This window comes from Curtobacterium sp. MCLR17_059, assembly GCF_003234665.1.
Lineage (GTDB): Bacteria > Actinomycetota > Actinomycetes > Actinomycetales > Microbacteriaceae > Curtobacterium > Curtobacterium flaccumfaciens.
Genome location: NZ_QKSU01000006.1, coordinates 1 through 55,674 on the forward strand (window position 1 = coordinate 1; position 55,674 = coordinate 55,674).

Consider the following 55,674-nt stretch of genomic DNA (forward strand, 5'->3'; position numbering starts at 1 on the left):
CCGTCTCGCCGTAGGGCGGGGTGGGGGCGGGCTGGTCGGGGGCGCGGGCTGGGCTGGCTGCGCCGGGTCGTTCCGGGCGTCCCTGGTCGAATCGGGCGTACCTGGTCGTTCCGGGCGTACCTGGTCGAATCGGGCGTACATGGTCGGAAGTTCGCACCAGGTATGCCCGGATGCACCAGGCATCGCGGGCGTTCTGGGAAGGAACGGGCACGGGGTGCGCGGGCACGGGGTCGAGTCGGGCGTACCGGCTCGAGTCGGGCGTACCAGGTCGAATCGGGCGTACCTGGTCGATTCGGGCGTACCTGGTCGAATCGGGCGTACCTGGTCGAATCGGGCGTACCTGGTCGAATCGGGCGTACCTGGTCGAATCGGGCGTACCTGGTCGGAAGTTCGCACCAGGTATGCCCGGAAGCGCCAGGTATCGCGGGCGTTCTGGGAGGGAACGGGCGTACCGCTCAGCCGCCGAACTCAGCCGCCGAACTCAGCCGCCGAACTCAGCCCCCGGCGAAGGGCGGCATGACGTCGACGACCTCGACACCGTCGAGCGAGGTCGCCCGGTCGCGCGTGGTCACGCCGTCGACCAGGTACGAGCAGCGCTCCTGCAGCGCACTCCATCGCGCAGGGTCCACGACGTCGATCGCGCCGAGGGCGGCCTCGATGGTGGGGCCCGACGTGGTCAGCGAGTCGACGCCCACGGCAGCGCGGGCAGCGGCGAAGAACCGGATCGTGGTCATGCCTCAGCCGCCGATCGCGCTCATGCCGCGCGTCGGGTGCACGAGCTCGTCGCTGTCGTCACCGTGGTCGCGCGGCTTCGCCCACATCGCGAGCCGCCAGAGCTCGGCGACCTGGTCGTCGTCCGCCCCGGAGCGCATCGGCCCCAGCACGTCGGTCTCCTCGTCGGAGAAAAGGCAGCTGCGCACGTGCCCGTCGGCGGTCAGCCGCGTGCGGGTGCAGTCGGCGCAGAACGACTCGGTGATGCTCGCGATGATCCCGACGGTGCCGAGCGGCTGCCCGGTGACGGCGTCGTGCACGCGGTACCGCTCGGCCGGGGCGCCGTCGCGCGGGGCGTCGTCCGGCGTGAGCACGAACGACGTCGCCAGCAGCGCGCGGGTCTCGGCGGCGGTGATCATCTCGGTGCGGTCCCAGGCGTGGTCGGGGTCGAGGGGCATCTGCTCGATGAACCGCAGCTCGTAGCCACGCTCCAGGCACCAGCGGAGGAGTTCCGGGGCGGCCTCGTCGTTGATGCCGCGCAGCAGCACCGCGTTCACCTTGATGTCGAGTCCGGCGTCGTGCGCGGCCGACAGCCCGGCGATCACCTTGTCGAGGAACGGTCGGCGGGTCACGGTGGTGAAGACGTCGGGGTCGACGGTGTCGAGCGACACGTTCACGCGCCGCAGCCCGGCGTCGTACAGGCCCTGGGCGCGGTGCGCGAGGCCGATCGCGTTCGTGGTGAGCGACAGCTCCGGGGCGTCGGGCAGCGCGGCGCACCGGGCGATCACGTCGACCAGGTCGTGCCGGAGCATCGGCTCCCCGCCGGTGAACCGGACCTTGCGGACGCCGAACCGCGACGAGCCGATCCGGACCAGCCGCTCGATCTCGGTCGCCGTCATCAGGGCCTCGTCGGGGGCGAACGGCAGCCCGGCCGCGGGCATGCAGTACGTGCAGCGGAGGTTGCAGCGCTCGGTCAGCGACACCCGCAGGTCGACGGCGCGACGCCCGAAGCGGTCGACGAGCCCGGCGGGAGCCGGGTCCACGGAGCCGGTCGTGCCGAGCAGGATCGCGGGTGCCATGGTCGTCAGCGTACGTGTTCCACGCGCCGGAACGTCAGCCGCTCCCACCACCGTCGCCACTGCGACCGCTCCGTGCGCAGCAGCGTGACGACCACGATGACCGCCACGGCCGCGAGCAACCACCACCGGTAGGCGTCCGCCGACGGCCACACCCCGCGCAGGGCGATGGCGAGTCCGATCGACAACCACTCCCACCGCCCGGACAGCACCACGAACGGGATGAGCAGCAGCGCGTACCAGGGGTAGCGCGGTGTCACGGCGAGGAACGTCACGCCGATCATCAGGACCTCGCCGGACCACGGCCGCGCCGGGTCGGACAACCGCCACGCCACGAACGCCGCCAGCAGCACCAGGAGCCCCACCACCAGGGTCGCCGCGTCGCCCTTGACCACGAGCGACACCAGCGCGAAGCGGGAGCCGTCCTCGTAGCCCTCCTCGCTCAGGTAGCCGGGCAGGTACCCGAGCACGTCGAGCCCGGTCGTCAGCACGTAGGGCACGTAGAGCAGCCCGAACACGGCGATGCCGATCGGGATCGCCCACCATGCCCGCCCGCGGCCGAGCAACGGTGGGTACACGATCGCCGGGATGAGCTTCGTCGCGGTCGCGGCCCCGAGCGCGATCCCGCCCCAGATCGGCCGGCCGAACGCGACGAGCACGACCCCGGCCGTGGCGAGGGCGGCGCCGACGACGTCGACGTGCGAGTTGGTGACCGCCTCGGACGCGACGAGCGGCGACCAGGCCCAGAGCGCCGCCCACCAGGTCGGACGGCCGATGCGGCGGAGCACCAGGACGAGCCCGACGGTCACACCCAGCGACACGAGCAGCCCGGCGACCTGGAACGGCAGGTACTGCGCGGTCGCCGGCACGAAGAACCGCACCGCGGCGAACCACAGCTGCGCCATCGGCGGGTAGATCGTCGTGACGTCCGGCCGGTTGATCGCGGTGCAGTGCCCGTCCGCGCCGTCGCCGAGCCCGCGGAACCGGGGCTTCAGCGGATCGCACGTGCCGTCGACCTTGTCGGGGAACAACCAGTCGGGTCGGAGACCGGACAGTGCCGCGGACTGGGGGGTGTGCGCGTACGGTGAGACACCGGCATGCTGGACGATGCCGTCCCACGCGTACCGAGCGGAGTCGGTGCTCGTGTTGGGCGGGCCGACCAGCGCGGCGATGCCGATCACCACCGCTCCGCCGATGACCATGGTGGTCATCCACCGGACGGGCACGAAACGCACCGCGAGCACGGCGATCACGAAGACGGTCCAAGCGATCAGCGTCCACGCAACGAATGCAGAACGATGGCCCGATCGGAGGAACCCCAGATGCGTGACGCCGACGGCGATGACGCCCGACAGGGCGAGTACTCCCACGACGGCCAGCACCGTGCCGATCCGGGCGGCGGTGCCGTCGGCCAGGGACGGTCGGAAGGCACGCAGTCGGTCGCTCATGGTCCGTCGAGGCTATCCGGCCTCCAGCGCCTGCTGCACGACGGACGAGCAGCTCTGGCGTCCCCCAACCGCAACGCCCGCTCGGCCGTGGTGCTCGGGCGCCTGCTCGGCATCGCGTTCCTGATCTGCTTCGGTACCGGGATCTACAGCCACCTGCTGCAGGAACCGCTCGGCTGGATGCGGTTCCCGACCCGTCCGACACAGCTGTACCAGTTCACGCAGGGCCTGCACATCACGACCGGCATCGCGATCATCCCGCTGCTGCTCGCGAAGCTCAACACCGTCATGCCCGCCCTGGTGCAGGTGCCGCCGGTGCGCGGCGTGCTGCACCTGCTCGAGCGGCTGTCGATCGCGGTGCTCGTGTCCGCGTCGATCATCCAGGTCGTCACCGGCCTGCTCAACACGTACCAGTGGTACCCGTGGCCGTTCCCGTTCCGCCAGGTGCACAACGCGATGGCCTACGTGATCATCGGGTCGCTGGCCATCCACATCGCCGCCAAGCTGCCGGTCATCGCCCGCTACTGGCGGAAGCGCGACTCCTACGACGCGCACGGCCGGTTCATCGCGGACCCCGCGTCCGGCAGTGAGCTGCTTCCTCCTGGCCTGGAGGCCCGTGGTGCGTCCGCCCCGCACGCTGCGGTCGCCGAGACCGCCGGGTCCACCGCCCCCGGCCTGCTGGGCCGCGTGTTCCGCTGGATCGACGGCGTCGACGCCGCCCCCGGCGGCGCCGAGCCCCGTCCCACCGGACCCGACACGGCCCCGGAGGCCCGCGCGGTGTCCGAGGAGCCGAGTCCCGCCCAGCCGACGGCCGACGTGCCGGAGGCGAGCCGGGCCTCCAGGCCGACGCCGGAAGCAGCCACCGGACGACGCCAGCGCATCGCCCGACGCGGGTTCTTCGCCGGCGTGACGGCGGCGACCGTCGGTGTCGTCGCGCTCACGGCGGGGCAGTCCTCGAAGCTCGCGGAACCGTTCAACGTGTTCGGCACCCGCGGTCGCGGCATCGGCGCGAACGGGCTGCCGGTCAACCGGACCGCGCGGGCGGCCGGCGTCCTCGCGACCGCGACCGCCGCCGACTGGACGCTCACCGTCGTCGGCCACGACGTGAGCCGGACGTTCGTCCGGGCGGAACTCGTCGCGCTCGGCACCGCGCAGGTCGACCTGCCGATCTCGTGCGTCGAGGGGTGGAGTCAGATGGCGACCTGGAAGGGCGTGCGGATGCGCGACCTGCTCGACGCCGTGCAGGCGCCGCAGGGGTCGCACGTGCGCGTGACGAGCCTGGAGCGGCACGGCGGCTACCGGATCATGGACATGGGACCGGAGTACGCCGAGGACCCGACGACCCTCGTCGCCCTCGAGCTGAACGGTGCGACGCTCGACCTGGACCACGGGTTTCCGGCGCGGATCATCGCTCCCGGGCGGCCCGGTGTGCTGCAGACCAAGTGGATCGAGAAGATCGAGGTGCTCCGGTGAAGGCCGCGCGGATCGTGCTCGTGGTGATCGGTGTGCTGGTCATCGCGTTCGGGGCGTACGTGCTCGTGACGTCCGTCAAGCCGAACCGCATCGGCGGGCTCGGGGTCTGGCTGCTCGCGGCGGTGGTGCTGCACGACGCGGTCCTGTCCCCGTTCGTGGTCGGTGCCGGGCTGCTGCTGCGTCGGGCCGGACGCTCGCTGCGGGCCTGGGTGCTCGTCGTCGTGCAGGCGGCGATCGTGCTCGGCAGCGTGCTCGCCCTGGTGGTGCTGCCGGAGATCGCTGCCAAGGACCACGGGCAGAAGAACCCCACCGTGCTGCCGTTCGACTACGGCACGCGGCTGCTGCTCGTCGAGGGGGCGCTGCTCGTCGTCGTGGTGGTCGTGCTCGTCATCGGGGTGGTGCGGTCGCGTCGGACTGGCGGTTCGTCGGGTTCGGCGGGCTCGTCCGGTTCGTCCGGTTCGTCCGCGGTGCGCACCACTGGTTAAAGAGACAACCTTTCGGTATGATCAGGTCATGACCGACGAGACCCCGTGGCTCACCCGCGAGCAGCTGCGCGCGTGGATGAAGCTCGTCGCGGTCATGGAACTCCTGCCGGCGGCGCTCGACCAGCAGCTGCAGCGCGACGCCGACCTGACGCACTTCGACTACATGGTCATCGCGATGCTCTCCGAGACCGACACCCGGACCCTGCGGATGTCGGCGCTCGCCTCGGCCACGAACGCCTCGTTGCCGCGGCTGTCGCACGTGGTGTCCCGCCTCGAGAAGCGCGGGCTCGTGACGCGGTGCCCGTCGACCTCCGACCGCCGTGCCACCGACGTCCGCCTGACCGACACCGGCTACGCAGCCATCGTCGACGCTGCCCCGGACCACGTCCGCACCGCCCGCCGGGTGGTCATCGACGCGCTCTCCGACGAGCAGGTCGCGCAGCTCGACGGCATCGCGGCATCGCTCCTGACACGGCTGGACCCCGAGGGGCGGTTCGCGGCGCTGACCTACCCGCGCGAGGACGACGACACCGCGATCTGCGAGCAGCGGCTGACGGGTGCGGCGACGGACTGAGGCCGCCTGGCCTCCGCGTCCCTGCAATAGGCTCGCCGCATGACCGACCCCGCCGCGCCGTCCGACACGTACTCCTACCTCGGACCCGCCGGCACCTTCACCGAGGCGGCCCTCAAGCTCGTCGAGGCCGCCGCCGGCAAGCCCTGGCGGAGCGTCAACAACGTCGGTGAGGCCCTGGACGACGTCATGTCCGGTCGGTCGATCGGGGCCGTCATCGCGATCGAGAACAGCGTCGACGGCGGGGTCAGCGCCACGCAGGACGCCCTGGCCCGGATCCCCGGCGTGCGGATCGTGGGGGAGTACCTGGTCCCCGTCGACTTCGTGCTCGTCGCCCGGCCCGGCACGACGCTGGACGACGTCCGCACCGTGAACGCACACCCCGTCGCCTACGCGCAGACCCACAACTGGCTCGAGGCGAACCTGCCCGGCCACGGCCACATCCCGGCGTCGTCGAACGTCGCTGCGGCCCTCGCCCTGCTCGAGGCGAACCCCACCGCCGACGCTGCCGTCGCGCCGCCCGGCATCACCGACCACCACGACGTCGTCGTGCTCGCGTCGTCCATCGGGGACAACGCCTCGGCGGTCACCCGGTTCGTACTCGTGTCGAAGACCCTCGCGCTGCCCGAGCCGACCGGTGCCGACAAGACCAGCGTCATCGTCGAGCTGCCCGCCGACCACCCGGGCGCCCTGGTCGACATGCTCGAGCAGTTCGCGACGCGGGGCATCAACATGGGGCTGCTGTCGTCACGCCCGATCGGTGACGAGCTCGGCCGCTACCGGTTCGTCATCGACCTCGACGGGCACGTGCGCGACGAGCGGGTCGCGGACGCGCTGCTCGGCCTGCGCCGGTTCAGCCCGCGCGTGACGTTCCTCGGGTCGTACCCGCGTGCCGACGGCGCCCGCCCCGAGGTGCCCGCGCGCTACTCGGACGCCGCATTCGTCGAGGCGCGGGACTGGTTGCGCGCGATCGTGTCGGGCGAGCCCGGGGCGCGGTAGCGGCGCACCGCGGCCCGAGCGACAGCGTCAGGCTCAGGGCACCTGGCGCGAGCCGTGGCGGTCGTCCGCCGGGTCGGGCACGCGCACCGAGAGCCCCATCGGGTCGATGCGCGAACGGAAGGCGATGACCTCGCCCACCGGGTCGCCGTCGATCTCGAACTCGTCGGGCCGCTCGAGCCGCGCCGTGAACTCCTGCCCGCGCAGGTAGCGCAGGGGTCGTTCCTCGCGCGACTTCGAGACGATCTTCTTGCCGACCGCGGTCTTGCCCAGGTTCGACCGGCGGAACGCCCGCAGGATCCCGTTCTCCCAGAACACCCGGGCACCGATCCGCACCCAGCCGAAGAACCCGCGGGGGCGCATCACGGCGATGTCGAACACGCCGTCGTCGATCTCGGCGTCGGGCAGCAGGATCGCGCCGGCCTGCAGCATGCCGCAGTTGCCGACGATGAGCGAGTGTGCCCGGAGCGAGTGGTTGCCGTCGTCGTCGAGTTGGTAGCGGAACTCGAACGCGTTGGCGTCGCGCACCGAGCGGAACAGCGAGTCGACGTAGGCGAGCCAGCCGACCTTCTTCTTCAGCTCGGGGCGGGTGTTCACGAGCATCCGGGCGTCGAGCCCGAGGCCCGCCATCACCAGGAAGCCGAAGCGTTCGCGCTCGCCGCCGGGGCGCTCGACCTTGAGCATGCCGAAGTCGATCTTGCGGTCGTCGCCGTGGAAGATCGTCCGGACGCTCGCGGCGAGGTCGTCGAGGGGGAGCTTCATGTTGCGCGCGAGCAGGTTGCCGGTGCCGCTCGGCAGCAGCGCCAGGGTCGAACCGGCCTCGTGCACGACCTCGGCGACCGCACGGACCGTGCCGTCACCACCGGCCGCCGCGACGACGTCGGCACCGGCCTCGATCGCTTCGCGGGCCATGCCGCCGCCCGGGTCTTCTTCCGAGGTCTCGAACCACAGGGTCTCGGCCCAGCCCGCCTGCTGCTGGTGTTCCTGCACCGTGCGCTTGAGGGTCGGCAGGTGGACCTTGACCGGGTTGTAGACCACCGCGGCCGTCCGCTGCTCGGTGGGGAGGGCGTCCTGGTCCGCGGGCGCGGTCTCCGAAGGGCTCGACATACGTCCACGCTACCGATCGAGGCTGCGTGCGGTTGCCCCCGTCTAGGATGGGGCGGTGATCGATCCACAGCTGCTTCGCGACAACCCGGACGTCATCAAGGCTTCACAGCAGGCGCGTGGTGCCTCCGTGGCCGTCGTCGACGAAGCCGTCGCCGCCGATTCTGCCCGCCGCAGTGCGATCACCTCGTTCGAGTCGCTCCGCGCCGAGCAGAACGCCTTCGGCAAGACCGTCGCCAAGGCCCCGAAGGACGAGAAGGCCGCGCTCGTGCAGCAGGCCCAGGCCCTCGCCGCCAAGGTGAAGGAGGCGCAGGCCACCGTCACCGCGGCCGAGGACACCTTCAACACCGTCGTCCGCGGCATCCCGAACGTCGTGCTCCCCGGTGTGCCCGAGGGCGGCGAGGACGACTTCGTCACGCTCCGCACCGTCGGCACCAAGCCCGAGTTCGACTTCGAGCCGAAGGACCACGCCGACCTCGGCGAGCACCTCGGCATCATCGACATCCCCCGCGGCGTGAAGGTCTCCGGCTCGCGCTTCTACTTCCTGCGCGGCATGGGCGCCCGGCTCGAGATCGCGCTGATGTCGCTCGGCCTCGACCGTGCGATCGCCGCCGGCTTCGAGCCGCTCATCACCCCGACGCTCGTCCGCCCCGAGACGATGGCCGGCACCGGGTTCCTCGGCGAGCACGCGGCCGAGGTCTACCGGCTCGAAGCCGACGACCTGTACCTGACCGGCACGAGCGAGGTCGCCCTCGCCGGGTTCCACGCCGACGAGATCCTGCCGCTCGAGGAAGGACAGGCACACCGCTACGCCGGCTGGTCGACCTGCTACCGCCGCGAGGCCGGTTCGGCGGGCAAGGACAACCGCGGCATCCTCCGCGTGCACCAGTTCAACAAGCTCGAGATGTTCGCCTACGTCCACCCGGACCAGGCCGAGGCCGAGCACGAGCGCCTCGTCGCCCACCAGGAGCAGATGCTCCAGGACCTCGGGCTCCACTACCGCGTGATCGACGTCGCCGCAGGCGACCTCGGCACGAGCGCGGCGAAGAAGTACGACATCGAGGCGTGGGTCCCGACGCAGGGCACGTTCCGCGAGCTCACCTCGACGTCGAACTGCACGACGTTCCAGGCCCGCCGTCTCGACATCCGGTACCGCACCGAGAGCGGCAAGACCGCCCCGGTCGCCACCCTGAACGGCACCCTCGCCACCACCCGCTGGATCGTCGCGATCCTCGAGACGCACCAGCAGGCCGACGGTTCCGTCGTCGTGCCGGAGGTCCTGCGCCCCTACCTCGGTGGCGTCGAGGTGATCGAGCCCCGATGAGCACCCAGGGACGGTTCGTGGACGGCACCGAGCAGGGCGCGGGTACCGACGCGCCCGCCCGCACCAAGCGCTGGCTGGTCGCGCTCGACATCGACGGCACCACCATGCGTGAGGACGGTGTCATCACGCAGGCGGTGGTCGCCGCCGTGCGCGACGCCGAGGCCGCCGGGCACGAGGTCATGCTCTCGACCGGCCGCAGCGAGGGCATGACCGTGCCCCTGCTCGAGACCCTCGGCATCCGGCCGAAGTACCTGGTGTGCGCGAACGGTGCGCTCATCCTGGCCCGCCGCGCGGACGGCTCCTACGTGCGCGAACACGTCGAGCGGTTCGACCCGTCCGAGGTGCTGCAGACCATCCACGGAGCGCTCGAGAACGCGGCGTTCGGCGTCGAGGACGAGACCGGTCACTTCCTGCTGTCCGGCAACTTCCCCGACGACACGATGACCGTCGAGGGCGAGCACGTGCCGTTCGAGCAGCTGCTCGGCGTCGAGGCCACCCGCGTCGTCGTCATCTCGCCCGGCCACGACACCGAGGACTTCCTGCAGATCGTCGAGCAGATGGGCCTGCACAAGGTCTCGTACTCCGTCGGCTGGACATCGTGGCTCGACATCGCTCCCGAGGGCGTGACGAAGGCCACCGCGATGGAGCGCGTCCGCGAGTGGCTCGACATCCCGCGTTCCCGGGTCTTCGCCGCGGGCGACGGCCGCAACGACATCGACATGCTCCGCTGGGCCTCGACCTCCGGTCGCGGCGTCGTCATGGGCCAGGCCCCCGACGACGTCGTCGACGCCGGCAACGAGCTCACCGGCGGCATCACCGACGACGGCCTGGCAGCGGCGCTCGACTCCCTGCCCCGTTAGTCCGCGCTCGCGCGCACCCCTGCCTGGAGGCCCGGGTAGACTTCCCGGGACGCGATCACGTCTCGCCACGTGGTCGCGTCACTGGAGGGTTGTCCGAGCGGCCGATGGAGCCTGTCTTGAAAACAGGTGGGCAGAGATGTCTCGTGGGTTCGAATCCCACACCCTCCGCAACTACCGAGGTCCGTTGATCCGCAGCAGCAAGCGGATCTAGCGGGCCTCGTCTTCGTTCCGGGCAACCTCTGCCCACATTCTGCCCACAACCGTCTGCGCGAGCCCGTCATCGAGGCGGCCTGCAACGATGTCCAGGTCGTCTTCGAACAGGTCGGCGTACACGTCGAGTGTCATCGCTGCGGAAGCGTGGCCGAGCATCCGCTGCACGGCCTTCACGTTCGCGCCGGCGCTGACGGCGAGGCTCGCGGCTGTGTGCCGGAGGCCATGCGGCGTCGTCGAGGGGATGCCCGCCTTCCGCACCGCCGCCGGGAACCACCCGTGGTCGTTGTGCCATCGACGCTCGTGCGTGCCGTTCTTCGTCGCGAACACGAGCTCGTCGTCGCTCTTCCCGGCGCAGCGCTCTCGGAGCGCCGCAGCCAGCAGGGCAGGGAAGGGCACGGAGCGCCGCTTGTGCGTCTTCGGCGTCCCGACCGTGATGACGTTCGCGATCTCGACCGCGTTCACCGTCACGTTGAGCCGCCGGCGCGCGAAGTCGACGTCCTTCACCCGGAGCCCGACTGCCTCTCCCCAGCGCAGGCCGGTGTACGCGAGCACCAGGACGAGCGTCGCCCGGTCACCTGCAGCGAGCGCGAGGTCAGACACCTGCTCATGCGTCAGGTAGACGTGCTCCTTGCGCTTCTTCCTCGGCAGGTTCACGTCGCGCGCTGGGTTGCTCAGGATCCGCCGATCCTTCACCGCGGTGTCCAGGATGCTCGCGAGCACCCCGTAGTTGCGGATCACCGTCGTCGCGCTCGCCGAGTTCATCGACGTCACCCACGTCTGCACCGCGCTGTGCTTCACCTCGGACACCTTCTTCCCGCCCCACACCGGCTCGACGTGGAGTCGCCAGGCGATCTCGAGTGGACGAAACGACGACGGCTTGAGGTGTGTCTGGTTCGCCAGCCAGACCGGGCCGAGCGCGCCGATCGTCTCCCGGGCATCCTCCGGGCGTACGAACTCGCCTCGAGCCTTCGACACCTCGACCGAAGCGAGGAACAGCTCGGCGTCGCGCTTGGTGGTGAACCCGCGCTTGTCAGTCTGCGTTCGGTCGGGAGTGCGGTAGCGGACCCGGTACCGCCGTCCGGCCTTCGTCGTGTACGCCTCAACGGACCCCATCAGCTCAGCAGCCCCTCCTCGCGGGCCCGAGCGGCCAGACGAGTCGCTGTGCTCTGAGAGACACCAAGCGTCTCCGCGACGGCCTTCAACGGGCGCTCGCCGAAGGCGCGAGCCAGGGCATAGACCTCTGCTGCGATGCGGAGCCGTTCTGCCTCGCTCTTGTGCCGTCGCTTCGCCGGGTCCGACGGCAGGATCCGCACCGGGACAGGAGAGCCATCCGAGTAGCGGACGTCGCGCATGACGACCGCTTGGAAGACTTCCTGCAGGCGCACTCGCCGCAGCCCGAGCGCGGTGATCGGCTCGTTCGAGTAGTTGCGCCGCACCTCGAGCTTGTCGATCTCGTACGCCAGTCGTTCCTCGCTCCAGGTCGCAGTGACGGCGATGTCGTAGGGCGACGGCTCGGTGCCCGAGAGGCCGGCGCGCGCGATGTCGAGGACCTCCACCCCTTCGCTGAACCCCGAGATGGTCCGGGGGAAGAGCAGTCCTGGCTTGACTGCGGCGAAGTCTTCGTGAGCGGGTGTTGACATGACTGCATCATAGTCATACCTTGTAGCTAAGCCAGTGGCGACATGACTGGCTCAACCGCGAACCAAGGAGGCCTTGTGGAAGTACTGCTTACCCCGAAGGCGGTCAGTGAGATCGCTGGCGTCAGTGTGGCCGCGCTGGCGCAGATGCGGTACCGGGGCACCGGACCCGTCTATCGCGCACTGACCGCCCGCACGATCCGCTATCGCGAAGCCGACGTGCAGGCCTGGATCGAAGCGTCAGCACGGAAGCAGACAGGCGTGCTGCAGGAGGCCGTCTAGATGCAGCTGACAACGAGAAAGGCCCCCGATGCCGGCCAGGGCATCGAGGGCAACGACCAGAACACCGACAAGGGAGACCCGATCGCCATGAAGACTAACGCTCCGAGACTCGCACACACCCCCGACAACCTCGAGCTCGCCACGTCGAGAGACAGTGTCCTCGCCAAGTGCGACGACGAGTCGTGCGCCTACTTCCGCCAGGGCCACTACGCGGACGCCTCGGAACCCCTGTTCGTCCACCGCTTCGTCTCCGTCTGTGAGGAGGGGTTCCGCGTCTCGATCGAGCGCTTCTCCACGGACGACAACTGGGACCTCTCGATCAACGTCCTGGACGAGGACCTGACCCCAGTGCGCGCACGGCTGCTTGCTCGGGCGCTCGTCCGGTGCTCCGACATCACCGAGTCGCTCAACGCCGAGCGCCACCACAGCGCCAAGGTCGCCTGCTAGTGGACACGTCCACCTATGAGCGGTGCCGGCAGCGTGGATGCATTCGCTTCGGTCTCTGGCACGACGCTACCGAGGAAGCCCATCGCGCCAAGACGCTGCACACGGCGCTCGCCGCGGTGTCCATCGAGAAGCCCACGGAGGACGGTCCCTGGACTGTCTGGCTGACCCCGCACGGGGAGGCGAAGGTCGGACCGCTTCTGGCTCCTCCCGAACCGGCCCAGGGCACGCCTCACTCGGAGTACATGGAGCTCCGGAGCGCCGCCCTGTACGCCCTGCGCACAGCGGAGAGGTTCAACGGGTAGCCGGGTGAGCTTCAACGCGATCAGGTGGGCAGTCGCACAGGAGACGTCTCCCACGCAGAAGTCGGTGCTCATGATCATCGCGTTCCACTTCAACGACTCCGAGCACTGCGCGTGGCCGTCGCACAACCTCATGGCTGCCGAAACCAATCTCGGGCGCTCGACGGTCATCCGGACCGTCGCAGCCCTTCAAGACGAGCTCGGCTTGGTCGAGATCGAACCGCGCGAGGACACCAGCGGTCGGAAGACCAGCAACAGGTACTACCTCCCCGACTACGACTCGGCGTCCTGTGCCCCGACCTCAGCAGCGAATGCCGCCTGATGGTCCCGCTCCGAGACCTACCTAGTCCCGCTCTGGGACCATCCCGTCCCGCTCCGGCACCTTCGTGGTCCCGCTCCGAGACCTACGTCCGTCCCGGAGCGGGACCCGAATGGAAAGAAGAACCACAAGAGAACCGCAACACCAATGGCAAGTGAAGGCGAGGCGGTCCGGACGAGCAGGTCGGCAACGGCCCGATCTCGTCCTTGGATGCCCAACCCCTGCCAGTGAAGGAGACACCGCGATGCAGAAGAACGGACACGACGTCACCCCGTACGACGTGCGCCTGCAGCGCTACCGCCGGCACGCACGCCGGTGGGAGCAGCGAGCCAAGGCGAAGGAACGCAAGCTCGCCGACGCCCGCCGCACCATCAGCTCGCTCGTCGACCAGCTCGACGCGATCGCTGACCAGCTCGACCACCTCACCATCCGCCTCAACCGACAGGAACCGTGATGCCCCAGCCCGCAGACGACGAGCAGATCCAGCAGTGGCTGGACGACGCCGGCGACAACCCCGACGAGTACACCCCCGACCAGATCGCGAACCTCGCCCGAGGCCGCGACAAGAACGCGAAGTAAGGACACCGCATGGACACCCGCAACCGCCCCACCGACGAGTGGGAACAGCAGGCCGCCCTACAGGAGTGGCTCACCTGGCTCGACGCCGTCGGCATCAACACGGCCAAGGTCTTCGCCGCCGAGCACGAACTGATCCGCAAGAGCCTGCAGATCAACGCGAACTGGGACCGCTACAAGGCCGAGAAGCCCGACAGCCTCAACGACGCAGCCCGTAAGGCAGTCACAGACCCAGACGACTACACCTCGTTCGTCGACATCATCGTGGCCGGCGCGCTCGCCGCGGACCCCGCCGTGCACGATCGCATGCGGACCGTCGTCGCTCGCGCTGCAGCCATCGCAGCCGGGAACTCCTACCGGGCGTTCCGACAGCGGGGAGAGGGCCTCTACAAGATCATCGCCCCCCTGGTCCAGAAGACCGCCCGGGGCATCAGCGAGGTGGGAGTCACCCTGCCCGCTGGGGTGCTGGACCTCGACGTCGCTGCCCGCGTCGGAGTCGAGCAGGACTGGCTCAAGCTCGAGCGCCTCGTCGCCGACTGGGACGTCATCGTCAAGCTGCTCGACGCCTGGTACAGCGCCGGTGTGTTCGACGTCCACGGTCGTGAGATCGACAGGTACACGGCCACGATGTTCCTGTTCGAGGACTACGAGCAGTCGATCGCAACGTACGGCGTCGAGCCGCTGCGCACCATGCGACAGATCATGACGTGCGAACCAACGCTGCTCACGCTCGACCAGGTCGACGAGCTCGGATCGAACAACGTCACGCGGGACGCGTTCAACCGCAACCACTCGAGCGAACAGCTCGACGACGACAGGACCGCGCGCAAGGCCCTCATCGACAGTCACTGACCGCCATGACGGCCTCGTGGGGTGGGCACGAGACGCCCACCCCACGAGAGCACAGCCCACCGCGCCGCCAGGGGTACGCACGAGACGCGTACCCCGTCGCCGGGCAGGGCCACCACCCCCTCCCCCGGGTACGTCCTGGTCGTAGAGGTGCTGTGGCTCTGGCTGGCTGCATTGCACATCATCCGAATTCCGGGACGCCGAGGAGGCGCACATGGCCCGCAAGAAGGCCCAGGAGTTGGCCGGCGACGAGCTGCGCCAGAAGTACGACGCTGCTCTCGGCGACGACACCGAGTGGGACGAGAAGGACCTGGTCATCCTCGAGCTCGCGCAACGGCAGGCGAACGACATCCAGGCGCTCGAGGAAGTCCTCGCCGCCGACGGGATGACCGTCCGCGGATCGGCCGGCCAGGTCCGTCTACACCCAGCGGTCGCCGAGCTGCGTCTGCAGCGGCTGACCCTCACCCGGATGCTCGCCCAGATCCCACTGCCCGACGAATTCGGGCAGCCGAAGAAGAACCCCGTCAAGCAGCGCGCGTCTCGACGTCGCTGGGACCGCGTGCAAGCGCGGAGAGAGGGCAACTGATGCCCAGGAAGAAGAACACCGTCGACACGACCCGCGTCGGCGTCCGCGAAGCGCTGCGAACCAAGTGGCAGCACCGTGCCGACCGCTGGGGTCTCATGCCCGGCTGCCCGTACCCGAGGCTCCTCGCCAAGCTCGACGCCGGCGAAACCGTCCTCGTCACCTACGTCGACCTGCTCGGCACCGGAGCGACCGCTACCCGCGGCGTTCGCTACCTGCTGCATGCCGACGGCACCCTCACGGAAGACCACTACATCGACCAGCCGGCAGCGCCGGCCCACCACTGAAAGGCCAACCTCATGGGCACGAACCTCCTCCCGTCCGTCGACTCAGACACCCTGCAGCTGCCGGACATCATCCGAGAGCGCATCGCGGCGAACCTCGCTGACCCGGAGTCACCTGAAGGTGCTGCAGTCGCGGCAGCCTTCGACGGTGGCAACGCCCCGCGCACGAACGTGAGCGGGAACGCCTTCCTCGCAGCAGCCGTCGCGCTCGTGGAGGGCAACCAGTCCTTCGCCATCCAGGCGACCGGTGACAGCACCACCGTGCCGGATACCGCGTGGTTCCGGCTGCTCGCCAACTCCGTCGCGGCGCGCTTCCCGGCGCTCGTGCACCAGTACCGGAAGTGGAACGAGTCCACCCTGGACTTCGACCAGCCGGTCGTACTGAACGCCCCCGCCGACGCCACCCGGCGCGCGCTCGTCATGGCCGCGGGAACGTCGTCGCAGCGGTCGGGCCCTCAGTCACCTGGGCCGAACGTGACCGGCGACCTGGACGCACGCGTCAACCTCCGCATGCCGAGCTACGTCCCGGGTGAGACGCAGGCCATCATCGGGAAGTGGACCAACGACGCATCCCGGTCCTGGCTGCTCCTGATTACCTCCACCGGCACGCTCCGCTACAGCGCCTACAACGCCGACGGCAGCACGCTGGTCGACAAGATCTCCAGCGCACCCGTCGCCCTCGCGGACAACTCCGACGCGTGGATCCGCGTCGTGCACGACGTCGACAACGGCGCGAGCGGCAACGACGTGAAGTTCTACACCTCCACCGACGGCACGACCTGGACCCAGGTCGGGACGACGCAGACCGCAACGGGCGTCGTCGCCCTGAACCCGTCGACCTCGCGCTACATCGTCGGACACCGTGGCAGCAACTCACTCACGGCAGGCACCAAGATCTACGCCATCCAGGTCCGCGACGGCAACAACGGCCCGAACATCGTGCCGATCATGCCCGAGCACTGGGCACGCTCGATCGGCCAGTACGAACCGATTCTCGAGGGCACCCCGGTCGTGACCTGGCTCATGGCGGGACGCTCCGGCGGTGGCCTCGGCTACGACTACCAAACCCCGTTCGACACCCCTGCTGGCACCACGGCGAGCTACCTGACGCAGTACATGCGGCACATGTCACCGAACTACGGGCAGCTCGTCACGTTCTTCAGCAGCAGCCACAACGACTACCAGGCGCGGAACGCGCTCTGGGCGGCTCGCCTATCCACGTGGGTCGCAGGGGTGACCGCGGACAAGCCGACGAGCGCCCGCATCCTCCTCACTCAGAACCCCCGCACAGTCGCCGACGCCGGCACCGATGGGCATCGGGCGCGCCGAGCTCTGACGCTCGCCTGGGCTGACCAGTCCGCCGGCGTCGACGTCATCGACACCTACCAGGCATTCCTCAACGACGGACGGGCGCTCAGCACACTCGTCAACCCCGCCGACGGGGTGCACCCGACGGGTGCTGGCTACCAGGTTTGGGCTACCGCGGTTCAGTCCGAACTGAACGCCGCGCTCGCTCGCGTCACCCCGACGGCATAGAGACGAAGGCGCGGTCCCCTTGAACTCCTCCTGCCGGAGCTCAAGGGGACCACTCGATAACGACGCTGAACGCGCCCTCATGGTGAAGTAGTCTCGCCATCATGGGGATGACCTCGATGATTGTCGACTACCGGCGTGTGCCCGTGCTCGGCAGCCTGCTCCGCAAGATCGGCTACGCGATGGGCTTCGACTGCCCTGCTTCGATCGAAGTGGGGAAGCGTCTGACCATCGAGCACCGCGGTGTCGGCACGGTCCTGCACCCCCGAGTGAAGATCGGTGACGACGTGCGGATCTACCACCACGTCACGATCGGCCGAGCGCGACTCGACGGCTCGTACCCGGGCGACACCTACATCGGAGACGGAGCGATCCTCTGCACCGGTGCGGTGATCCTCACGGGAACCAGCGATCGACACATCGGCGCTGGGGCGGTGATCGGAGCGAACTCCGTCGTCACCAAGGACGTTCCCGCCGGTGAGGTCTGGGCCGGCAACCCAGCTCAGAAGGTCAACGACCGCAACTGGGGCTGACGACCACAGACAAGACCCCCTCGGGCTCCTTTCGGGAGCTCGAGGGGGTCTTGTCGTGTGCAATCACGTGCCGAGCTCCTCGACGCGCATGGCGTCAGGCTAGCCGTACAGGCGTCCTCGGCCCCAAGTCTGGCGCTTGTCAGCCGCAGCTAGTAACGTCTTACTCAGTGGATGCACGTCTGCAGGGCTCGGCTCGGCACCCGGAAACGGCGTAAGGCGTGTGACACTGGTTACAGGGCCGCTACCCACGGGTAAGCGGCCCTAGTGCTTTCGTCAGATGGGAAGAGCTTCAGCCCGTAGGACGTGACCGGGGAACTTCTGCCTCGGTACAGCAGAGGGGCAAGCTGCTCGAGGTAACGAGTCTCGGTGTTGCCGAATCGGTCAAGATTGAAGGCCGCTGCGGTAGCAGAAGCAGCCAGGTCACCGAGCTGTAGCTTCTCTTCCGTGGACGCATTCACCATGCGCCCTCCGCGAGGGTCAAGTGCTTCCCAGTGGATCCGGGAGGTCGAGTTCGACCTGAGGTTGCTCTCGAACTCGCGAAGCCGCTCAATCTTGAACCTGATGATGTGAGCGAGGGTGTACTTCATCACCTCTTGTTTGTCGCGAGCGATCCAGGAGAGCCGTTCGAGCAGGAGCTGGAAGGTGTGAAGGTAGCGCTCGTCATTGTTGACGGCTCCGTCGAGTCGGCGCTTGCAGACGATCACGGAGGTTGTCTGGGCCCAAGAGGCTTGAGAGCCGAGACGCACGGCGGCGTGAAGCCGTTCGTCGTGAGCCTTCAGGAACTTCCAGCCGAGCTCCGTTCCCGGCTTGCGCCCCAACTCGGATCGCAGGTTGGCCAGGAGGGTCGCCGCGCGTTCGACGTCCGCATCGGAGTAGACGAAAGCGGTCATCACGAAGTGTTGGGATGAGGTGGGGCTCGAGCCTCGGTCTCCGGACTCGTCGATGTAGGCGTGCAGCACGCGTCTATCTTTGCGCAGTCCTGAACTTAACTCGTGGACGTCCACCTAGAGCCCGATGGCCGCCGGGACAACCGACACGGTCACGGCGTTCGATGGGCCACATGAGACAACCCCGAGGCGAAGGGTCCATCTGTCGCGTACCGGCCGACCCCAACAAGCCGCTCGTGTACTGGCAGGTCGCACTCGACTTCCCACGAACCGAGGGACGCCGCAAGCGCGTCATGCTCCGATCGCGCGACTACGACACTGCTCTCCGCAAGCTGGCGATCTTGAAGCTGCGCCGCGCCGAGCTCACGCCGCGACCGCCCACTACCGCCGAGCTACCACCTCCGCCACCCCTCATCCCGAGCAGCTCCCTGACCGCCTGGCTCCGGTACTGGCTGGCCGAGATCGTCGACCATGAAGTGCGGCCGCGGACGGCCGAGAGCTATCGATCCCTCGCGCGCCTGTACATCGAGCCGTCGATCGGCGCACGCGACCTCGTGGACCTCACTGCAGCGGACGTCCGCGAGCTCCATAGGCACATGCGGGACGCTGGCCTCGCTGCGTCCACGGTCCTGCAAGGCCACCGAGTCCTCGCGATCGCACTCAAGCAGGCCCACCGCGAGGGGTATACCCACCACGACGTCGCCGCCCTTGTTCGGCCGCCAAGACCCTCACGCCCGAAGCTTGATGTTCTCCGCCGTTCTGACGCCGCCTTGATTCTCGACGCCGCTCGCGGCACCCGGCTCGAGTCCCGGTGGGCAGCCGCACTCCTCACGGGTGGTCGGCAAGGCGAGCTGCTCGGCCTCGAGCTCGACCGCGTCACGGACCACCTCGATCTGTCGTGGCAGCTGCAACGCTTGACCTGGCAGCACGGGTGCGGGCGGCTGTGCGGCCAGGCGCGCGGCTCCGACTGCCCGGAACGGCGCATCACAGCGCCCTCAGACCACGAGATGCGTCACGTCGTGGGCGGACTCTGGATGACCCGCCCGAAGTCTGCTGCCGGCGACCGGAGGGTTCCCCTCGTGGAGCCGCTGCGTTCCCTGATTCACAACCGCATGGAGGCAGCCCAAATGGAGCCGAACCCGCACGGCCTTCTGTGGACGTCGGGAACGGAACGGTCCCTCGGCATGCCGATCGACGCGTCGGTCGACAACAAGGAGTGGCATCAGTTGCTCGCGCGAGCCGGCGTGCCGCAGGTCCGGTTGCACGACGCCCGCCACTTCGCCGTCGACCTCCTCTACGCTGCCGGTGTGCCGGAAGTCGTCGCCATGGAGCTCATCGGCCACTCGTCCGTCGCGATGACGCGGCGCTACCGAGCCGGATCGAGCTCGGAGACTCTGGCAGCGGCCATGGAACGCAGCAGTCAGGCGCTACGCGAGACCCGCCCCCCACGCTGAGCGACGAACGCTTTGTGCCCACATTTTGCCCACACCACTACGTGATTCACGCACACCGTTGTGATCGAGGAGTGTCCTACGTTGCCGTATTCCCAGCGATCTAAGGCGTCTGCCCCGCAACTGCCGGGCAGTGGGGCGGGTTCGAATCCCACACCCTCCGCGATGGACACACGGTTGCGCCCACTCCGCCTCGACGACGCGGCCGTCCTGGCTGCGGTCATCAGCGAGAACGCCGACCACCTGCGACCGTGGGAACCGGCGCGAGCGCCGTCGTACTACACGGAGTCCGGCCAGCGGGACGTCATCACGCAGGCCCTCGCCACGCAGCGCGCGGGCAACGCCGTGCCGTTCGTCATCGAGTCGACCGACGGGGAACTCCTCGGCCGCATCACGCTGAGCGGCGTCGTCCGCGGCGCCCTGCAGTCGTGCGCGATGGGGTACTGGATCCGCGCCGACCGCACGCGCCAGGGCCACGCGTCCCGCGCTGTCCGCGCGGCCGCCGATCACGCGTTCGACGTGCTCCGTCTGCACCGCGTGCAGGCTGAGACCCTGCCCGAGAACGTCGGCTCGCAGCGCGCGCTCGAGTCGGCGGGCTTCACCCGGTACGGCTTCGCGCCGGAGTACATCAAGATCAACGGGGTCTGGCGCGACCACGTCATGTTCCAGCTCCTCGCGCCGACGCCGGCCCCGTGATCGAGGTCGTCGAGTACCGGTCGTCCTGGCCCGAGCGGTTCCGGCAGCTCCACGACGCGTACGCCGCCGCGCTCGACGGCGCCGACGTGCCGTTCCGGAGCATCGAGCACGTGGGCAGCACGTCCGTGCCGGGCTTGGCGGCGAAGCCCGTGCTCGACGTCGACGTCGTGGTGGACGCGGCCGACGTCCCGGCCGCAGTGGCGTCGATGGCGACGATCGGCTTCGAGCCGCGCGGTGAACTCGGCGTCCCGGACAGGCAGGCGTTCCGGGCACCGGAGCGGTTCGCCCCGACCAACACCTACGTCGTCGCGACCGGATCGCTCGCGCTGCGGAACCACCTGGCCGTCCGTGACGTGCTGCGTGCCGACCCGGTGCTGCGCGACGAGTACGCCGCCGTGAAGCGCCGGGCAGCCACCGAGGCCGAGGACATCGACGACTACATCGAGCGCAAGAGCGAGGTGCTGAGCCGGGTCCTCCACGCCGGTGGTCTGTCCGACGACGAGCGGTCCGCCATCACCGCCACGAACCGTCGGATCACCGAGCGTGGCGCGGGCGGCTGACGCGATCGGGGCGGGTGACGGTTCTGGTTCAGGAACCCGGGTGTTCGTGAACCAGAACCGTCACCGTCCCGACGAGAACCGGCCTCAGGCGCTGGCGAGCATCGGGTAGAGCGCGGTGAGCGGGGCGCTCAGGCCGGCACGGACGTCACGGCTGACCTGGTCGGCGAGGACCTCGTGCTCGCCGGCCTCGACCGCGTCCCAGATCGACCGGACGATGTCGGCGGGGTCGGACTTCTCGACGTCGAGGTCGGCGATCATGCCGGTGTCGGTGTAGCCGAGGTGGGCGCCGACGACCTGGGTGCCCTGGGGTGCGAGCTCGAGACGCAGGGAGTTCGTGATCGACCAGAACGCGGCCTTCGACGCCGAGTACGCGCCGGCGAGGGCGACCCAGCTCAGGGCGGAGTGCACGTCGATCAGCGCACCGTTGGCGATCGAGGGGGCGAAGGCCTTGGCGACGCGGAGTGCACCGAAGACGTTGGTGGCGAAGATGCGCTCGACCTCTTCGACGGAGACGTCGACGAGCGGGTCGGAGCCGGCGATCCCGGCGTTGTTCACGACGACGGTCACGTCGGCGGCGGTGCGGGCCGCGGCGTCGACGCTCTCCTGGCTCGTGACGTCGAGGGCGAGCGGGACGATGCGCTCGTCGTCCCAGGTGCGGGGGTTGCGGGCGGTCGCGTAGACCTTGGTGGCGCCACGCTCCAGGGCCTGGCGGACGAACTCGGCGCCGAGGCCGCCGTTCGCTCCGGTGACGAGGACGACGGCGTTGGTGAGGTCGGTCATGAGTGCTCCAGACGAGAGAAGTTGAGTACGAAAACCGAACCTAGCACGTTGTGTCCGGAAATCGAACCCAGCTAGGATGAACGCATGCTCGGCATCCTCGGCGGCGACGAGCGCTGCCCCATCGCACGCTCCCTCGACGTCCTCGGCGAGAAGTGGACGCTCATGATCGTCCGCGACGCCGTCGGTGGCTCGACCCGCTTCAGCCAGTTCCAGCAGAGCCTCGGCATCCCGCGCGAGGTCCTGACCGCACGCTTGGCCTCACTCGTCGACGGGGGAGTGCTCGAGCGCACGACCTACAAGCCCGAGGGCGCCCGAGCCCGCGAGGAGTACGTCCTGACCGACGCCGGCCGCGACCTGTCGCTCGTGCTGCTCGCCCTCGGCGGCTGGGCCGACCGGCACCGGCCGTCCGAGCGGGCGTCGGACCTGCGCTTCGTCGACGCCGAGACCGGCGAGGCGGTCGAGGCTGCCGCCGTGACCGTGGATGCGCAGCAGCGCATCCCGACCGCACGCCTCCGCGCCGTCATGGAGCCGGTGTCCTGAACGCGACCGGCTGACGGACAGGAGGCCCGTGGCGGCGCCGCCCCGAACCTCCAGTCCGCTTTCGGGTGCGTCAGCGACGCACGTCGCACCCGCAACTCGCGCCGAGGACCAACTCGGCGGGGACCAGGTCGCGGTGCCACTGGTTGTCGGCGTCGAGGCCGAGCACACGGTCGACCGCGGCGACCGCCATCGTCTCGATCGGCTGCCGGACCGTGGTGAGCTGCGGGTTCGTGTAGTCCGCCTCGGCCGCGCCGTCGAACGACACGATCGCGACGTCCTCGGGGACGCGCAGACCGAGTTCCCACAGTGCGCGCATCAGGCCGATCGCCTGCATGTCCGAGCTGACGAAGACGGCTCGGGGGCCGGTCTCGTCGGCGAACATGCGGAGGCCGGCTTCGTATCCTCCGCGCCGGGTGAAGTCGGTGCGGACGATGGGGCCGTCGGGCAGGCCGGCCTGGCGGAGGGCCCGCATCCAGCCCTGCTCGCGGAGCTCCATCGAGCCGGTGTGCCCCATCACGAGGCCGATCGAGCGGTAGCCGTGCTCGACCAGGTGCTGCGTGCCGTCGAGGGCGCCACGCAGGGCGTCGACACCGATGCTGGCGTACTCGGGGACCTCGAAGAACGTGTTGAGCAGGACCATCGGCAGGCCGGGGTCGGTGACGGTCGACAGGTCGGGGTGGGTCATGATGCTCGTCACGATGATGCCGTCGACCTGGCGCGCAGAGAGGCTGCGGAGCCGCTCGCGCTCCTGGGCGGCGTCACCGTCGCTGTTGGCGAGCAGGACGTCGTAGCCGCGTGCGGCGGCGGCGTGGGTGACGGCGACGGCGAGCTCGGACCAGAACGGGTTGTCGAGCTCGGGCACGATCAGGCCGAGCATCTTCGACGAGCCGGTGCGCAGGGCCTGGGCGCTCGCGTTCGGGCGGTAGCCGAGGACGCGGATGGCCTCGCGCACGCGGGCGGCGGTGGCGGCCGCGACGGGGCGCGGTCCGTCGTGCACGACGTAGCTGACGACGGAGGTGCTGACCCCGGCGTAGCGGGCGACGTCCGCACGGGTGACCGCCCTGGGGTTCGTCGGGACGGTCACGGGTGCCACCTTCGTCGGGTCCGGGAGCGTCGTTCGGGTGCCGGCCCACGACGGACCGGCACCCGAACGACACGTGTTACTCGGACGCGATCGTAGCCGACGACGTGCTGCCTGCTGACGTCGGTGCGCTCGCCGTCGCAGCGCTCGTCGTCTCCGGGGCGTCACCGAAGTCCGGCACGTCGAGGCGGGCGCCACCCTGCAGCGCGGACTGGTGGGCGATGATGCCCGGCAGGGTGAAGCGCGCGGCGGTCCAGGCGTTCACCGGCGGCAGGGTCCGGTCGACGACGGCACGGACGAAGTCGTCGGCGAGGAACTGGTGGCTGCCCTCGTGTCCGGTCGGCACACCGTCGTACTCGGCGGGCAGACGGTCGGTGTCGTGCACCTCGGCGTAGCCGGAGACGAACGCGTCGCGCAGGGACGGGTCGACGTCGGCCAGGCGCGGGTCGTCGAGGGACATCGTCGCCTGGGTGTCGATCTTGTCGCTGATGTCGTAGGAGTCCTCCTTGTCCTGCCAGACGCTGGTCTTCGCGAGCTGCTCGAAGCTGGCCTCGGTGCCGAAGTAGCGGAAGCGCGACTCACGGATGTGCGACGGGTAGCCGACGCGACGCATCTCGTTGATGCGCATGACGCCGCCGTTGTCGAGCTCGAACAGCGCGGTGGCGTTCGAGAAGTCGTTGTCGAACTGGCTGACGTCCTTGTCGAAGACGCCGTCGCCGCGGTCGTCCTTGACGCCGATGCAGCTGACGCTGACCGCGTGCCCGGGGATCGCGCCGAGGACCCCACCGACCGAGTGCGTCGGGTAGAGCATGGGCGGGTAGCTGGCGGTGCGCTTCCACTCGTCGCCGCCGCTGTACTGGTACGCGGCGTAGAAGCCGAGGTCCATGTCGTGCACGTAGTCGCCCTCGGCGTAGAACACCCGGCCGAAGGCGCCGGCGGCGACCTGCTTGCGGGCGAACACCGTCGCGGGGTTGTAGTAGCTCGTCTCGCCCATCATGTAGGTCAGGCCGGTCTCGCGGACCGCCTGGATGATGTCGCGGATCTCGTCGACGGAGATCGCCATCGGCACGGCGGAGTACACGTGCTTGCCGGCCCGCAGGGCCTTGACCACGAGCGGGCCGTGGGTCCAGCGCTGGGTGAAGATCGCGACGGCGTCGACGTCCGAGGCGAGGACGGCGTCGAAGTCCGGGAACGTGCCGTCGAGGTGCTGCGTCTCGACGAGTTCCGACGCGCGCTCGCCGACGAGGTCCGTGACGTAGACCCGGTCCACGTCGGGGTGGAGCTTGAACAGCTTGGCGAACTGGGGGGCGAACTGGCCCGCGCCGACCATTCCGACAGAGATCATCAGTGACCTTTCCAGGGTGTGGGATGCGTCGCCGAGCGGGTCGCTCCGATGCGATCGAGCGCCATCCTGACACACGCTGTCTACACGTGACAACCCCCGTCGACAGCCCGGAAAGAGCCTCTTGCCAGCAGTGGTCCCCACGTGTAGATTCCCGGCTCACGGACTGCTGCACGTCAGTCCACCGCAGACGAAGGAGTCGCGATGGCAACCGAGAGCCCTGTGTCGTCACCCTTGACGACCGCCAGCACGAGACGGAGGAGTCGGTCCGCCGACCTCGCCCGTGCCCGCACCACCGCACCACGGCGCCGCCCCAGGAACGACCTGTGGCTCGCGCTCGTCTTCATCGCCCCGGCAGCCGTCGGGTTCGCGGTGTTCCTCGCCTGGCCGACCGTGCGGGGCATCTACCTGAGCTTCACCTCGTACAACCTGCTCACCGAGCCCGAGTTCACGAGCCTGCAGAACTACGCCCGCCTGGTGCAGGACTCGATCTTCTGGCACTCGATGGTGGTGACGGTCGAGTACGTCCTCATCAACATCGTCATCCAGACCGTCGTCGCGCTGTTCATCGCCGTGATGATGCACCGGCTGACGAAGTCGACCTTCGTGCGCGGCATCGTGCTCGCGCCGTACCTGGTGTCGAACGTCGTCGCCGCCCTGGTCTGGCTCTGGATCCTCGACACCCAGCTCGGCATCGGCAACGAGATGCTCGCCGCACTCGGGCTCGACCGCATCCCGTTCCTGCAGAGCGACGTCTGGGGCATCCCCTCGATCGCGCTCATCAACGTCTGGCGGCACGTCGGCTACACGGCACTGCTCATCTTCGCCGGCCTGCAGTCGCTGCCCGAGACCGTGTACGAGGCCGGACGCATCGACGGTGCGAGCGAGTGGAAGATGTTCTGGCGCATCACGGTGCCACTGCTCCGCCCGATCCTGTCCCTGGTGCTGATCATCACCGTGATCGGGTCGTTCCAGGTGTTCGACACCGTCGCCGTCACCACGCAGGGCGGCCCCGCGAACGCCACGAACGTCGTGCAGAACTACATCTACAACCTGGCGTTCGGCCGGTTCCAGTTCGGCTACGCGTCCGCGGTCTCGGTCGCGCTCCTCATCGTCCTCAGCATCATCACGATCATCCAGTACCGCCTCACCCGCTCGGGTGAGTCCGACCTGGACTGAACGGAAGCGCCATGACCACGACACTCACCCGTTCCGTCACCACGTCCCGCCCGCCGCGGATGGGCGCAGGCCACCGTCGTCGCCCGTCGCTCGGCCGGGTGCTCGCCTGGGTCGCGATGATCCTCGTCATCGTCGTCACCCTGTTCCCGTTCTACTGGATCCTGCGCACCGCGCTGTCGTCGAACACCGCGATCAACTCCGACCCCACCTCGCTGCTGCCCGTCGGCTTCAGCCTGGGCGGGTTCGAGCGGGTCTTCGGCCTGCAGTCCACCGAAGAGGCGTTGGCGCAGGGCGGCTCCGGCGCCGCGCTGAACTTCTGGCGGTACCTGCTCAACTCGATCCTGGTGTCGACGCTCGTCACCGTCGGCCAGGTGTTCTTCTCGGCAGCGGCCGCCTACGCATTCGCCCGGCTGCGCTGGCCCGGTCGCGACAAGGTGTTCGGGGTGTTCCTGGCCGGACTGATGGTCCCCGCGATCTTCACGCTGCTGCCGAACTTCACGCTCATCAAGCAGCTCGGGCTCGTCGACAACCTGCTCGGCATCGCCCTGCCGACGATGTTCATGACCCCGTTCGCGGTGTTCTTCCTGCGGCAGTTCTTCCTCGGCATCTCGAAGGAGGTCGAAGAAGCGGCCCTCATCGACGGCGCCGGCAAGGTCCGCGTGTTCTTCCGGCTCGTCATCCCGATGGCCGCGGCCCCGATCGCCACCCTCGCCGTGCTGACGTACATCACGAGCTGGAACGACTACTTCTGGCCGCTCATGGTGTCGTACACCGACAGCTCGCGGGTGCTGACCGTCGCGCTCGGCGTCTTCAAGTCGCAGACTCCGCAGTCCGGCACCGACTGGGCCGGGCTCATGGCCGCGACCCTGGTGGCGGCGCTCCCGATGATCCTGCTGTTCGGCGTCTTCGCCAAGCGGATCGTCAACTCCATCGGCTTCTCCGGGATCAAGTGACCCGGCTGTCGGACAGGACGAACACCATGACGAACCAACTGACCCGCCGCACGCTCTTCGCCGGCGGCGCCTCCGCCCTGGCCCTCGGCGCGCTCGCCGCCTGCTCGTCGCCCGGTCGCCGTACGACGAACCGGTCGGGTGTGCGCACCGTGAGCTACTGGCTCTGGGACGCCAACCAGCAGCCCGCGTACCAGGCCGTCGCCGACGCGTTCCACCGCGCGAACCCGGACATCACCGTGAAGATCACCCAGCTCGGGTGGAACGACTACTGGACCAAGCTCACCGCGGGCTTCATCGCCGGCACCGCGCCCGACGTCTTCACCGACCACCTGACGAAGTTCCCGCAGTACGCCGACCTCGACGTGCTCTACAAGCTCGACGAACTCGACGCCACGAAGGGCATCCGGGACGACGACTACCAGTCCGGACTCGCCGAACTGTGGAAGGGCCAGGACGGCCACCGCTACGGCTCGCCGAAGGACTGGGACACCGTCGCGATGTTCTACGACCGGAAGGCGATGGCGAAGGCCGGGGTCTCCGCCGAGGAACTCGGGTCGCTCGAGTGGAACCCGGAGGACGGCGGCACGTTCGAACGGATGCTCGCGCGGCTGACCGTCGACTCGAAGGGCCGACGCGGCGACGAGGACGGCTTCGACAAGGACGACGTCGCCGTCTACGGCATCTCGTCGAACGGCTCGGGCGGTGACGGCTTCGGCCAGACCCAGTGGTCCCCGTTCACCGGATCGGTCGACTGGTTCTACACGAACGAGAACCCGTGGGGCGACAGGTTCCGCTACGACGAACGGGTCGTGCAGGACACCCTCGCCTGGTACTACCGGCTGGCCGAGAAGGGCTACATGGCGAAGTACGGGGTGTTCTCCACCACGACCGGGCCCGAGGTCCAGCTCGGCGCGGGCAAGTGCGCGCTGTCGTTCAACGGCTCGTGGATGATCGGTTCGTACCTCGGCATGGAGGACCTCGACGTCGCGGTCGCCCCGACCCCGATCGGCCCGTCGGGTCATCGTGCGTCGATGTTCAACGGGCTCGGCGACTCGATCACGAAGCAGGCGAAGGACCCCGAGGCCGCGGCGAAGTGGGTGGCGTTCCTGGGCAGCGACGAGGCCCAGCGGATCGTCGGTGAGAGCGGGATCGTGTTCCCCGCTCGTCCCGCGGGCACCGAGGCTGCCGTGGCGTCGTTCCGGAAGCGCGGGCTCGACGTCTCGGCGTTCACCCGGCAGGTCGAGGAGGACACCACGTTCCTGTTCCCGGTCACGAAGAACCCCGCCGACGTGCAGGCCCTGCTGCAGCCCGCCTTCGACGACGTCTACGCGAACGGCAAGCCGATCTCGACGCTGACCGGGGTCAACGAACAGGTCAACAACCTGCTCGCCCTCACCTGATCGAAACCCCGCCCGTCGTCCGCATGCCGCACCGTCCGGTGCGGTGTGCGGACGACGCGTTGACCGTGCCGCCGACCACGACCCAGACTGCAGGGGATGACTTCCCTCACCTCCCTCGTCTACATGTCCGTCGCCGTCGACGACCTGACCGACGACCAGCTGGTCGCCATGCTGCGTGAGGCGCGGCTCCGCAACCACGCGCTCGGCGTCTCCGGGCTCCTGCTCGCCAAGGGCGGCCGGTTCATGCAGGTGCTCGAGGGTCCGGTCTGGAGCGTCGAGGACCGCTTCGCCGCGATCGAGCGCGACCCGCGGCACACCGGCGTGAAGTCGTTGTCGCGTGAGTCCATCAGCACGCGTCGGTTCGACGGCTGGGCGATGGCGTTCGGCAGCCCGACCGGGGACGAGCTCCGTGACGAGCCCGGCTTCAGCACCTTCCTCAGCGACCGCACCGGTCTGCCGACCGGGGTGGCGGGCACGCCCGCCGACTGGCTGCTCCGCTGGTTTCGTGGGCGCGACCTGCAGGACCTGCCCGAGGAGCGCATCACGCTCGGCCGGCACGCGGCCTGAGCCGCACCACCCCTCGGTCTGGAGGCACGGTGCGGGCCCGCCCCGTGCCTCCAGACTGTGAGACTGGTCCCGTGGAACGACGTGAGCAGATCCTGGTGGCCGCGGCGGAGGAGTTCGACCGCGTCGGCTTCGCCGGCGCGACGATCGCGGGCATCGCCCGCGCGGCGGGCGTCTCGCAGGGCACCCTGCACTTCCACTTCCCGACGAAGCTCGCCCTGGCGCTCGGCGTCATCGGCGAGCAGAACGCCCGCACCTTCGACGTCGTCAGCCACACCGACAGCTCGCCCGTCGCCGCGCTGATCGGGGCGTCGCACGGCATCGCCGACCTGCTCCGGACCGACCCGATCGTGCGGGCCGGGATCCGGCTGTCGCTGGAGCGCGGCGAGTTCCAGACCGCGACGCTGAGCTTCTACGAGCAGTGGATCGGCGGGATCGTCGACGTGTTCCGGTTGGCGTTCGCGAGCGGGGAACTCCGGACGGACCTGACCGCGGAGCAGCTCGGATCGACGGTGGTGCCCTACTTCACGGGCGTGCAGCTCGTGTCCGACGTCCGGACGCGGCGCACCGACCTGATGCCGGCCGTGGCGACGATGTGGCGCGTGGTGATCGCGGCGACGGCTGACCCGAAGCACCGCGACCGGCTGCTCGGCGTCGTCGAGGACGCGTTCAGCGAAGGCTGATCCGGCGACGGGGTCCTGGGTCGGTTCAGAGGTCGTGCAGCTCGCGGTCGCGGAACCACTTCAGCAGCCAGGCAGCACTGGTCCGGTCGAACGAGCGCGGGAAGTCCATCGTTCCCGACAGGAAGGGACTGAAACCCGCTTCGGACCGGATGTCCGAGTCGTCGAGCGCGCGGTAGGCCATCGACCAGCCGTCGAACCGTCGGCGCTCGATGTCCTCGCGCACGAGTGACTTCACCTCACCGTGACGGCGGTCCTTCGCGATCACGTCGTACCGGTCCTGCACGCTCCACGCCGGCCCCTCGAGCAGCTGCATGAACCGGCCGCCCTTCGCGAGCAGGAGCCCGGAGACCCCGAGCGCTTCGTTGCGCAGCCGGGACTCCGCGAGCAGCACCGCCATGGCCTGGTCGTCGAAGGGGACGACGGCACGGCTCATGTAGACGATGGAGACGAGCACTCCTCCATCCTGCTGGGTGGAAGGCCGCTGCGCGAAGCGGATGTCCGCAACGCGCCTCACGGATCGGTGCTGCGGATCAGCCCTGCGGCAACTCGTGCGCGGTGACGTCCTCGTTGCGCTTCTTCCGCCACGGTCGTGCCGGGGTGTTCGGGCCGTCCCACACCAGGATCGCGCCCCAGGCGGCGGCGATCAGCGGCACCGAGATGATCGCGCCGGTGATGCCGGCGAGGACGGTGCCGGCGGTCAGCCCGATCAGGATGACGAGGCCGTGCAGCTTGAGGGTGCGCCCCATCAGGACGGGCTGCAGCAGGTTGCCCTCGAGCTGGTTCACCAGCACCACGATGCCGATCACGATGAGTGCCTGCACCGGACCGAGGGCCACGAGCGCGACCAGGGCGGCGAGGATGCCGGCGGCGGTGGCACCGACGATCGGGATGAACGCGGTGATGAAGACGATGACGGCCAGCGGCAGGGCGAGCGGGACGCCGACGATGGCGATGCCGACTCCGATGCCGATCGCGTCGACCGCCGCGACCGTGGCGGTGCCGCGGACGTACCCGCCGAGGGTCGAGACGACCCGGTCGCCGACGCGACGTGCTCGGGCGTAGCGCTCACCGGTGAAGGGGCGGAGCAGGAACTCCCAGATGCTCGGGCCGTCCTTCAGGAAGAAGAACAGCACGACGATCATCAGCACGAGCCCGGTCAGGAAGTTCGCGGTGGCCGAGGCGCCGGCGAGGGCACCGGAGCCGAACTGCGCGCTCGTGACGAAGTCGGACGCCGACGCGACCGCGTCGTCGATCTGCTTGTCCGAGATCGAGAACGGCAGGTTCTTCGCGAACTCCTGCAGTTGCTGGAACCCGTCGACTGCCGACTTCTGCAGCTGCGCCCACTGGTTCTCGACGGCGACGACGATGAGCCAGCCGATCAGCCCCAGGATCGCGAGGACGCCGATGAGCACCGCGAGGGTGGCCAGCACCGACGGCACCCGGTGCTTGCGGAGCCACGACACCACCGGGTGCATGGCCGACGCGATGATGAGCGCGAGGAGCACCGGGATCGTGACGACGCTCAGGATGTTGCTCGCCCAGACGACGCCGGCGACGACCACCACGACGATGATGAGCTGCAGGCACCGGGTCGCGAAGTGCCCGGCGGAGTCGGACCACGCGGCCTGGACCCTGGACGGCGGGGCTGGGGTGGTCGGGCGCGGAGCGTCGCGGAAGAACGGCATGCCGGAGACGCTACCGACCGGACGGCCGCCGCGCCGGTTCCGCCGGCTCGATCGTCCGCCCGGTGTCCTGTCCCCGCGTTGCCGGGGCGACCACGAACGCGGCGACCAGCAGGACGAGCGGCACGAGCATCGCCGTCTGCAGGCCGAGGTGCTCCCCGACGAAGCCGAGCAGCGGCGGCCCCACCAGGAACGCGATGTACCCGGCGGTGGCCACCACCGACACCCGGCGGTCGCCGTCGGTGGGGTGGTCGCCCGCGGCGGAGATCGACAGCGGGAACCCGAGGGCGATGCCGAGCCCCCAGACGCCGGCGGCAGCGGCGGTGACGATCGGACTCGGTGACAGCACGACGAGCAGGACCCCCACCGCACCGACCGCGGCACAGACCCGGACGACCGGGGCGCGACCGAACCGGGCGACGAGCGGGGTGCCGGCCGCACGACCGATGAGCATGGCGAGGGCGAACCCGGTGAACACGAGGGACCCGACGGACTCGGGGGCGTCGTGGTCGGTGGTCATCAGCAGCGGGAGCCAGTCGCTCGCGGCACCCTCGGCGAAGGCCATCGCCAGGGTGATGACGGCGATCATGGCGAGCTGCACGGTGAGGACGGAGCGGCGGGCTCCCCGACGGGTGCCGCGGGCAACGGCAGGCACATCTGCCGGTGCGTCACGGGGCACCGGCCGCAGGTTCAGCGCCGCGAACACCGCCAGCGCGGCCATCACCGCGGCGCCGACGAGCAGGTGCACCCGGACCGGGGTCCCCGCCGCCGTCATGGCGATGCCGACGACCCCACCCACCACGCTGCCGAGGCTGAAGCACGCGTGCAGTACCGGCACGACCGGTCGTCCGATCTGCCGCTCGACCGCGGCGGCCTCGACGTTCAGCCCGATCTCGGCGACGCCCGCCCCGAAGCCGATCAGGAACAGCCCGGCCCAGACCCCGGCGGCGACCTGCGCCGGGGCGAGCAGCGCGACGAGCACCATGCCGACGACGGGCAGCGCGCCCCCGAGCAGGATGAGCGGGCGGTTGCCGGTCCGTCGCACCAGCGCCCCGGCGCCGAGGATCCCGATCATCGACCCGATCGACAGCCCGAGCAGGACGAGGCCCATCGCCTCGATCGAGGCACCGAGCTCGTCGCGGATCGCGGGCGTCCGGGTGATCCACGTCGCGATCCCGAACCCGGTCACCGTCGACGTGGCGAAGAGTGCGAGTCGATGCCGCCCGGCCATGCCCCCATCTGATCGGTCCCCGGGCTACCCGTCAAGGGCGACCGCGTCCCGCGCTTAGGATCGGGCGCATGGCGACCGTCCTCCTCGTCCGTCACGGACGCACCACCGCGAACGCCACCGGCGTCCTGGCCGGACGCACCGCCGGCGTGCGACTCGACGCCGTCGGCCGCACCCAGGCCGAGCGGACCGCGGAGCGCATCGCCGCGGTGCCCGTCGTCGCCGTGGTGTCGAGTCCGCTCGAGCGCTGCCGGCAGACCGCCCGCGCGATCCTGGACCGGCAGACGGACCGGCAGACCGACCGGCAGACCGGTGCGCCCGCCTCGCTGATCGAGCGGGCCATCACCGAGGCCGACTACGGGCAGTGGCAGGGCCGGAAGCTCGCCGACCTGGCGAAGGAGCCCCTCTGGCGCACGGTGCAGGCGAACCCGAGCGCCGTCGTGTTCCCCGGCGGCGAGTCCATGCAGACGATGCAGTCCCGGGCTGTCGCGGCCGTCCGGCGCATCGACGCCGAGGTCGAGGCGGAGCACGGACCCGGCGCCGTCTGGGTCGCGGTGAGCCACGGCGACATCATCAAGAGCGTCCTCGCCGACGCGTTCGGCATGCACCTGGACCTGTTCCAGCGCATCGGCGTCGGCCCGGCCTCGGTGTCCGTCGTGCGCTACGGCGAGCACCGCCCGGAGGTCGTCGCGACGAACACCGAGTCCGGTGACCTGTCCTGGCTGCGCACCGCCCCGGCACCCAGCGGGGACGCCGCGGTCGGCGGCGGCGCGGGCAACACGAGTCCCGACGCGCCCGCGGGACCTGCCGGACCCTGAACGGCCGGAGCCGAGCGCTCCTACAATGCGGGTATGCCCACCATCGTCCACGGCTTCGACTGGCCGGACCGCCTCGTCGTCGGCACCATCGGCCGTCCGGGTGAGCGCGCCTTCTACATCCAGGCCCGCTCCGGTCGGCGCGTCACCAGCGTCGCGCTCGAGAAGGAGCAGACCGCCGTGCTCGCCGACAAGATCGACGAGCTCCTCGACGAGGTGGCGACCGTCGACGACAACCGCTTCAGCGTGCCGCCGTCGGTGCCCGTCGAACTCCGCGACCCGGAGCCGCTCGACCAGCCCGTCGAGGCCGAGTTCCGCGCCGGGGCCCTGAGCCTGGGCTTCGACCCGTCCACCGCGCAGGTCGTCATCGAGGCGTACCCGATCGACGACGAGGTCGAGATCGTGTCCGAGGAGAGCGAGGACGGCATCGAGATCGAGGCCGTCGTCGAGATCCCCGAGCCCGCCGAGCTGTTCCAGGTGAAGATCCCGGTCGGCACCGCCCGGGCCTTCGTCGAGCGCACGCGCGAGGTCGTCGCCGCCGGTCGTCCGCCCGGCGACGCATGAGCGACGGCTCGCTGTCCGTCCGGGCGCGCATCCGTGAGGCGTCCAACGCCACCTTCCTCGCCGAACTCGACGGCGCGACCGTCGTCTACAAGCCCGTCGAGGGCGAGCGCCCGCTGTGGGACTTCCCGGACGGCACGCTCGCCGGCCGCGAGATCGCCGCCCACCTGGTCTCCGAGGCGTTCGGCTGGGGTGTCGTCCCACCCACGTGGATGGGTGACGGTCCGTTCGGGCCCGGCATGGTGCAGCGCTGGCAGGACGTCGACCCCGAGCAGGACGCCGTCGACCTGGTGACGCCGGAGCTCGCCGAGGCGGACGGTTCGCCCTGGCTGCCCGTGCTCGAGGCCATCGACGAACACGACCAGCCCGTGACGCTCGTGCACGAGGACTCCGAGGCCCTGCGCCGGATGGCCGTCTTCGACGTCGTCGTGAACAACGCCGACCGCAAGGGCGGGCACGTGCTCGCGATGCCCGACGGCCACCGTTTCGGCGTGGACCACGGGCTCACCTTCCACGTCGAGCACAAGCTCCGGACGGTCCTGTGGGGCTGGATCGGGGAGCCGCTCGGGCCGGACGAGCTCGAGGGCCTCGACCGGGTGTCCGACGCCCTGCGCGGCGGTCTCGGCGACGAGCTCGCCGAGCACCTGACGGACGAGGAGATCGACACGCTCCGGGCGCGCTGCGCGGCCCTGCGCGCCGTCGGGATCTTCCCGCCGCCGCCCGGTCACGGGCCCGCCGTGCCCTGGCCGCTGTTCTAGACGCACCCAGGGACGGACTGGAGGCCCGTGGCGGTGTCGCCACGGGCCTCCAGTCCGTCTCGTGTGGGCTTCAGAGCCCCCAGTCGTCGCGGAAGAGCGCGCCGCCAGCCCCGCGACGCGAGCCGAGGTACGAACCGACCACAGCGACCCCGAGGTCGTCGTTCTCCGGTGCCACGACGCTGCCGTCCACCCGCTTCGCCATCGCGTCGATGAACCGGGCGAGCCCCGGGTCCTCGCCGAGCCGGAAGAACGTCGTCTGGGCGCCGAGGCGTCCGGCGTTCTCGAGCTCCCGCACGGTGAGCGCGATCGTCACCGGGTCGGGCGGGTAGTCGAACCAGACCTGCCCGTTCGGCTCGAGGTGCGACGTCGGCTCGCCGTCGGTGACGATGAGGAGCACCGGTTGGGCCGTGGGGTGCTTGCGGAAGTGCCGGTTGGCGAGCAGCAGGGCGTGGTGCAGGTTCGTGCCCTTGTCCCACATCGCGTCCAGGCCGACGAGCTGTTCGACGTCCATCACCTCGGCCTCGCGACCGAAGGCGATGAGCTGCAGGTCGTCGCCGCGGAACCGGGTCGACACCAGGGTGTGCAGCGCCAGGGCGGTGCGCTTCATCGGCACCCAGCGGTCCTCCATCGCCATCGAGAACGACGTGTCGACGAGCAGCGCGACGCAGGCCTGGGTGCGGGCCTCGGTCTCCTGCACCTCGACGTCCTCGATGCTCAGGCGCACGCCGGCTCCCTGTCGTCCGCTCGCCGCCGTCCGCACGACGGCGTTCGTGATCGTCCGGGGGATGTCCCACGGCTCGGTGTCGCCGAACGCCCACTCCCGCGACGCCCCCGAGGGCTCGCCCGCGGCGCCCGATCGACGGAGGTCCCGCGCGCCCTGGCGACCGGACATCCGCTGGGCGACGTCCTTGAGCAGGCTCTTGCCGAGCTGCCGCATCGCCTTCGGGGTGAGCCGGAGCTGCCCGTCGGCACCGCGGCGCATCGCCCCGGAGTTCCGGAGCGCCTGCTCGAGGCGCTGCAGGGTCTTCGCGTCGACCGCCGCCTCGTCGCCGAGCTGCCGGGACAGCGCGTCGAGGTCCAGGTCGTCGAGCTCCGAGCCCGGCCCGGACTGGGCGAGCTGGTCGGCGAGGGCGTCGAGGTCCGCGATGTCCTGGAACACCCCGGTGCCGTCGCCCAGCCCGAGCCCCTGTTCGCCCTCCATGCGCTCGGATCCGCCCCAGTCCTCGCCGGGACGCAGTGCGCGCAGGGTGCTGTCGAGCTGGGACAGCTGCCCCATCAGGTCGGGGGAGCCGAAGGCCTGCTGGGCGAGGGCGTCGAGTTCGTCCCGCTGCTCCTGGGTCATCGAGTTGCGCATGCGCTGCGCCGCGGCCGCGCGGGCTGCCAGGTCGTCGAGCAGCTCGTCGACGTTCGCGGGGTCCGACGGGAAGTGCTCTCCGTGCTGGTCCATGAAGTCGTCGAACTGCTGCTGGGTGTCCTCGCCGCGGGCGTGCGCCTCGAGCAGGGCGTTGAGGTCCTGCATCATCGCGCTGACCGCGGCCCGGTCCTGGTCGGTGGCACCCTCGAGCGCCTGCTTCATGCCGGCGAAGCGCTGGTCGAGCACCTCGCGGCCGAGCAGGTCCTTGATCTCGTCGTACTTCTGGCGCGCGGTCGGGCTCGTCCAGTCGTAGTCGCCGAGTTCCTGCACCGCGGCGGCGGGGGAGGGCGACAGGCTGTCGAGCTGCAGTTCGGCCAGGGCCCGGTCGCCGTCGTCGAGGTCGACGTTGCGGGCGAGCTCCCCGCGCTCGGCGAGCAGCGCCTGGTCCAGGAGCTCGCGCACCTGCTGCAGGGTGCCGTCGAGGTTGTTCTTGCTCGTCAGCTCGCGGCGGCGCTCGGCCACCCGTCGGGCCAGGTCGTCGAGACCGCGCTGCGTCCGGCCCCCGCGTCGCAGGAACTCCCGCATCGCGCGCTCGGGCGACGTGCCGCCCATCACGTCCTGCCCGATGGCGTCGAGCGCCTCGGCCAGGTCGACCGGGGCGGCGAGCGGGTCGGGTCCGTCGGTGTACCGGCCGTACCGGGTGTCGCGCGTCAGGCGCCGGTTCTGCCTAGCCATAGACGGCTTCGCCCCCGCCGGACTCCTTGCTGATGCGCCGGGCGAGGAACAGGCCCTCGAGGGCGAGCTCGATCGCGCCGGCGCGTTCGCCGTCGTTCGTGGCACCCATCCGGTCGCACACCTGGTCGTACAGGTCGGATTCGCCGATCGACGGGAGCCCTTCGAGGAACGCCCGGGCGCTGACCTGCTCGCCCGTGGTCACCATCGTGCCGCCGTCGAGCGCGTCCACGAGCACCGCGAAGTCGAGGCCCTTGAAGCGGGAGCGCACGGTCTCGGCGGTCGCGGTGCGGAGCAGGTGCTCGAGGACCTCGTCGGCCCGGTCCTCTTCGCCGTTCTCGAACTCGATCTTGCCGCCGAGGACGTCCACCGCGGTCTCCAGGTCGATCGGCCGCGCGACCGCCTCGTCCTCGCCCTGGCGCGCTGCGCGGTGCACCGCGGCAGCGGACACCGTCTCGGCACCGGCGATCGCGAACCGGGCGCTCACACCGCTGCGCTGGTCGACGGCGCTCGAACCACGCAGTGCGCGGGTGAACCGGGCGAGGATCTCGATCAGGGCGTCGGGGACCTCGGCCGTCAGCTGGGCCTCCTGCCGGATGACGGCGATCTCGTCGTCGAGCTCGATCGGGTAGTGCGTGCGGATCTCGGCGCCGAAGCGGTCCTTCAGCGGCGTGATGATCCGGCCGCGGTTCGTGTAGTCCTCGGGGTTCGCGCTCGCCACGACGAGCACGTCGAGCGGCAGCCGCAGCACGTAGCCGCGGATCTGGACGTCGCGCTCCTCCATCACGTTGAGCATCGCGACCTGGATGCGTTCGGCCAGGTCGGGCAGCTCGTTGATCGCGACGATGCCACGGTGTCCGCGGGGGACGAGTCCGAAGTGGATGGTCTCCGGGTCGCCCAGGCTGCGGCCCTCGGCGACCTTCATCGGGTCGACGTCGCCGATCAGGTCGGCGACGCTCGTGTCCGGCGTCGCGAGCTTCTCGACGTAGCGGTCGTCGCGGTGCCGCCAGCTGATCGGCAGGGCGTCGCCGAGGTCGTCGGCGCGCCGGATGCTGGCGGTGGTGATCGGTTCGTACGGGTGCTCTCCGAGCTCGGAGCCGGTGATGACCGGCGTCCACTCGTCGAGCAGGCCCTGCAGGGTGCGGAGCAGGCGGGTCTTGCCCTGGCCGCGCTCGCCGAGCAGGACGACGTCGTGCCCGGCGATGAGGGCGCGTTCGAGCTGGGGGATGACGGTGGTCTCGAAGCCGTGCAGGCCGGGCCACGGATCGGTGCCCTGGCGCAGGGCGGTGAGCAGGTTGTCGCGGATCTCGGCGCGGACCGTCTTCTGGACGTGACCAGAGGTGCGGAGCTCGCCGACCGTGCGGATGTCAGGTCGGGTCACCTCTCCGACGCTACGCCGCGTTCGCGACGGCGACCAGGGCGGGCTGGAGGCGCGTGGCGGGCCCGCACCGCGCCTCCTGTCTGCTTGTGGGTTTCCATCGCACTTGCGATCATTGAGATCCCGGCGACGGAGCCGGATTCGAAGTAGGGGGATCCGGCTCCGCCCCCGGTTGCTCGTTCCGCATCTGAACCACATCGGCGATCTCGGCGTACGGTCCCATTTCGTGAGCAGCGCGAACGCAACCATCAAGAGCCTGGTGCCCGCCAGGATGGACCGCTTGCCGTGGACCCGGTTCCACTGGAGCGTCGTCGTCGGACTCGGCGTGTCCTGGATCCTCGACGGTCTCGAGATCCAGATCGTCTCGAACGCGGGTTTCCAGGCGGACCTGAACCTGTCGACGCAACAGGTGACCTTGCTCGGCACGATCTACCTGGTCGGCCAGGTCGTCGGTGCCCTGGTGTTCGGGCGCATGTCCGACCGGCTGGGGCGGCGCAAGCTGTTCATCCTGACGCTCGCGATCTACCTGATCGGCTCGGGCATCGCGGGCCTCGCGCAGGACTTCTGGTTCCTGGCGGCCTTCCGGTTCGTCGCGGGTCTGGGCATCGGCGGCGAGTACGCGGCGATCAACTCGGCGATCGACGAGCTCATCCCGGCGAAGTACCGCGGGCACGTCGACATCGCCATCAACGGCACGTACTGGGGCGGTGCCGCGCTCGGCGCGTTCGCGAACATCTACCTGCTCGACACGTCCTACTTCGCCGAGAACATCGGCTGGCGCATCGGGTTCTTCCTCGGCCCGGTGCTCGGCATCGCCATCATCTTCCTGCGACGCCACATCCCGGAGAGTCCGCGGTGGCTGATGACGCACGGGCGCGAGGAAGAAGCCGAGGCCACCGTTTCCCGCATCGAGGCGTCGGTGGAGAGGGCGACGGGCAAGCCCCTGCCGGAGGTCGACCAGTCGAAGGCGATGACGGTCACCCCGACCGACCGTGTCGGGTTCCTGGCCATCGCGCGCGTGCTGCTGAAGCAGTACCCGACGCGAACGCTCGTCGGCGCGACGATGATGATCACGCAGGCGTTCCTGTACAACGCGATCTTCTTCACCTACGCCCTCGTGCTCACGAACTTCTTCGGCCTGAAGACGGCGGAGACGGCGGTCTACTTCTTCCCGTTCGCGATCGGCAACCTGCTCGGCCCGATCATCCTGGGGCGCTTCTTCGACACCTGGGGTCGTCGGCAGATGATCTTCCTGACGTACCTGGTCTCGGGCCTCGTGCTCGCCACGTCCGCGTTCCTGTTCCGGGCGGACGCGATCTCGGCGACGGTGCAGGTCGCGTTCTGGTGCGTCTCGTTCTTCTTCGCCTCGGCCGGTGCGTCGAGCGCCTACCTGACCGTCAGCGAGATCTTCCCGCTCGAGCTGCGGTCGCAGGCGATCTCGTACTTCTTCGCCCTGGCGCAGATCTTCGGTGCGGTCGCGCCGACGATCTACGGTGCCTTCATCGGTGACGGCTCGTCGCGGGAGCCGCTGTTCTGGGGGTACCTGCTCGGATCCGCGGTGATGATCGGCGGCGGCGTGGTGGCCTTGATATTCGGGGTCGACGCCGCGCGGAAGGGGCTGGAGGACGTCACTCAACCGCTCTCGGTGCTCACCGGGGACGCGAAGTCCAACCGGAGGTGAGCCCTGCGGCGGCGGCCTGACATTCTGTATTCAGAGTGTTTAGCGCCGCCGTCGCAGCGCTGTCACTGTGCCTGCATGGCACTCCTCCACAGCGCGACACCGGCGACCACGATCCACGGCAGCGACCGCCCTCGCCTCGGGGGTGCCGTCCGTGCGTGAGCCTGGGCTGATGGAGCACACCCCCATCCGAGCCGGTGCCGGCGGCCTCGATCCCCACGGCCTGCGCCGCAGCCTGCTGCGCGACGCGGTGTTCCTGCGACTGCTCGACAACGTCCTGCGGGGGGAGTACCGCCGCGGGCAGCGGTTGCGGCTCGACACCCTGGCATCGGACATGCGGGTGTCGCGCACACCGGTGCGCGAAGCCCTCGTGACCCTCGAGTCCCTGCAGCTGGCCAGCGTGCAGCGGTACGTCGGTGTCGTGATCTCGCAGTGGTCGGTCGACCAGATGATCGAGCGACTGCGGATCGCCCAGGCTCTGCTCGTCGATCCGCCGTCGAACTCCGTCGGGTACCACGACCGGTTCGACAAGGTGTGGCTGCGGGAGTGCTGGACCGAGGCCGGTGCCTTCGTCGAACTCGGTGCCTGGTACCTGCGGCGCCGCGGGTCGTCGGTCAGTGGCGACTGGTTGCTGTCGCAGCGCATCGTGCTCGACATGTTCTTCACCGACGACGTCGCCCTGGCGAACGGGATCGATGCCGTGGTCGACCGGCGACGACGGGTCGAGATCGTCGAGCGGGCCGTGGCTGCTGCTGAGCGAGACGCCCTCGACGACTGTGCCGCGGCGCTCCTCGACCTGTCGTCCGCCCTGATCGCCCTGCCCGACCGCTTCCGGGTGGTCGTGTCGGCCTGAACCGACCTCGGCTGCGGATCCGCTCAGGTCCGCGCCGACCGCCGTGGATCCGCAGGTCGCGGCACTGAGCAGCGAGTGTCACCGGTGTCCCTCGCACTGGATCGTCAGGCAACGTCGTGGCAGCCTTGACCGGTTGCCGTCCCCGGCGTGTCCACCGACGACAGGAGTGCCCGTGAACGACGTCCGCGATCGATCCCACCGCTTGAACCGAGCGTCCGGGATCGCACGGCACGGACGTCTGCGGCGCTCGAGCCCCTTCGCGACCGCTGCCAAGACGGTCTCCGCCGTCGTCGCGGTGGCCCTGGTGAGTTCGGTCTCGGTCACGGCGATCGCGGCGAAGCAGGTCACGGACGACCTCGGTGACGGCGTCGAGATCCAGGGCCAGCCCGCACCGCAGGCGAAGGGCGGCGCGAAGCCGATCAGCGCCTTCAAGGGCGGGTTCAACATGCTCGTCGTCGGCACCGACAACGACCCCGAGCAGAGTGCTGCCTTCGGGGAGCGCGATGCGACCCTCAACGACGTCAACATCCTGCTGCACGTCTCGGCCGACCACACCAACGCGACCGCGGTGAGCATCCCGCGCGACCTCGTCACGCCGATCCCGGCCTGCAAGAAGACCGACGGCACGGGCACGGCTCCGGCGATGGCGGCGCAGCCGATCAACACCTCGTTCGGCGAGGGTGGCCTGAACTGCGTCACCCAGACGGTCGCCGGCCTGACCGGGCTCGACATCCAGTACTCGGCCGCGGTGTCCTTCAAGGGCGTCATCGAGATGTCGAACGCGATCGGCGGCGTGCCGGTCTGCGTCGCCCAGCCGATCACCGACTCGTACACCGGGCTGAACCTGCCCGCCGGCACCTCGACCCTGCAGGGCGACGAGGCCCTGGCGTTCCTGCGCACCCGGCACGGGGTCGGCGACGGGTCGGACCTCGGCCGGATCTCGAGCCAGCAGGTGTTCCTGTCGTCGCTGCTCCGCACCGTGAAGTCGAACGACACCCTCGGTTCGCCGGCCCGCCTGTACAAGCTGGCCCGGGCGGCGGCGTCGAACATGCAGCTGTCCCAGAGCCTGAACGACATCGGGACGATGGTGCAGATGGGCCTGGCGCTGCGCGACCTGCCGCTGGCGCAGGTGAACTTCGTGCAGTACCCGGGCACCACGGGCGGCACCGGTGTCTACGAGGGCAAGGTCGAGCCGACCACGTACCTGGCCGACCGGCTGTTCGCGAAGATCAAGGCCGACCAGTCGTTCTCCCTCGGGGCGGACAGCACGGGGATCGGGTCCGAGACGAACCCGACGAAGACGAACCCGACGCAGCCGAGTCCGCAGCAGCCGACCGCTGCACCGTCGTCGCCGGCCGCTGCGCCGGAGCCCGCGACCCCCGCGACACCGGCAGCGCCGTCGTCCGCTGCGCCGCGCACCCCCTCGGCGATGCCCGAGACCATCGACGGGCTCGAGGGTCAGTCCGCCGACCAGCAGACCTGCTCCAAGGCGTTCGGGTACTGAGGCGCGGGCGGACGGTCGCTTGCTTGCCGCCTCCCGCCCCTGCCCCCTTCCGTGAAAGCGACAGACTGCCGCCGAACATCCGCGGCACTCTGTCGCCCTGGCACCTGTGACGGCCGAGCTCGGCGGCGCAGTGTCGCTTTCGTGGGCCCGACCGTGGCCGTGCGTGCGTGCACCGGGACGTCAGCAGTGCACGCGCCCCCGAACGCAGAAACGGGGGCGCGGTGGTGGGCCGCGCCCCCAGGGGAAGTCGCTCCCCGCCGGGCGCCACGCGATCGGGCGCGCCGGGCCCGCACGGGGAACGACGTCGGGTGCTGTGTCGCGACGACGGGGACGAGCCCGGAACGTGATTGCCGCGTCCCGATGATGGTATGCAGTGGGGTACGCCCCGACAAGCCCGCCGTGTCCCCACTTCGGGGGACCGAGCGCGACGGGTCGAGCCACGCGCGGGCGTGCGTCGGGTCGAGAGTGGCGCGGTCCTCCTGTATGGTGGTCGCAGCGCTCGCAAGAGTGCTTGGAGACGTCGCATAGTCCGGCCGAGTGCACCACCCTGCTAAGGTGGAGTCCCCTTTGAGGGGACCGAGGGTTCAAATCCCTCCGTCTCCGCAGTGGGAAGGCCCACGTGTTCGTGGGCCTTCCTTTCACGCTTCGATCCATTTTCCGCGACGGTCCGTAGATCAGTTGGGGAAGAGTCGAGTGCTGCGTCGCCTGTGAGAGATTCGTCTTCGGCTGTAGGGAGCCTGGCTCCCGATTGCACTCCTACTGAGGCCCTCGGCGGTCGCAGGGGTGCTGTGCCCGTTGAGCGCCTCGAGGCAGATCGCAAGGGGGTTGCTGTACGCCGCAAGGCGCCGTTAGTTGTGTCGGCAGTGCAACGTAGGGTGCGTGCACGGTGGTTCACACGAGTGCGTAGTGGCGAGACAAGCGGCGACCGGATGGGCCGTACGATTTACATCAGCCCGATCGGACGGGTGTTGCGGAAGGTGGCCGGTATGACCGCTTCGGAGGCGACGAGCTTCGTGGCGTGCGACCCACGCCATGGCGCTCGGTGCGCAGCTGAGGGGCGTCTTCGTCATACGTCTAGCTCCGGCGTCGAACGGGCGGGGACCCGCCAGATGCCGGACCAGGGTCCGTTTGCATGGTCGATGCTTGAGTGGGGAGCGGCATGACGTTGACTTCCGTGCCGGCGGTTTTCCGGCCCGTTCAGTACCTGGGAAGCAAACTGCGGTCGCTTGATCCGATCGAACGCGTGATCGTCGCTGGCAGTGTCGTCGGAGAGACCGTCTGGGAACCGTTTACCGGGTCTAGCGTGGTCGCTCAGCGACTCGCCGCGTCTGGAATGCGTTTGGTCGCCAACGACGCGCTGATAAGCAGCTCCACGTATGCGGAAGCGCTGCTTGGGGTTGGTCGTAGCGAAGCCGACCACAATGCGGCCGACTTGATCGGTCTACTCTCGAAGTCCTTCGAGGGTGATTTCGGTCCGTGGGAATCCGCGGTCAGCGATGAGGACGCGGCCCTCGTGAGCGGCAACGGTGATGCTCTGCTCGCCCATGGGCGAGGCCTACCGCAGCGGTGGAAGACTCGGTTTGGCTCACCTGTAGGGACAGCCCCATCGGGGTTGCTGAGTTCGACTTACGCGGGCACTTATTTCGGGCTTCGGCAGGCGTTGGAGTTGGAGCGGCTACGAGGTCTTGTCGACGAGCTGACTAGGGACGAACGCATCGATTCCTGGCAGCGAGCGGTCATTCTGACGGCTATCTGTAGTGCGGCGTCGAAAGCTGTGTTTTCTGCTGGGAAGCACTTCGCGCAGCCTCTGCTCGTGCATGCGCGGAAGAGTCAGGCATTCCACGAACGGCGCATCGTGGTTGACCGGCGCGTCGATGTGCTCAGCGAAACCTACGAAGCCATTCGGACGATCTATCCCACGGCCCGACCCGGTGGGGAGGGCCATGAAGCGAGCGTCGGGCTGGCTGAACATCGCACAAGCGAGGATCTTCGCAGTCAGAATGTCAAGACAGTCTACGCTGATCCGCCATACACGGCTCAGCAATACTCTCGCTTCTACCACGTGCTGGACGTGCTCGTGGAAGGAGTGCCTGCCGACCTGCAGGTGAGAAATGGGCAAGTGACCCGAGGGATCTACCCGGCGGAGCGGTACAAGTCACCGTATTGCTCCCGCGTGCAGGCACCTCGTGCGTTCCGGCATCTCGCCGAAGTTACCTACGACGCTGGCGCGAGATTGGTGCTGAGCTACTCCGGAAGCGACGCGAAATCGACCGGCAACCCTCGGTCGATCGAGATGACCGACTTGCTGAGTCTGCTGCGGGAAGTTTTTCCCAGTGTCCACGTCGAGAGCCTCGACCTCAACTACCGCCAGTTCAACAGTGCTCGGAGCGCGAACGCTCATCGCAGTGACCCCGAAGTACTCATCGTCGCGGAGACTCATTGATCAATCGATACCTGGGTAACAAGCAGTCCATCATGACGCCGCTGCTCGACGTTGTGGCACAGCACGCAAACCCTGGGGACCATGTTGCTGACATGTTCTCTGGCAGTCTGTCGGTATCGCTGGGGCTCAAGCGTGCTGGCTATCAGGTCACGGCGAACGACGTGAATCTGTTCTCCTCCGTCCTTGCCGAGGCGTATCTCCTGCGGGACGCCCCGCCTGTTCCGTTTGTCGATGCACTGTTGCCAGAGCAGCCTTACCGTGCCGAATTGGAGCGGGCCGCAGCCGCGACGGTGGCCGCACTTCGTGGCTCGAGGGGCTACGCCTTCCTAGAAAACGAGGCGTGGCGGGCAGACTTTACTCTGTTCGTGACCTTGCTCGAGCACCTCAACCGTATCGAGTATGAGCAACTCTCGGCCCAGTTCAGGCGCAGTGACATATTTGACGCCTACTCCGAAGCGGGTCGATTCTCAGCGTTCACCAGCTCCCGCGGCGCAACCGGCCGGAGACGATTCTTCAGCCCCGCGAACGCGCAGCGCATCGACCTCGTGCTCAACCAATTGCGTGCCTGGCAAGCTGAGTCTCTGCTCGACGCGCACACGTACAACCTTGTCCTGGCCGTGCTCCTGCGCGCGGTCGAGAAGGTGTCGAACACCCAAGGGACCTACCACGACTTCCCCCGCAACCGGTGGGATTCCCGCGCTCTGGGATCAATCCGGCTGGAACCGCCAGCACTCGACGACAGCCTCGGTGGGGTCGGTGGGCACCGCGCGGGCCGGGAACATGACTCACTTGAGTTCATGGCCGAGGTCGCCCCACACAAGGTGCTCTACCTCGACCCTCCTTACAACTTCCGGCAGTACTCGGCGTACTACTTCATGCCCAACGTACTCAGCCGCTACGCGGAGATCGAGGATCTCGACGGGTACTTCGGGAACCTCAAGTTCGTTCGTGGACAGAACCCCGATGACGACTTCACCTCGACGTTCTGCAAACCGAGCCAGTTCATCGGCGACATGGCGCGGCTGATCGAGCGCGCGGAGTGCGAGACGGTGATGATCAGCTACTTCACCGGCAAGAACCACTGGACCGAGTTCGACAGCGGCCCCAACGACACCGGTCGCGAGATGCTCACCCGTCTGCTGACGGGCGACGGGTTCGAGCCCGACAGCCTCGAGGTGCATGAGATCTCCCGTCGCAACTACGCAAGCTACGGCGGGTACACGGCTCGCACGATCGACGAGCTCATCTTCACCGCCCGGATACGGCATGATGAGGACCATGACACCGGGGGAAGCATTCATAACAGAGTTCAAGCCGTGGGTTAAGTGGGCCTACCCGACGACCGGGAAGGTGCCCCAAGGCGCGCTTCTCGACCCGTTCGCCAGCTCCTTGCGGAACACCAAGGTCATGGTCGAGCGTCTCGAGGAGATCGCGACGCAAGGGGTGGTCGGTGGGAATGACCCAACGCAGGCTATCGGCGACATCCGAGCCACGCAGCTAGCCACCGGGTCGTCGACCGCTGCTGCGATCACGCCGTTCGGTGCAGAGGTGCGGAAACAGTGGAGGGATCTCGGCGTCGCCGCAGCTGATGCCGAACACGAGATCGCCCGTTGTGGTGTCCTCCTCCGCGTCGGTATCGAGCACGGCATCGGTCAGTATGTCGACATGTTCGCAGCGTGGACACGACGCACGGCGTTGCAATCCGCAGCTTACTGGCTGCAGGACCGCTGGCACCTCTTCACCTCCTCGTACCTCGACAAGACCAGCGACAGTGGCTACAACGCATTCAAAGTGATCACCGTCCTCAACGACGGCAAGATCGGCACCGAGGCGGAGTGGCAGCAGCTCGCGGACAGTGACGACGAACTAGCGCCGCACCTCGGCGTCCTAATAAGCAGGGTTGCGTCCCAGCGATCGAACCAGCGCGCGAACTTCTGTAAGGCGATGGAGCTGTATCGCCTCGCCGCGTCCAGCGACGACGCGGTGCCGCAGCAGATCGTCGCATGGAGGCGGCCTTGACTACTCCACTTACAGATACCGAGGAACGCATGGCACGCAGCGTCGGCTGGCAGCCCGCCGAACCCACCTATGCATGGACAAAGGATCAGGTTGACGAACCATTCCGACCGGCGCAGTTCGATGACCTGGTTCAAACCGTCACCCGAGAGGTGAACGCGGCTGGCCTCGTCATTAAGGACGCCGACCGGTTCATCCGCCGATCAGTCACGGCTGTGCTCTCCGGTCACGTCGTCATTCAGGGGCCGCCCGGCACCGGCAAGACGACGTTCGTTCGTATCCTCGCCAAGGCGTTGGAGGCGGACCTTCGCACCACGACCGCGACGGCCGAGTGGAGCACCTACGACGTGGTCGGCGGCCTTCGGCCCGCACCTGAAGGCGGCCTCGAACCGGTGCTCGGTGCGGTCGCTGAAGCCGCACTGGAATGTGCGCGGCGGGTGGCCCGTACCAGCGGTGGAGCGAATCCGGCGCAGTTGCAAGCAACATGGCTTCTCGTCGATGAGCTGAATCGCGCCGACATCGACAAAGCGATCGGATCGCTGTATACGGTTCTCTCCTCAGTGACGACGGACCACCTTCTCGATTCTCCGTTAGAACTGTGGTTCGAGCGCCCCGGTAGACGAGAACTCTGGTTGCCGTCTCGGTTCCGCATCATCGGCACGATGAACGACGTCGACACGTCGTACGTCAACACCCTCAGCCAAGGGCTGACGCGCCGCTTCCAGTTCGTAACATTGAGCGTTTCAACGGAACCTGTAGATCAACAGAACGAGGTCGAATCCGCACTGAAGCAGGCACTGGCCTGGGTTTCGCAGCAACGGCAGACACCTCCCCGGGACGCGGCGGCGGTTCTTGCCGCGCAGCAGTCCGTCGCAACGATGCTTCGCGACCTCCTGGCCTTCGCTCGAAATTCCCCCGACGTGTCATGGCCACTCGGTACGGCGCAGATCCTCAGCGTATGGCGCACAGTCCTCGTCCCGTTGCAGGACCCGTTGCAGCCCATCGCGTCGGAGGACCTTGATGAAGCAATCGCAGACCTGATCGTTCCCCAGGCCGGTGCCCTGAACGAGCCGGCGCTCAACTCGCTCGGCAGCTGGATGCAGGGCCGTCAACTCAAGACGAGCGAGAAGGCCGTGAAGCACCTGCTCAATACGACATCAACGTTCTGACGTGGGACCACTTCCTGATTCCCACCGAGAGCTTCCATCGGCAAGTCGGGCGGCGGCCGGGCACTTTTCGGTCGAGGGACGCCGCACCGCTGTCAGCGCAGCCTTGCCACTGGTCGCTACTTACTTCCGGCAAAGCGGCGACCAGCAGTTTGACCGTCAGGGTGGTCTGAACGCCGGTCGCTACGACACTGCGCACCAGGAACTACTAAACGCGCTTCGTCTTCGAGTCGCGATGGCGTCCGCACCACGCATCGTTGAGATCGCGCGATCCGTCCTGCGGCGGCCGAACTTTCGATACGGGCTGGTCCGCGAGGAGCAGGTCGGCGCTCTACGTGGTCGACTGGACAGCAGGGCGTTCATCGCGTCGCTAGGACGCACCCACGCGGTCCCGCGGTTCCCGGTGATCAGTGTTCGGCGCCACCTCACGACACCGGAGAACGTGCTGGTCACCGCAGCCGTTCTCCAGGTGCTCCGCGAGCTGCGGGCGCCGTTGGCGCGGAACCTTCCGATGTCGGCGCCGGACCGGAGGCGAGCGTCGCGGCTGGCGCGCGAGCTGGAGCACTTCCTTCGCACGTCGCAATTCGAGGACTGCACGTCTGCCGCACTGGACTCCCTCCGACGCGGTCGCATCGGCGCCCTGGCTGACGTAGTGCGTCGGCGCCTCGTGGCCGGGCATGTCGGCAATTCCGAGCCATACGAACGGATTGTGGATTGGGTGTCCCGCGGGCTCGACGGCAGGCCCGCGGTAGATCCGGGCGAGCTGGATTGGGACTTTTACGACAATTCTTTCGACACAACGCTCTTCGAGATATGGTGCCTGAGCATCTTGAAGGACAAGATGACCGCCAGACTCGGACCAGTGGCTGATGAATCACGACTCCTCGTCGGTGTAAACGCTCCGGTCGCCACGTGGCAGAGCGGCTCAACACGCATAGACCTGTTCTTCCAGAGGGAACCGCAAACGATGGATCGGGCGATCACCCCGCGTTGGCGTGGCTCCGGAAGAAGAATCAGCGGCCGGCCGGACATCACGGTGATGGTTTCGGCGAGTGGCAGGTCAAGAATGGTCTTCCTCGATCCGAAGCTCCGCCAGCGGGCAGACAGCGAACCGACGGAAGAGCTGTACAAGATTCTCGGGTACTTCAACAACTTCAAGTTCGATGGTGAGGGCCGGGGCGGGATCCTCTACTACGCCCCTCAGCCGCAAGGTCTTGGCGCAGTCGGGTATACGGCTGCGGAGCACGGGGGACAACTTCTGTCCATCGCTCTGGACCCAGAGCGCGCCGAAGCGAGCCACGATGACTGGGAGGAAGTGCTTCGCCTCATCCTCGATCCAACACCACCACAGGAGGACGGGCCGAACGAGTCACTCCGCGAGGGCGACGAACCCGCGGCCTGAGCACAGCGGTAGCGATGTCACTCCACGGCGCAGGAATGCTGAGCGGCCAGTTCGGTCCCGACTAGTGGTGCTATCTGGCGCCGGGCCACGGCCGAGGCAGCTCCTAAGTGTTGTCCGCCCGTGTACGCCGTCTCAACTTCCTCATGTGGCGGTACCGAGCTTCTTGCTCGGCTTCTGCGTCCGGTGGCCGACTGGTCGCAGGTAATGATCAGCCCCGTACCCCTGAATCTGCAGCACGAAAGCCCGGTCCGATCGGACCGGGCTTTCGTCGTTCCTGGCCCCCGAAGCGCCCGCGTCAGACGGTCGCGATGCTCCCCGTCGTCGTGGTCCGCACCCCCGCGCGCCCCCGACGCACCGCGCCCATGGCCACGAGCGTCAGTACGACGGCCACCAGGGTGATGCCCGACCCCGCCCAGATCGGCGACGTGTACCCGAGGCCGGCGGCGATCGTCAGACCACCGATCCAGGCCCCGAGTGCGTTGCCGAGGTTGAACGCGGCGATGTTCGCCCCGCTCGCCAGGGTCGGTGCGTGGTCGGCGTACTGCATCACCCGCGTCTGCAGGGCCGGGACGGTCGCGAACCCGAACGCCCCCATCAACACGAGGGCGATCACGGTGAGCACCGGCGAGGTTGCGACGAGGGCGAACACCGCGAGCACCACGGTCAGCACGACGAGCACCACGAGCAACGTGCGGTCGATCGAGCGGGCCGCGAGCTTGCCGCCGGCGAAGTTGCCGACGAACAGCCCGGTGCCGAACACGATGAGCAGCCACGGCACCGCCGACGACGGGAACCCGGACACCGAGGTCAGCGTGTACGCGATGTAGGTGAAGGCGCCGAACATCCCGCCGTAGCCGAGCACGGTCATGCCGAGTGACAGCCAGACCTGACCGGACCGGAAGGCGCCGAGCTCGCGGGAGAGCGACGGGACCTCGGTGGAGCGGACCGCGGGGACGAGGGCGAGCACGCCGATCAGGGCGACGACGCCGATGGCCGCGATCGCCCAGAACGTCGCACGCCAGCCGGCGGCCTGGCCGAGGAAGGTGCCGAACGGCACGCCGAGCACGTTCGACGCGGTGAGCCCGGCGAACATCAGTGCGACGGCCGAGGCGCGCTTGGACCGCTCGACCATGTTCGCGGCGACGACCGAGCCGATGCCGAAGAACGCTCCGTGGCACAGGGCGGCGATGACACGGCCGGTCATCATCACGCCGTAGGTCGGGGCGATCGCGGACAGGGTGTTGCCGACGATGAACAGCACGAGCAGCCCGAGCAGGACGGGCTTGCGGGGGAGTCGCGTGGTCGCGGCGGTGAGCCCGAGGGCCCCGACGATGACCGCCAGGGCGTACCCGGTGACGAGCCAGCCGGCGGTGGTCTCGGTGACGCCGTAGTCGGCCGCCACCTCGGGCAGCAGGCCGGTGATGACGAACTCGGTCAGGCCGATGCCGAATCCGCCGAGTGCGAGGGCGATGAGTCCCGCGGGCATGGATGTCCTTCCGTTGTGCAGCTGTGCCGCGTACGCTGGTTGTTGCAGACGCGGGATATCGATAGTTGCACGCGCGGGGTATCCGCGCAAGCAACTGTCGCCGTCTGCATCGACCGAAGGAGCCCCGATGTCCGTCGACGACACCTCCACCGCCGTCCGCGCCCACGGCTGGCGCACCCTGGCGGCGCTGCACGGCCTGATCGAGACGCGCCTGGAGCGGGCCCTCCGGCAGGTCGACCTGTCCGTCGTGGAGTTCACGGTGCTCGATGCCCTGCGCCGCCAGGACGGCTTCCACATGCGCATGCAGCAGCTCGCCCGCGCGGCCGCCCTCAGCCCCAGTGCGACCACCCGGCTGGTGAACCGGCTCGAGGAGCGTGCCCTGCTGACCCGTGTCCTGTGCGCCGACGACCGTCGCGGGCTCTACACGGAGCTCACGCACGCCGGGCAGGTCCTGCTCGAGCGTGCGACACCGATCCACGCCGAGGCGCTCGAGGGCGCCCTCGCCGAGGCGCACGAGGTCCCCGAGCTCGCCGACCTGGCTGAGTCCGTCGACCGGCTCGAGGGTGCGCGCGTCTGACCTCGGGTCACCTCGCACCCGGCCTGGAGGCCCGGCGCACCTCCGCCCCGCCGGCGTCGGCCCCGGGGCGGTCACCACTCAGGCGCGCGGCGGCCCCGTCGTCGACCGCAGGACGAGCGTCGGCGGCACGAGTGTCCGGATGGGATCCGCCGGCGTTCCCGAAATTGCGCCGATCCGCTCGACCAACCGCGCAGCCGCCAGGCGCCCGACCTCGTCGTTGTGCGGGTCGACCGTCGTCAGGCGCAGCAAGGGGGAGGCGGCGAGCGGGGTCTCGTCGTTGCCGATCACCGAGACGTCCTGCGGCACGCGGAGTCCGGCTTCCTGCACGGCGGCGATCGCGCCCATCGCCATGACGTCGTTCGCGGCGAACACCGCGGTCAGGTCGGGGTGCTCCCGCAGGGCGAGCCGCATGCCCTCGTAGCCGGTCGTCTCCGAGGTCGGGCCGGAGCCGTAGACCAGGGGTTCGATGCCGGACGCGACCAGCTGCGCGACGGTGGCGTCGCGGCGGAGCGCAGCCGGGCCTCCCGAGCCGGTGACGTGGGCGATGCGGCGGTGACCCAGGCCGATCAGGTGATCCGCTGCCAACCGTCCGCCGGCGGCTTCGTCGGAGGCGACCACGTCGAGTCCGCCGGGGACGTCCTCGCGCGCGCCGGCGACCACGACCGGGGTGTCGGTGGGGACGACGACGTCGGGGAAGCCCTCGGCGGCGAGCACCACGCCGTCGACCCGCAGGGAGACCAGGTCGTCGAACGGGGACGAGTCGAGGTGGGCGTTGGCGCGGGTGTCGGCGAGGGTGAGGCGGAGGCCGTGCGGGGCGAGGGCCTCGCGGATGCCGTCGAGCATCGGGACGTACCAGGGGTTCCGGAAGTCGTCGACGATGACCCCGATGGTGCGGGTCCGGGTGCCGGCGAGGATGGCGGCGGCGCGGTTCGGGCGGTAGCCGAGCTCCGCGACGGCGGCGAGCACCGCGGAGCGGCGGGCCGGGGAGACCCCGGGATCGTCGCGCAGCACCATCGACACCAGGGACTTCGAGACGCCTGCGCGTGCGGCGACGTCGATGATCGTCGGCGGGCGAGGGGTCACGCTGAGCCTTTCCGGCACGGTGCTTGACAGGACATGGGCTGGTGCGGCTACAGTCTACCGACACGTTCTGGAACGTTCCAGAATCGGGATCCAGCGACCTTCTCGAAGGAGAGAACATGAGCGACAGCATCGGCGTCGCCGTCATCGGCGCGGGCATGGCGGGCAAGGCCCACATGGCTGCGTGGCGGAACGCACCCTCCCTCTTCACCGCGACGCTGCCGCCGGTCCGGCTCGTCTCGGTCGGCGACGTCTACGAGCCCGTCGCCGCCGAGGCCGCACGGCGCTTCGGCTACGAGCGGCACGACACCGACTGGCGGGCCATCGCGGCGGCGGACGACATTGACGTGGTGAGCGTCGTCGTCGCGAACACCCTGCACCGCGAGATCGTCGAGGGGCTGCTCGCCGCCGGCAAGCACGTGCTCTGCGAGAAGCCGCTGTCCGACTCGCTCGACGACGCACGCGCGATGGCGTCCACCGCTGCCGAGGCCGCGCAGCGCGGGGTGCTCGGTCGCATCGGGTTCACCTACCGCCGGGCTCCCGGTCTCGCCGCCATCAAGGAGCTCGTCGAGGACGGCACGCTCGGCCGGGTCCTGCACGTCTCCGGCCGGTACTGGACCGACTACGGCGCCTCGCCTGACGTCCCGTTCTCGTGGCGCTTCGCAGGGGAGCCCGGGTCCGGTGCGCTCGCCGACGTCGGCTCGCACCTGTCCTACGTCGCCGAGTTCCTGGCCGGCCCGGTCCGGAGCGTCAGCGGTGGGACGTTCACCACGTCGATCACCGAGCGCCCCGTGGCGGCCGGTCACGCGCTGCGGGGGCAGGCCGTCCCGCTCACCGGAGAGACCGCGGCCGTCGGCAACGACGACTACGCCACGTTCAGCGCACGGTTCGGCGACGGCACGGTCGTCGGGTCGCTCGAGGCCTCCCGCGTCGCGGCCGGGCACCCGAACGGCCTCGTGATCGAGGTGTTCTGCGAGCGCGGCGCCGCCCGCTGGGACCAGGAGCGCGCCTCCGAGATCGGCCTCGCGCTGCAGTCCGACGGCTCGCGCACGGGTGGGTACCGACAGGTCGTGCTCGGCCCGGACCACCCCTACGTCGCGGGCGGCATGGCGATGGACGCCCCGGGCGTCGGCTGGGGGCAGAACCAGATGTTCGAGTACCAGGCCCGGGCGTTCCTCGACGAGATCGCGGGGCTGTCCGGCGCCGTGCCCGACGCTCTGCCCGCGAACGCCACGTTCGACGACGGCGTGCACAACATGGAGGTCCTCGACGCGGTGGCACGGTCCGCCGCGGCAGGGGGCACGTCCGTCGACGTTGCCGACGCTGTCGTCCCGACCACGGAGGGTGGTGTCCGCGCATGAAACTCGGTCTCTACAACGCGATCCTGCACGACCGGCCCCTCGCCGACGCACTCCGGGTCATCGCGGACAACGGGCTCGCCGGCATCGAGCTGAACACCGGCGGGTTCCTGCCCCCGGTGCACGTGCCCGACATCGACGCGATCCTGCAGGACGACGGGGCGCGTGACGCGTTCCTCGCGCAGTTCGCGGGGACCGGCGTCGAGATCGCCGGGCTCAACTGCAACGGCAACCCGCTGCACCCCGACCCGGCGATCGGTCCCGCGCACGCCGAGGACGTCCGGCGCAGCATCCGCCTGGCGGCCCGCCTCGGGCAGGACCGCGTCGTCACGATGTCCGGACTGCCGGCGGGGGAGCCGGGCGGGACGCGGCCGAACTGGATCGTGAACGCCTGGAACTCGGCTGCGCTCGACGTCCTCGAGCACCAGTGGAGCGTCGCGGTGCCGTTCTGGCAGGAGATCGACGCCCTGGCCCGGGAGCACGGTGTGCAGGTCGCACTCGAGCTGCACCCGCAGAACCTCGTGTTCAACCCGGCGTCGATCCGGGAGCTCGTCGAGCGCGGCGGGCTGACCAACGTCGGGGTGGAGCTCGACGCCTCGCACCTGTTCTGGCAGCAGATGGACCCGGTGGCGGTCGCCCACGACCTCGGGCCGCTCGTGTTCCACGCCGCCGCGAAGGACGTCCGGATCAACCCGCACGCCGCGATCAACGGGGTGCTCGACAACTCGTTCCGCCGGTTGTCGCCGGACGAATCACGGACGAACCTCGGCGGCGACGAGTGGGCGAACGAGTGGCCGAAACCGTCGGCGTGGGACTTCGTCGCGCTCGGCAAGGGCCACGACGAGGCGTACTGGACGACGTTCCTCGAGGCCCTGCGTGCGATCGACCCGGACATGTGGGTGAACATCGAGCACGAGGACACCGAGCTCGGGCGCGAAGAAGGGGTCGCGGTCGCCGCGCGCGTGCTGCGCGCCGCGGACGCGGCGCTGGCGCCCCGGTCCTGACGGTCCGTCAGCCGACCCGGTCACTGCCTGGAGGCCCGTGAACCGTTCCGCGAACCGGGTGACGGACCCGCAAGTGGCGGGCCGTGCCTCCCGGCCCCACCACACGCGGATCGGCCACCGGTGCGCGGAACGACCAGTCCGTGCACCCGTACCGGGTGCTGTCACCGGCCCGATGTAGCATGCACGACACCTGTCCCCGACGATGGAGCCCTGCGTGCCGGAGCCGACCCACCCCGCCTTCCCGCTCGAACACGTGCGGGCGGTGGGCGACGACATCGTGGCCTCCGTCGCCACGGTGATCGACGGCAAGGCGGAAGCCATCCGCACGGCCCTGACGGTGATGCTCGCCGAGGGGCACCTGCTCGTCGAGGACGTCCCCGGCGTCGGCAAGACCGTGCTCGCCAAGGCGCTCGGCGCCTCGGTCGGTGGGTCGGTGAACCGCATCCAGTTCACCTCGGACATGCTGCCGTCCGACGTCACGGGCGTGAACATCTTCGACCAGTCGTCCGGCACCTTCCGGTTCTCGCCCGGCCCGGTGTTCGCGAACGTGGTCATCGGCGACGAGATCAACCGCACCAGCCCGAAGACCCAGTCCGCCCTGCTCGAGGCGATGGCGGAGTCGCAGGTCACCGTCGACGGAGTGACGCGCCCGCTCGACCGCCCGTTCATGATCGTCGCGACGCAGAACCCGATCGACATGGAGGGCACGTACCCGTTGCCCGAGGCGCAGCGCGACCGCTTCATGGCCCGCATCGCGATGGGCTATCCGAGCGTCGACGCCGAACGGCAGATGCTCGCGAACCGCGGCGGCAGCGACCCGCTGTCGCGCCTGCGGCCGATCGTCGACGTCACCACGCTGCGGGCGATCATCGAGACCGTCGCC

57 protein-coding genes and 2 tRNA genes (1 of these 59 only partly in view) are annotated in these 55,674 nt (G+C 69.3%); 42 read left to right on the forward strand and 17 right to left on the reverse strand.

All coding sequences use genetic code 11. The annotated features are described in order from the left end of the window. Positions 1-494 precede the first annotated feature (494 nt). From DEJ12_RS09650 to DEJ12_RS09660, 3 genes are read right to left on the reverse strand one after another with little or no spacing between them, the layout of a single operon-like run. A complete protein-coding gene (locus DEJ12_RS09650) occupies positions 495-734 on the reverse strand; it encodes a MoaD/ThiS family protein (protein WP_111029838.1) in 240 nt (79 codons plus the stop codon). Between the two features lie 3 nt (positions 735-737). Beyond that, positions 738-1,790: a GTP 3',8-cyclase MoaA gene (moaA, locus tag DEJ12_RS09655; RefSeq protein ID WP_111029839.1), complete on the reverse strand. Its 1,053-nt coding sequence runs from the start codon at positions 1,788-1,790 to the stop codon at positions 738-740. Between the two features lie 5 nt (positions 1,791-1,795). Then, positions 1,796-3,040: a glycosyltransferase family 87 protein gene (locus DEJ12_RS09660; protein WP_181438068.1), complete on the reverse strand. Its 1,245-nt coding sequence runs from the start codon at positions 3,038-3,040 to the stop codon at positions 1,796-1,798. Positions 3,041-3,109: 69 nt separating this feature from the next. Between DEJ12_RS09660 and DEJ12_RS09665 the strand changes: the two genes are divergently transcribed. From DEJ12_RS09665 to pheA, 4 genes are read left to right on the forward strand one after another with little or no spacing between them, the layout of a single operon-like run. Then, positions 3,110-4,705 carry a molybdopterin-dependent oxidoreductase gene (locus DEJ12_RS09665; RefSeq protein WP_181441394.1) on the forward strand — a complete coding sequence of 532 codons (1,596 nt, stop codon included), beginning with the start codon at positions 3,110-3,112 and terminating at the stop codon, positions 4,703-4,705. Then, a complete protein-coding gene (locus tag DEJ12_RS18020; RefSeq protein WP_181433053.1) occupies positions 4,702-5,190 on the forward strand; it encodes a hypothetical protein in 489 nt (162 codons plus the stop codon). Before DEJ12_RS09665 ends, DEJ12_RS18020 begins: the two co-directional genes overlap by 4 nt. Before the next feature lie 28 nt (positions 5,191-5,218). Beyond that, positions 5,219-5,764, forward strand: a complete 546-nt coding sequence (locus tag DEJ12_RS09670; protein ID WP_111029842.1) for a MarR family winged helix-turn-helix transcriptional regulator — start codon at positions 5,219-5,221, stop codon at positions 5,762-5,764. A gap of 39 nt (positions 5,765-5,803) precedes the next feature. Next, complete coding sequence (pheA, locus tag DEJ12_RS09675) at positions 5,804-6,760, forward strand: prephenate dehydratase (RefSeq protein WP_111029843.1); 957 nt, start codon at positions 5,804-5,806, stop codon at positions 6,758-6,760. A gap of 33 nt (positions 6,761-6,793) precedes the next feature. On the opposite strand, the gene DEJ12_RS09680 is transcribed toward pheA, so the two are convergent. After that, the gene (locus DEJ12_RS09680) at positions 6,794-7,864 is read right to left on the reverse strand and encodes a diacylglycerol kinase family protein (protein ID WP_111029844.1); all 1,071 of its coding nucleotides are present in this window, start codon (positions 7,862-7,864) and stop codon (positions 6,794-6,796) included. A gap of 55 nt (positions 7,865-7,919) precedes the next feature. On the opposite strand from DEJ12_RS09680, the gene serS reads away from it, so the two are divergent. From serS to DEJ12_RS09695, 3 genes are all read left to right on the forward strand, one after another. Then, positions 7,920-9,185 carry a serine--tRNA ligase gene (gene serS / locus DEJ12_RS09685; protein ID WP_110862423.1) on the forward strand — a complete coding sequence of 422 codons (1,266 nt, stop codon included), beginning with the start codon at positions 7,920-7,922 and terminating at the stop codon, positions 9,183-9,185. Continuing rightward, a complete protein-coding gene (locus DEJ12_RS09690; RefSeq protein WP_111029845.1) occupies positions 9,182-10,045 on the forward strand; it encodes an HAD family hydrolase in 864 nt (287 codons plus the stop codon). The genes serS and DEJ12_RS09690 overlap by 4 nt, the downstream gene beginning before the upstream one ends. An 83-nt stretch (positions 10,046-10,128) precedes the next feature. Then, a tRNA-Ser gene (locus tag DEJ12_RS09695) sits at positions 10,129-10,213 on the forward strand. Positions 10,214-10,252: 39 nt separating this feature from the next. Here the strand turns inward: DEJ12_RS09695 and DEJ12_RS09700 are convergent. Then, positions 10,253-11,371, reverse strand: coding sequence for a site-specific integrase (locus tag DEJ12_RS09700; protein WP_111029846.1), 1,119 nt, complete (start codon positions 11,369-11,371; stop codon positions 10,253-10,255). Then, positions 11,371-11,898, reverse strand: coding sequence for a hypothetical protein (locus tag DEJ12_RS09705; RefSeq protein WP_146245556.1), 528 nt, complete (start codon positions 11,896-11,898; stop codon positions 11,371-11,373). The genes DEJ12_RS09700 and DEJ12_RS09705 overlap by 1 nt, the downstream gene beginning before the upstream one ends. 42 nt (positions 11,899-11,940) lie before the next feature. On the opposite strand from DEJ12_RS09705, the gene DEJ12_RS09710 reads away from it, so the two are divergent. The 10 genes from DEJ12_RS09710 to DEJ12_RS09755 all read left to right on the forward strand — a co-directional run bounded on the left by DEJ12_RS09710 (position 11,941) and on the right by DEJ12_RS09755 (position 17,600). Then, positions 11,941-12,177, forward strand: coding sequence for an AlpA family transcriptional regulator (locus DEJ12_RS09710; RefSeq protein WP_111029848.1), 237 nt, complete (start codon positions 11,941-11,943; stop codon positions 12,175-12,177). After that, positions 12,178-12,624 (forward strand): hypothetical protein, encoded by a 447-nt coding sequence (locus DEJ12_RS09715; RefSeq protein ID WP_111029849.1) that lies wholly within the window; start codon positions 12,178-12,180, stop codon positions 12,622-12,624. A gap of 306 nt (positions 12,625-12,930) precedes the next feature. Beyond that, complete coding sequence (locus DEJ12_RS09725) at positions 12,931-13,245, forward strand: helix-turn-helix domain-containing protein (RefSeq protein WP_111029851.1); 315 nt, start codon at positions 12,931-12,933, stop codon at positions 13,243-13,245. Positions 13,246-13,486: 241 nt separating this feature from the next. After that, the gene (locus tag DEJ12_RS09730; protein WP_111029852.1) at positions 13,487-13,696 is read left to right on the forward strand and encodes a hypothetical protein; all 210 of its coding nucleotides are present in this window, start codon (positions 13,487-13,489) and stop codon (positions 13,694-13,696) included. Further along, positions 13,696-13,821: a hypothetical protein gene (locus DEJ12_RS18220; protein ID WP_258370517.1), complete on the forward strand. Its 126-nt coding sequence runs from the start codon at positions 13,696-13,698 to the stop codon at positions 13,819-13,821. The genes DEJ12_RS09730 and DEJ12_RS18220 overlap by 1 nt, the downstream gene beginning before the upstream one ends. Positions 13,822-13,830: 9 nt before the next feature. Continuing rightward, positions 13,831-14,670: a hypothetical protein gene (locus DEJ12_RS09735; protein WP_111029853.1), complete on the forward strand. Its 840-nt coding sequence runs from the start codon at positions 13,831-13,833 to the stop codon at positions 14,668-14,670. A gap of 211 nt (positions 14,671-14,881) precedes the next feature. Further along, on the forward strand, positions 14,882-15,253 hold the full coding sequence (locus DEJ12_RS09740) for a hypothetical protein (protein ID WP_111029854.1): 372 nt from the start codon (positions 14,882-14,884) through the stop codon (positions 15,251-15,253). Then, entirely contained in the window at positions 15,253-15,537 is a 285-nt protein-coding gene (locus DEJ12_RS09745; protein ID WP_111029855.1) for a hypothetical protein, read from the forward strand. The genes DEJ12_RS09740 and DEJ12_RS09745 overlap by 1 nt, the downstream gene beginning before the upstream one ends. 12 nt (positions 15,538-15,549) lie before the next feature. After that, complete coding sequence (locus tag DEJ12_RS09750) at positions 15,550-17,070, forward strand: hypothetical protein (protein ID WP_111029856.1); 1,521 nt, start codon at positions 15,550-15,552, stop codon at positions 17,068-17,070. A gap of 101 nt (positions 17,071-17,171) precedes the next feature. After that, complete coding sequence (locus DEJ12_RS09755) at positions 17,172-17,600, forward strand: serine acetyltransferase (protein ID WP_111029857.1); 429 nt, start codon at positions 17,172-17,174, stop codon at positions 17,598-17,600. 230 nt (positions 17,601-17,830) lie between these two features. On the opposite strand, the gene DEJ12_RS09760 is transcribed toward DEJ12_RS09755, so the two are convergent. Beyond that, the gene (locus DEJ12_RS09760; protein ID WP_181433054.1) at positions 17,831-18,559 is read right to left on the reverse strand and encodes a DUF3800 domain-containing protein; all 729 of its coding nucleotides are present in this window, start codon (positions 18,557-18,559) and stop codon (positions 17,831-17,833) included. 164 nt (positions 18,560-18,723) lie between these two features. On the opposite strand from DEJ12_RS09760, the gene DEJ12_RS09765 reads away from it, so the two are divergent. From DEJ12_RS09765 to DEJ12_RS09775, 3 genes are all read left to right on the forward strand, one after another. Next, entirely contained in the window at positions 18,724-19,941 is a 1,218-nt protein-coding gene (locus DEJ12_RS09765; RefSeq protein ID WP_181433055.1) for a tyrosine-type recombinase/integrase, read from the forward strand. A 174-nt stretch (positions 19,942-20,115) separates the two neighbouring features. Continuing rightward, positions 20,116-20,634, forward strand: coding sequence for a GNAT family N-acetyltransferase (locus DEJ12_RS09770; protein ID WP_258370518.1), 519 nt, complete (start codon positions 20,116-20,118; stop codon positions 20,632-20,634). Continuing rightward, a complete protein-coding gene (locus tag DEJ12_RS09775) occupies positions 20,631-21,194 on the forward strand; it encodes a GrpB family protein (protein WP_111029861.1) in 564 nt (187 codons plus the stop codon). Before DEJ12_RS09770 ends, DEJ12_RS09775 begins: the two co-directional genes overlap by 4 nt. Positions 21,195-21,278: 84 nt before the next feature. On the opposite strand, the gene DEJ12_RS09780 is transcribed toward DEJ12_RS09775, so the two are convergent. Then, positions 21,279-21,974, reverse strand: a complete 696-nt coding sequence (locus DEJ12_RS09780; RefSeq protein ID WP_111029862.1) for an SDR family oxidoreductase — start codon at positions 21,972-21,974, stop codon at positions 21,279-21,281. Between the two features lie 84 nt (positions 21,975-22,058). Here DEJ12_RS09780 and DEJ12_RS09785 point away from each other — a divergent pair, with 84 nt between their 5' ends. Next, positions 22,059-22,514, forward strand: a complete 456-nt coding sequence (locus tag DEJ12_RS09785; RefSeq protein WP_111029863.1) for a helix-turn-helix domain-containing protein — start codon at positions 22,059-22,061, stop codon at positions 22,512-22,514. Between the two features lie 70 nt (positions 22,515-22,584). On the opposite strand, the gene DEJ12_RS09790 is transcribed toward DEJ12_RS09785, so the two are convergent. Both DEJ12_RS09790 and DEJ12_RS09795 read right to left on the reverse strand, forming a co-directional pair. After that, positions 22,585-23,598: a LacI family DNA-binding transcriptional regulator gene (locus DEJ12_RS09790; protein WP_258370519.1), complete on the reverse strand. Its 1,014-nt coding sequence runs from the start codon at positions 23,596-23,598 to the stop codon at positions 22,585-22,587. A 76-nt stretch (positions 23,599-23,674) separates the two neighbouring features. Beyond that, positions 23,675-24,940, reverse strand: a complete 1,266-nt coding sequence (locus DEJ12_RS09795; RefSeq protein ID WP_372440226.1) for a Gfo/Idh/MocA family protein — start codon at positions 24,938-24,940, stop codon at positions 23,675-23,677. 201 nt (positions 24,941-25,141) lie between these two features. Here DEJ12_RS09795 and DEJ12_RS09800 point away from each other — a divergent pair, with 201 nt between their 5' ends. The 5 genes from DEJ12_RS09800 (at position 25,142) to DEJ12_RS09820 (ending at position 29,716) form a co-directional block, all read left to right on the forward strand. Then, positions 25,142-26,116, forward strand: a complete 975-nt coding sequence (locus DEJ12_RS09800; RefSeq protein ID WP_258370520.1) for a carbohydrate ABC transporter permease — start codon at positions 25,142-25,144, stop codon at positions 26,114-26,116. Positions 26,117-26,127: 11 nt separating this feature from the next. Then, a complete protein-coding gene (locus DEJ12_RS09805) occupies positions 26,128-27,069 on the forward strand; it encodes a carbohydrate ABC transporter permease (protein ID WP_027466099.1) in 942 nt (313 codons plus the stop codon). Between the two features lie 26 nt (positions 27,070-27,095). Further along, positions 27,096-28,469: a sugar ABC transporter substrate-binding protein gene (locus tag DEJ12_RS09810; RefSeq protein WP_220034792.1), complete on the forward strand. Its 1,374-nt coding sequence runs from the start codon at positions 27,096-27,098 to the stop codon at positions 28,467-28,469. A gap of 96 nt (positions 28,470-28,565) precedes the next feature. Then, positions 28,566-29,036, forward strand: coding sequence for a BLUF domain-containing protein (locus tag DEJ12_RS09815; protein WP_051596847.1), 471 nt, complete (start codon positions 28,566-28,568; stop codon positions 29,034-29,036). Positions 29,037-29,107: 71 nt separating this feature from the next. Beyond that, positions 29,108-29,716, forward strand: coding sequence for a ScbR family autoregulator-binding transcription factor (locus DEJ12_RS09820; RefSeq protein WP_146245557.1), 609 nt, complete (start codon positions 29,108-29,110; stop codon positions 29,714-29,716). A gap of 25 nt (positions 29,717-29,741) precedes the next feature. Here the strand turns inward: DEJ12_RS09820 and DEJ12_RS09825 are convergent, their stop codons facing one another. The 3 genes from DEJ12_RS09825 to DEJ12_RS09835 all read right to left on the reverse strand — a co-directional run bounded on the left by DEJ12_RS09825 (position 29,742) and on the right by DEJ12_RS09835 (position 32,629). Next, complete coding sequence (locus DEJ12_RS09825) at positions 29,742-30,170, reverse strand: BLUF domain-containing protein (RefSeq protein ID WP_017888306.1); 429 nt, start codon at positions 30,168-30,170, stop codon at positions 29,742-29,744. A gap of 76 nt (positions 30,171-30,246) precedes the next feature. Continuing rightward, positions 30,247-31,401, reverse strand: a complete 1,155-nt coding sequence (locus DEJ12_RS09830; protein ID WP_111029869.1) for an AI-2E family transporter — start codon at positions 31,399-31,401, stop codon at positions 30,247-30,249. Between the two features lie 10 nt (positions 31,402-31,411). Continuing rightward, positions 31,412-32,629: an MFS transporter gene (locus DEJ12_RS09835; RefSeq protein ID WP_111029870.1), complete on the reverse strand. Its 1,218-nt coding sequence runs from the start codon at positions 32,627-32,629 to the stop codon at positions 31,412-31,414. A gap of 68 nt (positions 32,630-32,697) precedes the next feature. Between DEJ12_RS09835 and DEJ12_RS09840 the strand changes: the two genes are divergently transcribed. Genes DEJ12_RS09840 through DEJ12_RS09850 form a run of 3 tightly spaced genes read left to right on the forward strand, consistent with a single transcriptional unit; the run spans position 32,698 to position 34,760 of the window. Continuing rightward, positions 32,698-33,444, forward strand: coding sequence for an MSMEG_4193 family putative phosphomutase (locus DEJ12_RS09840; protein ID WP_111029871.1), 747 nt, complete (start codon positions 32,698-32,700; stop codon positions 33,442-33,444). A gap of 33 nt (positions 33,445-33,477) precedes the next feature. Beyond that, positions 33,478-34,005 (forward strand): DUF3090 domain-containing protein, encoded by a 528-nt coding sequence (locus tag DEJ12_RS09845; protein WP_071406497.1) that lies wholly within the window; start codon positions 33,478-33,480, stop codon positions 34,003-34,005. After that, positions 34,002-34,760, forward strand: coding sequence for an SCO1664 family protein (locus DEJ12_RS09850; protein ID WP_111029872.1), 759 nt, complete (start codon positions 34,002-34,004; stop codon positions 34,758-34,760). The genes DEJ12_RS09845 and DEJ12_RS09850 overlap by 4 nt, the downstream gene beginning before the upstream one ends. A 70-nt stretch (positions 34,761-34,830) precedes the next feature. On the opposite strand, the gene DEJ12_RS09855 is transcribed toward DEJ12_RS09850, so the two are convergent. Beyond that, the gene (locus DEJ12_RS09855; RefSeq protein ID WP_111029873.1) at positions 34,831-36,849 is read right to left on the reverse strand and encodes a VWA domain-containing protein; all 2,019 of its coding nucleotides are present in this window, start codon (positions 36,847-36,849) and stop codon (positions 34,831-34,833) included. Beyond that, the gene (locus DEJ12_RS09860; RefSeq protein ID WP_027466108.1) at positions 36,842-38,227 is read right to left on the reverse strand and encodes an AAA family ATPase; all 1,386 of its coding nucleotides are present in this window, start codon (positions 38,225-38,227) and stop codon (positions 36,842-36,844) included. Before DEJ12_RS09860 ends, DEJ12_RS09855 begins: the two co-directional genes overlap by 8 nt. Before the next feature lie 223 nt (positions 38,228-38,450). Here DEJ12_RS09860 and DEJ12_RS09865 point away from each other — a divergent pair, with 223 nt between their 5' ends. The 9 genes from DEJ12_RS09865 (at position 38,451) to DEJ12_RS09905 (ending at position 49,286) form a co-directional block, all read left to right on the forward strand. Next, complete coding sequence (locus DEJ12_RS09865; RefSeq protein ID WP_375334581.1) at positions 38,451-39,905, forward strand: MFS transporter; 1,455 nt, start codon at positions 38,451-38,453, stop codon at positions 39,903-39,905. A 169-nt stretch (positions 39,906-40,074) separates the two neighbouring features. After that, entirely contained in the window at positions 40,075-40,755 is a 681-nt protein-coding gene (locus tag DEJ12_RS09870; protein ID WP_111029874.1) for a GntR family transcriptional regulator, read from the forward strand. 202 nt (positions 40,756-40,957) lie between these two features. Beyond that, positions 40,958-42,259, forward strand: coding sequence for an LCP family protein (locus tag DEJ12_RS09875; RefSeq protein ID WP_258370521.1), 1,302 nt, complete (start codon positions 40,958-40,960; stop codon positions 42,257-42,259). Between the two features lie 513 nt (positions 42,260-42,772). Next, a tRNA-Ser gene (locus DEJ12_RS09880) sits at positions 42,773-42,862 on the forward strand. 556 nt (positions 42,863-43,418) lie between these two features. Next, entirely contained in the window at positions 43,419-44,702 is a 1,284-nt protein-coding gene (locus DEJ12_RS09885; RefSeq protein ID WP_111029875.1) for a hypothetical protein, read from the forward strand. After that, a complete protein-coding gene (locus DEJ12_RS09890) occupies positions 44,699-46,027 on the forward strand; it encodes a DNA adenine methylase (RefSeq protein WP_258370522.1) in 1,329 nt (442 codons plus the stop codon). The genes DEJ12_RS09885 and DEJ12_RS09890 overlap by 4 nt, the downstream gene beginning before the upstream one ends. Further along, positions 45,981-46,721, forward strand: a complete 741-nt coding sequence (locus DEJ12_RS09895) for a hypothetical protein (protein ID WP_146245558.1) — start codon at positions 45,981-45,983, stop codon at positions 46,719-46,721. Before DEJ12_RS09890 ends, DEJ12_RS09895 begins: the two co-directional genes overlap by 47 nt. Positions 46,722-46,750: 29 nt before the next feature. Then, positions 46,751-47,887, forward strand: coding sequence for an AAA family ATPase (locus tag DEJ12_RS09900; protein ID WP_181433056.1), 1,137 nt, complete (start codon positions 46,751-46,753; stop codon positions 47,885-47,887). Positions 47,888-48,119: 232 nt separating this feature from the next. Then, on the forward strand, positions 48,120-49,286 hold the full coding sequence (locus DEJ12_RS09905) for a hypothetical protein (RefSeq protein ID WP_111029879.1): 1,167 nt from the start codon (positions 48,120-48,122) through the stop codon (positions 49,284-49,286). A gap of 295 nt (positions 49,287-49,581) precedes the next feature. Here DEJ12_RS09905 and DEJ12_RS09910 read toward each other — a convergent pair whose 3' ends face one another. Beyond that, a complete protein-coding gene (locus tag DEJ12_RS09910; protein WP_111029880.1) occupies positions 49,582-50,772 on the reverse strand; it encodes an MFS transporter in 1,191 nt (396 codons plus the stop codon). 127 nt (positions 50,773-50,899) lie between these two features. Here DEJ12_RS09910 and DEJ12_RS09915 point away from each other — a divergent pair, with 127 nt between their 5' ends. Continuing rightward, positions 50,900-51,349, forward strand: a complete 450-nt coding sequence (locus tag DEJ12_RS09915; RefSeq protein ID WP_071406491.1) for a MarR family winged helix-turn-helix transcriptional regulator — start codon at positions 50,900-50,902, stop codon at positions 51,347-51,349. A gap of 78 nt (positions 51,350-51,427) precedes the next feature. On the opposite strand, the gene DEJ12_RS09920 is transcribed toward DEJ12_RS09915, so the two are convergent. Next, positions 51,428-52,432, reverse strand: a complete 1,005-nt coding sequence (locus DEJ12_RS09920; protein ID WP_111029881.1) for a LacI family DNA-binding transcriptional regulator — start codon at positions 52,430-52,432, stop codon at positions 51,428-51,430. Positions 52,433-52,548: 116 nt separating this feature from the next. Here DEJ12_RS09920 and DEJ12_RS09925 point away from each other — a divergent pair, with 116 nt between their 5' ends. The 3 genes from DEJ12_RS09925 to DEJ12_RS09935 all read left to right on the forward strand — a co-directional run. Beyond that, the gene (locus DEJ12_RS09925) at positions 52,549-53,790 is read left to right on the forward strand and encodes a Gfo/Idh/MocA family protein (protein WP_111029882.1); all 1,242 of its coding nucleotides are present in this window, start codon (positions 52,549-52,551) and stop codon (positions 53,788-53,790) included. Beyond that, complete coding sequence (locus DEJ12_RS09930; RefSeq protein WP_111029883.1) at positions 53,787-54,791, forward strand: sugar phosphate isomerase/epimerase; 1,005 nt, start codon at positions 53,787-53,789, stop codon at positions 54,789-54,791. The genes DEJ12_RS09925 and DEJ12_RS09930 overlap by 4 nt, the downstream gene beginning before the upstream one ends. Positions 54,792-54,993: 202 nt before the next feature. Then, positions 54,994-55,674 carry the 5' portion of a MoxR family ATPase gene (locus DEJ12_RS09935; protein WP_071406487.1) on the forward strand. 324 nt of this gene lie beyond the right edge of the window, so the window shows 681 of its 1,005 coding nt (coding positions 1-681); it begins with the start codon at positions 54,994-54,996; its stop codon lies beyond the right edge, outside the window.

Excerpts from the sequence above, each read along its gene's own strand:
- DEJ12_RS09650 (WP_111029838.1), bottom strand. The coding sequence starts at position 734 with ATGACCACGATCCGGTTCTTCGCCGCTGCCCGCGCTGCCGTGGGCGTC.
- moaA (WP_111029839.1), bottom strand. The coding sequence starts at position 1,790 with ATGGCACCCGCGATCCTGCTCGGCACGACCGGCTCCGTGGACCCGGCT.
- DEJ12_RS09665 (WP_181441394.1), top strand. The coding sequence starts at position 3,110 with ATGCGTGACGCCGACGGCGATGACGCCCGACAGGGCGAGTACTCCCAC.
- DEJ12_RS09670 (WP_111029842.1), top strand. The coding sequence starts at position 5,219 with ATGACCGACGAGACCCCGTGGCTCACCCGCGAGCAGCTGCGCGCGTGG.
- pheA (WP_111029843.1), top strand. The coding sequence starts at position 5,804 with ATGACCGACCCCGCCGCGCCGTCCGACACGTACTCCTACCTCGGACCC.
- DEJ12_RS09680 (WP_111029844.1), bottom strand. The coding sequence starts at position 7,864 with ATGTCGAGCCCTTCGGAGACCGCGCCCGCGGACCAGGACGCCCTCCCC.
- DEJ12_RS09690 (WP_111029845.1), top strand. The coding sequence starts at position 9,182 with ATGAGCACCCAGGGACGGTTCGTGGACGGCACCGAGCAGGGCGCGGGT.
- DEJ12_RS09700 (WP_111029846.1), bottom strand. The coding sequence starts at position 11,371 with ATGGGGTCCGTTGAGGCGTACACGACGAAGGCCGGACGGCGGTACCGG.
- DEJ12_RS09705 (WP_146245556.1), bottom strand. The coding sequence starts at position 11,898 with ATGTCAACACCCGCTCACGAAGACTTCGCCGCAGTCAAGCCAGGACTG.
- DEJ12_RS09710 (WP_111029848.1), top strand. The coding sequence starts at position 11,941 with ATGACTGGCTCAACCGCGAACCAAGGAGGCCTTGTGGAAGTACTGCTT.
- DEJ12_RS09715 (WP_111029849.1), top strand. The coding sequence starts at position 12,178 with ATGCAGCTGACAACGAGAAAGGCCCCCGATGCCGGCCAGGGCATCGAG.
- DEJ12_RS09730 (WP_111029852.1), top strand. The coding sequence starts at position 13,487 with ATGCAGAAGAACGGACACGACGTCACCCCGTACGACGTGCGCCTGCAG.
- DEJ12_RS18220 (WP_258370517.1), top strand. The coding sequence starts at position 13,696 with ATGCCCCAGCCCGCAGACGACGAGCAGATCCAGCAGTGGCTGGACGAC.
- DEJ12_RS09735 (WP_111029853.1), top strand. The coding sequence starts at position 13,831 with ATGGACACCCGCAACCGCCCCACCGACGAGTGGGAACAGCAGGCCGCC.
- DEJ12_RS09740 (WP_111029854.1), top strand. The coding sequence starts at position 14,882 with ATGGCCCGCAAGAAGGCCCAGGAGTTGGCCGGCGACGAGCTGCGCCAG.
- DEJ12_RS09745 (WP_111029855.1), top strand. The coding sequence starts at position 15,253 with ATGCCCAGGAAGAAGAACACCGTCGACACGACCCGCGTCGGCGTCCGC.
- DEJ12_RS09750 (WP_111029856.1), top strand. The coding sequence starts at position 15,550 with ATGGGCACGAACCTCCTCCCGTCCGTCGACTCAGACACCCTGCAGCTG.
- DEJ12_RS09755 (WP_111029857.1), top strand. The coding sequence starts at position 17,172 with ATGGGGATGACCTCGATGATTGTCGACTACCGGCGTGTGCCCGTGCTC.
- DEJ12_RS09780 (WP_111029862.1), bottom strand. The coding sequence starts at position 21,974 with ATGACCGACCTCACCAACGCCGTCGTCCTCGTCACCGGAGCGAACGGC.
- DEJ12_RS09785 (WP_111029863.1), top strand. The coding sequence starts at position 22,059 with ATGCTCGGCATCCTCGGCGGCGACGAGCGCTGCCCCATCGCACGCTCC.
- DEJ12_RS09795 (WP_372440226.1), bottom strand. The coding sequence starts at position 24,940 with ATGATCTCTGTCGGAATGGTCGGCGCGGGCCAGTTCGCCCCCCAGTTC.
- DEJ12_RS09800 (WP_258370520.1), top strand. The coding sequence starts at position 25,142 with ATGGCAACCGAGAGCCCTGTGTCGTCACCCTTGACGACCGCCAGCACG.
- DEJ12_RS09805 (WP_027466099.1), top strand. The coding sequence starts at position 26,128 with ATGACCACGACACTCACCCGTTCCGTCACCACGTCCCGCCCGCCGCGG.
- DEJ12_RS09810 (WP_220034792.1), top strand. The coding sequence starts at position 27,096 with ATGACGAACCAACTGACCCGCCGCACGCTCTTCGCCGGCGGCGCCTCC.
- DEJ12_RS09815 (WP_051596847.1), top strand. The coding sequence starts at position 28,566 with ATGACTTCCCTCACCTCCCTCGTCTACATGTCCGTCGCCGTCGACGAC.
- DEJ12_RS09830 (WP_111029869.1), bottom strand. The coding sequence starts at position 31,401 with ATGCCGTTCTTCCGCGACGCTCCGCGCCCGACCACCCCAGCCCCGCCG.
- DEJ12_RS09835 (WP_111029870.1), bottom strand. The coding sequence starts at position 32,629 with ATGGCCGGGCGGCATCGACTCGCACTCTTCGCCACGTCGACGGTGACC.
- DEJ12_RS09840 (WP_111029871.1), top strand. The coding sequence starts at position 32,698 with ATGGCGACCGTCCTCCTCGTCCGTCACGGACGCACCACCGCGAACGCC.
- DEJ12_RS09845 (WP_071406497.1), top strand. The coding sequence starts at position 33,478 with ATGCCCACCATCGTCCACGGCTTCGACTGGCCGGACCGCCTCGTCGTC.
- DEJ12_RS09850 (WP_111029872.1), top strand. The coding sequence starts at position 34,002 with ATGAGCGACGGCTCGCTGTCCGTCCGGGCGCGCATCCGTGAGGCGTCC.
- DEJ12_RS09855 (WP_111029873.1), bottom strand. The coding sequence starts at position 36,849 with ATGGCTAGGCAGAACCGGCGCCTGACGCGCGACACCCGGTACGGCCGG.
- DEJ12_RS09870 (WP_111029874.1), top strand. The coding sequence starts at position 40,075 with ATGGAGCACACCCCCATCCGAGCCGGTGCCGGCGGCCTCGATCCCCAC.
- DEJ12_RS09885 (WP_111029875.1), top strand. The coding sequence starts at position 43,419 with ATGACGTTGACTTCCGTGCCGGCGGTTTTCCGGCCCGTTCAGTACCTG.
- DEJ12_RS09895 (WP_146245558.1), top strand. The coding sequence starts at position 45,981 with ATGACACCGGGGGAAGCATTCATAACAGAGTTCAAGCCGTGGGTTAAG.
- DEJ12_RS09900 (WP_181433056.1), top strand. The coding sequence starts at position 46,751 with ATGGCACGCAGCGTCGGCTGGCAGCCCGCCGAACCCACCTATGCATGG.
- DEJ12_RS09905 (WP_111029879.1), top strand. The coding sequence starts at position 48,120 with ATGGCGTCCGCACCACGCATCGTTGAGATCGCGCGATCCGTCCTGCGG.
- DEJ12_RS09910 (WP_111029880.1), bottom strand. The coding sequence starts at position 50,772 with ATGCCCGCGGGACTCATCGCCCTCGCACTCGGCGGATTCGGCATCGGC.
- DEJ12_RS09915 (WP_071406491.1), top strand. The coding sequence starts at position 50,900 with ATGTCCGTCGACGACACCTCCACCGCCGTCCGCGCCCACGGCTGGCGC.
- DEJ12_RS09925 (WP_111029882.1), top strand. The coding sequence starts at position 52,549 with ATGAGCGACAGCATCGGCGTCGCCGTCATCGGCGCGGGCATGGCGGGC.
- DEJ12_RS09930 (WP_111029883.1), top strand. The coding sequence starts at position 53,787 with ATGAAACTCGGTCTCTACAACGCGATCCTGCACGACCGGCCCCTCGCC.